General features: G+C 70.1%; 52 protein-coding genes, 3 pseudogenes and 1 riboswitch (2 of these 56 only partly in view). Of the genes and pseudogenes, 27 read left to right on the top strand and 28 right to left on the bottom strand.

The features are described from left to right. Together CES90_RS03005 and CES90_RS03000 are read right to left on the bottom strand one after the other, a co-directional pair. Nucleotides 1-744 carry the 5' portion of a hypothetical protein gene (locus tag CES90_RS03005; RefSeq protein ID WP_189783174.1) on the bottom strand. 36 nt of this gene lie to the left of the window's left edge, so the window shows 744 of its 780 coding nt (coding positions 1-744); the start codon lies at nt 742-744; the stop codon falls past the left edge of the window. A gap of 317 nt (nt 745-1,061) precedes the next feature. After that, entirely contained in the window at nt 1,062-1,778 is a 717-nt protein-coding gene (locus CES90_RS03000; RefSeq protein ID WP_189783175.1) for an ANTAR domain-containing response regulator, read from the bottom strand. A 107-nt stretch (nt 1,779-1,885) separates the two neighbouring features. Between CES90_RS03000 and CES90_RS02995 the strand changes: the two genes are divergently transcribed. Further along, the gene (locus tag CES90_RS02995) at nt 1,886-3,010 is read left to right on the top strand and encodes a PAS domain-containing protein (RefSeq protein ID WP_189783176.1); all 1,125 of its coding nucleotides are present in this window, start codon (nt 1,886-1,888) and stop codon (nt 3,008-3,010) included. Between the two features lie 97 nt (nt 3,011-3,107). Here the strand turns inward: CES90_RS02995 and CES90_RS02990 are convergent, their stop codons facing one another. After that, entirely contained in the window at nt 3,108-3,902 is a 795-nt protein-coding gene (locus CES90_RS02990) for an RNA polymerase sigma factor SigF (RefSeq protein ID WP_189783177.1), read from the bottom strand. A 237-nt stretch (nt 3,903-4,139) separates the two neighbouring features. On the opposite strand from CES90_RS02990, the gene CES90_RS02985 reads away from it, so the two are divergent. Together CES90_RS02985 and CES90_RS02980 are read left to right on the top strand one after the other, a co-directional pair. Then, entirely contained in the window at nt 4,140-5,939 is a 1,800-nt protein-coding gene (locus tag CES90_RS02985; protein WP_189783178.1) for a thiamine pyrophosphate-requiring protein, read from the top strand. A gap of 501 nt (nt 5,940-6,440) precedes the next feature. Further along, complete coding sequence (locus CES90_RS02980; protein ID WP_189783179.1) at nt 6,441-6,809, top strand: hypothetical protein; 369 nt, start codon at nt 6,441-6,443, stop codon at nt 6,807-6,809. 276 nt (nt 6,810-7,085) lie between these two features. Here CES90_RS02980 and CES90_RS02975 read toward each other — a convergent pair whose 3' ends face one another. After that, the gene (locus CES90_RS02975) at nt 7,086-8,537 is read right to left on the bottom strand and encodes a flavin-containing monooxygenase (protein WP_189783180.1); all 1,452 of its coding nucleotides are present in this window, start codon (nt 8,535-8,537) and stop codon (nt 7,086-7,088) included. Continuing rightward, nucleotides 8,534-9,478: a patatin-like phospholipase family protein gene (locus CES90_RS02970; RefSeq protein WP_208921397.1), complete on the bottom strand. Its 945-nt coding sequence runs from the start codon at nt 9,476-9,478 to the stop codon at nt 8,534-8,536. The genes CES90_RS02975 and CES90_RS02970 overlap by 4 nt, the downstream gene beginning before the upstream one ends. 58 nt (nt 9,479-9,536) lie before the next feature. Here CES90_RS02970 and CES90_RS02965 point away from each other — a divergent pair, with 58 nt between their 5' ends. Next, nucleotides 9,537-10,124: a TetR/AcrR family transcriptional regulator gene (locus CES90_RS02965; protein ID WP_189783181.1), complete on the top strand. Its 588-nt coding sequence runs from the start codon at nt 9,537-9,539 to the stop codon at nt 10,122-10,124. Between the two features lie 82 nt (nt 10,125-10,206). Here CES90_RS02965 and CES90_RS49220 read toward each other — a convergent pair whose 3' ends face one another. Both CES90_RS49220 and CES90_RS02955 read right to left on the bottom strand, forming a co-directional pair. Beyond that, nucleotides 10,207-10,407 carry a tautomerase family protein gene (locus CES90_RS49220; RefSeq protein ID WP_229913816.1) on the bottom strand — a complete coding sequence of 67 codons (201 nt, stop codon included), beginning with the start codon at nt 10,405-10,407 and terminating at the stop codon, nt 10,207-10,209. Between the two features lie 327 nt (nt 10,408-10,734). Continuing rightward, a pseudogene (locus CES90_RS02955) lies at nt 10,735-11,418 on the bottom strand (metallophosphoesterase); the annotation flags it as partial. Nucleotides 11,419-11,528: 110 nt separating this feature from the next. Between CES90_RS02955 and CES90_RS51880 the strand changes: the two are divergent. Beyond that, nucleotides 11,529-11,681, top strand: a pseudogene (locus CES90_RS51880) (hypothetical protein); the annotation flags it as partial. Here CES90_RS51880 and CES90_RS02945 read toward each other — a convergent pair. The 3 genes and pseudogenes from CES90_RS02945 to CES90_RS02935 form a co-directional block, all read right to left on the bottom strand. Beyond that, nucleotides 11,673-12,047: pseudogene (locus tag CES90_RS02945) on the bottom strand (biotin/lipoyl-containing protein); the annotation flags it as partial. The pseudogenes CES90_RS51880 and CES90_RS02945 sit on opposite strands and share 9 nt — an antisense overlap. Nucleotides 12,048-12,118: 71 nt before the next feature. Next, nucleotides 12,119-13,507 carry a dihydrolipoyl dehydrogenase gene (lpdA, locus tag CES90_RS02940; RefSeq protein ID WP_189781617.1) on the bottom strand — a complete coding sequence of 463 codons (1,389 nt, stop codon included), beginning with the start codon at nt 13,505-13,507 and terminating at the stop codon, nt 12,119-12,121. Nucleotides 13,508-13,799: 292 nt separating this feature from the next. Next, nucleotides 13,800-15,335, bottom strand: a complete 1,536-nt coding sequence (locus tag CES90_RS02935) for a leucyl aminopeptidase (protein ID WP_189781618.1) — start codon at nt 15,333-15,335, stop codon at nt 13,800-13,802. 324 nt (nt 15,336-15,659) lie between these two features. On the opposite strand from CES90_RS02935, the gene CES90_RS02930 reads away from it, so the two are divergent. Further along, nucleotides 15,660-16,469, top strand: a complete 810-nt coding sequence (locus CES90_RS02930) for an endo alpha-1,4 polygalactosaminidase (protein ID WP_189781619.1) — start codon at nt 15,660-15,662, stop codon at nt 16,467-16,469. A gap of 3 nt (nt 16,470-16,472) precedes the next feature. On the opposite strand, the gene CES90_RS02925 is transcribed toward CES90_RS02930, so the two are convergent. Continuing rightward, complete coding sequence (locus CES90_RS02925) at nt 16,473-17,294, bottom strand: adenosylcobinamide-GDP ribazoletransferase (protein ID WP_189781620.1); 822 nt, start codon at nt 17,292-17,294, stop codon at nt 16,473-16,475. Nucleotides 17,295-17,355: 61 nt separating this feature from the next. Here CES90_RS02925 and CES90_RS02920 point away from each other — a divergent pair, with 61 nt between their 5' ends. Next, nucleotides 17,356-18,138 (top strand): hypothetical protein, encoded by a 783-nt coding sequence (locus CES90_RS02920; protein WP_189781621.1) that lies wholly within the window; start codon nt 17,356-17,358, stop codon nt 18,136-18,138. Here the strand turns inward: CES90_RS02920 and CES90_RS02915 are convergent. Further along, nucleotides 18,063-18,782, bottom strand: coding sequence for a hypothetical protein (locus tag CES90_RS02915; protein WP_189781882.1), 720 nt, complete (start codon nt 18,780-18,782; stop codon nt 18,063-18,065). The two genes, CES90_RS02920 and CES90_RS02915, sit on opposite strands and share 76 nt — an antisense overlap. A 240-nt stretch (nt 18,783-19,022) precedes the next feature. Then, complete coding sequence (gene cobT / locus CES90_RS02910) at nt 19,023-20,138, bottom strand: nicotinate-nucleotide--dimethylbenzimidazole phosphoribosyltransferase (protein ID WP_189781622.1); 1,116 nt, start codon at nt 20,136-20,138, stop codon at nt 19,023-19,025. Between the two features lie 172 nt (nt 20,139-20,310). Between cobT and CES90_RS02905 the strand changes: the two genes are divergently transcribed. Then, complete coding sequence (locus CES90_RS02905; protein WP_189781623.1) at nt 20,311-21,186, top strand: class I SAM-dependent methyltransferase; 876 nt, start codon at nt 20,311-20,313, stop codon at nt 21,184-21,186. Nucleotides 21,187-21,192: 6 nt separating this feature from the next. On the opposite strand, the gene CES90_RS02900 is transcribed toward CES90_RS02905, so the two are convergent. Beyond that, nucleotides 21,193-22,401, bottom strand: a complete 1,209-nt coding sequence (locus CES90_RS02900; protein ID WP_189781624.1) for a bifunctional adenosylcobinamide kinase/adenosylcobinamide-phosphate guanylyltransferase — start codon at nt 22,399-22,401, stop codon at nt 21,193-21,195. A 126-nt stretch (nt 22,402-22,527) separates the two neighbouring features. On the opposite strand from CES90_RS02900, the gene CES90_RS02895 reads away from it, so the two are divergent. Beyond that, nucleotides 22,528-22,740: a hypothetical protein gene (locus CES90_RS02895; protein WP_189781625.1), complete on the top strand. Its 213-nt coding sequence runs from the start codon at nt 22,528-22,530 to the stop codon at nt 22,738-22,740. 264 nt (nt 22,741-23,004) lie between these two features. Here CES90_RS02895 and CES90_RS02890 read toward each other — a convergent pair whose 3' ends face one another. After that, a complete protein-coding gene (locus CES90_RS02890; RefSeq protein WP_189781883.1) occupies nt 23,005-23,715 on the bottom strand; it encodes a class I SAM-dependent methyltransferase in 711 nt (236 codons plus the stop codon). 83 nt (nt 23,716-23,798) lie between these two features. Then, nucleotides 23,799-24,428: a DUF3043 domain-containing protein gene (locus CES90_RS02885; RefSeq protein ID WP_189781626.1), complete on the bottom strand. Its 630-nt coding sequence runs from the start codon at nt 24,426-24,428 to the stop codon at nt 23,799-23,801. A 246-nt stretch (nt 24,429-24,674) separates the two neighbouring features. Between CES90_RS02885 and CES90_RS02880 the strand changes: the two genes are divergently transcribed. The 5 genes from CES90_RS02880 to CES90_RS02860 all read left to right on the top strand — a co-directional run bounded on the left by CES90_RS02880 (nt 24,675) and on the right by CES90_RS02860 (nt 31,535). Then, nucleotides 24,675-25,556, top strand: a complete 882-nt coding sequence (locus CES90_RS02880; protein ID WP_189781627.1) for a PspA/IM30 family protein — start codon at nt 24,675-24,677, stop codon at nt 25,554-25,556. A 36-nt stretch (nt 25,557-25,592) separates the two neighbouring features. Further along, on the top strand, nt 25,593-25,871 hold the full coding sequence (pspAA, locus tag CES90_RS02875) for a PspA-associated protein PspAA (protein ID WP_189781628.1): 279 nt from the start codon (nt 25,593-25,595) through the stop codon (nt 25,869-25,871). Nucleotides 25,872-26,172: 301 nt separating this feature from the next. Further along, on the top strand, nt 26,173-27,432 hold the full coding sequence (locus CES90_RS02870; RefSeq protein ID WP_189781629.1) for a sensor histidine kinase: 1,260 nt from the start codon (nt 26,173-26,175) through the stop codon (nt 27,430-27,432). A 76-nt stretch (nt 27,433-27,508) separates the two neighbouring features. Next, complete coding sequence (locus CES90_RS02865; protein ID WP_189781630.1) at nt 27,509-28,201, top strand: response regulator; 693 nt, start codon at nt 27,509-27,511, stop codon at nt 28,199-28,201. A 193-nt stretch (nt 28,202-28,394) separates the two neighbouring features. Continuing rightward, nucleotides 28,395-31,535, top strand: a complete 3,141-nt coding sequence (locus tag CES90_RS02860; RefSeq protein WP_189781631.1) for an efflux RND transporter permease subunit — start codon at nt 28,395-28,397, stop codon at nt 31,533-31,535. A gap of 139 nt (nt 31,536-31,674) precedes the next feature. Here CES90_RS02860 and nadA read toward each other — a convergent pair whose 3' ends face one another. Further along, on the bottom strand, nt 31,675-32,859 hold the full coding sequence (nadA, locus tag CES90_RS02855) for a quinolinate synthase NadA (protein WP_189781632.1): 1,185 nt from the start codon (nt 32,857-32,859) through the stop codon (nt 31,675-31,677). Between the two features lie 347 nt (nt 32,860-33,206). Here nadA and CES90_RS02850 point away from each other — a divergent pair, with 347 nt between their 5' ends. Then, nucleotides 33,207-33,563 carry an iron-sulfur cluster assembly accessory protein gene (locus CES90_RS02850; protein WP_030582488.1) on the top strand — a complete coding sequence of 119 codons (357 nt, stop codon included), beginning with the start codon at nt 33,207-33,209 and terminating at the stop codon, nt 33,561-33,563. Between the two features lie 116 nt (nt 33,564-33,679). Here CES90_RS02850 and CES90_RS02845 read toward each other — a convergent pair whose 3' ends face one another. After that, nucleotides 33,680-35,374, bottom strand: a complete 1,695-nt coding sequence (locus tag CES90_RS02845) for a hypothetical protein (RefSeq protein ID WP_189781633.1) — start codon at nt 35,372-35,374, stop codon at nt 33,680-33,682. A gap of 114 nt (nt 35,375-35,488) precedes the next feature. Further along, nucleotides 35,489-35,698: a hypothetical protein gene (locus CES90_RS02840; RefSeq protein WP_189781634.1), complete on the bottom strand. Its 210-nt coding sequence runs from the start codon at nt 35,696-35,698 to the stop codon at nt 35,489-35,491. A gap of 134 nt (nt 35,699-35,832) precedes the next feature. Between CES90_RS02840 and CES90_RS02835 the strand changes: the two genes are divergently transcribed. Beyond that, nucleotides 35,833-36,807, top strand: coding sequence for a carbohydrate kinase family protein (locus CES90_RS02835; protein WP_189781635.1), 975 nt, complete (start codon nt 35,833-35,835; stop codon nt 36,805-36,807). Nucleotides 36,808-36,882: 75 nt separating this feature from the next. Here CES90_RS02835 and CES90_RS02830 read toward each other — a convergent pair whose 3' ends face one another. Next, the gene (locus CES90_RS02830) at nt 36,883-38,265 is read right to left on the bottom strand and encodes a cysteine desulfurase/sulfurtransferase TusA family protein (protein ID WP_189781636.1); all 1,383 of its coding nucleotides are present in this window, start codon (nt 38,263-38,265) and stop codon (nt 36,883-36,885) included. Between the two features lie 326 nt (nt 38,266-38,591). On the opposite strand from CES90_RS02830, the gene ctaC reads away from it, so the two are divergent. The 4 genes from ctaC (at nt 38,592) to CES90_RS02810 (ending at nt 43,061) form a co-directional block, all read left to right on the top strand. Then, nucleotides 38,592-39,551 carry an aa3-type cytochrome oxidase subunit II gene (gene ctaC / locus CES90_RS02825; protein ID WP_189781637.1) on the top strand — a complete coding sequence of 320 codons (960 nt, stop codon included), beginning with the start codon at nt 38,592-38,594 and terminating at the stop codon, nt 39,549-39,551. Continuing rightward, nucleotides 39,548-41,290, top strand: a complete 1,743-nt coding sequence (gene ctaD, locus CES90_RS02820; protein WP_189781638.1) for an aa3-type cytochrome oxidase subunit I — start codon at nt 39,548-39,550, stop codon at nt 41,288-41,290. The genes ctaC and ctaD overlap by 4 nt, the downstream gene beginning before the upstream one ends. Beyond that, a complete protein-coding gene (locus CES90_RS02815) occupies nt 41,287-41,685 on the top strand; it encodes a cytochrome c oxidase subunit 4 (RefSeq protein ID WP_189781639.1) in 399 nt (132 codons plus the stop codon). The genes ctaD and CES90_RS02815 overlap by 4 nt, the downstream gene beginning before the upstream one ends. Before the next feature lie 128 nt (nt 41,686-41,813). Continuing rightward, entirely contained in the window at nt 41,814-43,061 is a 1,248-nt protein-coding gene (locus CES90_RS02810; RefSeq protein ID WP_189781640.1) for a L,D-transpeptidase, read from the top strand. On the opposite strand, the gene CES90_RS02805 is transcribed toward CES90_RS02810, so the two are convergent. Next, nucleotides 43,062-43,463 carry a response regulator transcription factor gene (locus CES90_RS02805; protein WP_189781641.1) on the bottom strand — a complete coding sequence of 134 codons (402 nt, stop codon included), beginning with the start codon at nt 43,461-43,463 and terminating at the stop codon, nt 43,062-43,064. 153 nt (nt 43,464-43,616) lie between these two features. Between CES90_RS02805 and ctaE the strand changes: the two genes are divergently transcribed. The 7 genes from ctaE (at nt 43,617) to CES90_RS02770 (ending at nt 51,533) form a co-directional block, all read left to right on the top strand. After that, entirely contained in the window at nt 43,617-44,237 is a 621-nt protein-coding gene (gene ctaE / locus CES90_RS02800) for an aa3-type cytochrome oxidase subunit III (RefSeq protein WP_189781642.1), read from the top strand. Nucleotides 44,238-44,336: 99 nt separating this feature from the next. After that, the gene (gene qcrC / locus CES90_RS02795; protein WP_189781643.1) at nt 44,337-45,146 is read left to right on the top strand and encodes a cytochrome bc1 complex diheme cytochrome c subunit; all 810 of its coding nucleotides are present in this window, start codon (nt 44,337-44,339) and stop codon (nt 45,144-45,146) included. Continuing rightward, entirely contained in the window at nt 45,143-46,201 is a 1,059-nt protein-coding gene (qcrA, locus tag CES90_RS02790; protein WP_189781644.1) for a cytochrome bc1 complex Rieske iron-sulfur subunit, read from the top strand. Before qcrC ends, qcrA begins: the two co-directional genes overlap by 4 nt. After that, nucleotides 46,198-47,838, top strand: a complete 1,641-nt coding sequence (qcrB, locus tag CES90_RS02785; protein WP_189781645.1) for a cytochrome bc1 complex cytochrome b subunit — start codon at nt 46,198-46,200, stop codon at nt 47,836-47,838. Before qcrA ends, qcrB begins: the two co-directional genes overlap by 4 nt. Before the next feature lie 162 nt (nt 47,839-48,000). Further along, complete coding sequence (gene trpD / locus CES90_RS02780) at nt 48,001-49,065, top strand: anthranilate phosphoribosyltransferase (protein WP_189781646.1); 1,065 nt, start codon at nt 48,001-48,003, stop codon at nt 49,063-49,065. Between the two features lie 295 nt (nt 49,066-49,360). After that, a riboswitch (SAM riboswitch) is annotated at nt 49,361-49,477 on the top strand. Nucleotides 49,478-49,612: 135 nt separating this feature from the next. Then, the gene (locus CES90_RS02775; protein WP_189781647.1) at nt 49,613-50,974 is read left to right on the top strand and encodes an aminotransferase class V-fold PLP-dependent enzyme; all 1,362 of its coding nucleotides are present in this window, start codon (nt 49,613-49,615) and stop codon (nt 50,972-50,974) included. Between the two features lie 133 nt (nt 50,975-51,107). Further along, nucleotides 51,108-51,533, top strand: coding sequence for a peptidase inhibitor family I36 protein (locus CES90_RS02770; protein WP_189781648.1), 426 nt, complete (start codon nt 51,108-51,110; stop codon nt 51,531-51,533). Here CES90_RS02770 and CES90_RS02765 read toward each other — a convergent pair. The 7 genes from CES90_RS02765 to CES90_RS02735 all read right to left on the bottom strand — a co-directional run. Continuing rightward, on the bottom strand, nt 51,505-52,734 hold the full coding sequence (locus CES90_RS02765) for a glycerate kinase family protein (protein ID WP_189781649.1): 1,230 nt from the start codon (nt 52,732-52,734) through the stop codon (nt 51,505-51,507). The two genes, CES90_RS02770 and CES90_RS02765, sit on opposite strands and share 29 nt — an antisense overlap. A 55-nt stretch (nt 52,735-52,789) precedes the next feature. Next, nucleotides 52,790-54,208 carry an SLC13 family permease gene (locus CES90_RS02760; RefSeq protein WP_189781650.1) on the bottom strand — a complete coding sequence of 473 codons (1,419 nt, stop codon included), beginning with the start codon at nt 54,206-54,208 and terminating at the stop codon, nt 52,790-52,792. A 57-nt stretch (nt 54,209-54,265) separates the two neighbouring features. After that, entirely contained in the window at nt 54,266-54,928 is a 663-nt protein-coding gene (locus tag CES90_RS02755; protein WP_189781651.1) for a response regulator transcription factor, read from the bottom strand. Then, the gene (locus CES90_RS02750; RefSeq protein WP_189781652.1) at nt 54,925-56,415 is read right to left on the bottom strand and encodes a sensor histidine kinase; all 1,491 of its coding nucleotides are present in this window, start codon (nt 56,413-56,415) and stop codon (nt 54,925-54,927) included. Before CES90_RS02750 ends, CES90_RS02755 begins: the two co-directional genes overlap by 4 nt. Next, nucleotides 56,351-56,656: a small secreted hydrophilic protein gene (locus CES90_RS02745; RefSeq protein ID WP_189781653.1), complete on the bottom strand. Its 306-nt coding sequence runs from the start codon at nt 56,654-56,656 to the stop codon at nt 56,351-56,353. Before CES90_RS02745 ends, CES90_RS02750 begins: the two co-directional genes overlap by 65 nt. A gap of 168 nt (nt 56,657-56,824) precedes the next feature. Next, a complete protein-coding gene (locus CES90_RS02740; protein ID WP_149822599.1) occupies nt 56,825-57,106 on the bottom strand; it encodes an Lrp/AsnC family transcriptional regulator in 282 nt (93 codons plus the stop codon). Continuing rightward, nucleotides 57,103-57,324, bottom strand: the 3' portion of a protein-coding gene (locus CES90_RS02735) for a rhomboid family intramembrane serine protease (protein WP_189781654.1). Its footprint extends 501 nt past the window's final position; the window shows 222 of its 723 coding nt (coding positions 502-723); its start codon lies off the right edge, out of view; the stop codon is at nt 57,103-57,105. The genes CES90_RS02740 and CES90_RS02735 overlap by 4 nt, the downstream gene beginning before the upstream one ends.

The raw sequence follows: 57,324 nt of genomic DNA, 5'->3' as shown, positions 1-57,324 counted from the left end.
GACGGCGGCGCCGAACGCGCCGGCGATGAGGAGGCCGCCGGCCACCAGGGCCGGAACGGAGTCGGTGAAGGTGCCGCCGCTGCCCGCGTGGACGCCTCGCTGGACGGGTGCGGGGTGATGCGTGGAGTGGTGGGTGGGGTCGTGGGTGGGGTCGTGCGGAGGCTGATGAGTGGGCTGGTGCGAGGGATCGTGCGGGAGCTGGTTCGAGGGATCGTGCGGGAGCTGGTTCGAAGGATCGTGCGGGAACTGGTTCGAAGGATCGTGCGGGAACTGGTTCGAGGGATCGTGCGAGGGCCCATGCGGGGGCTGGTGCGGGTTGCCGTGGAGGGAGACGGTGAAGGTGGCGCTCCACTGCTTCTCCTCGCCGCCGGGCGGCGCCGGACAGGTGCCGTCCACGTCCCGCTCGGTGGGGGCGTCCTTCGCGTCGGGGCCGGTCTCGAAGTCGGCGGCGGGGGCGATGGTGGCGGTGCCCTGGTACGAGGGGCCGCCGGCGGGGTCGTCGTTGCCGGGGACCCGTTGCAGCTTGACGGTGCCCTGTTCGAAGGCCTGGGAACTGGCATCGATCGTTTCCGGGGCGGGACCGCCGGTCGGGTCACAGGAGACGGAGATGGTGACGGTGCCGCCGGGGGCGACGTCGTGTGGGTCGACCTGGGCCGCCGGCTCCGCGTACGCGGCCGGGGCGGCGGCGCCCAGGACGGCGCCGATCAGGGCGGTGGCGGACAGGACATGGGCTCTGCGGCGCATGGGCGGGGCTCCTTCGGCCGGCTCCGGCGGGCGGGGCACGACCGCCGTGCCCTTGCTCCATCAGAGCGCCGTGCCCTCCGGGGCGCGCGCCGCCGGGTGCCATTCGCGGGACCTGGGGCCGCCGAGTGGGTGACGTTGAGCGCCGTTGGGGTCCACCGTTGAGCGCCGTACGGATTTGGAAGGTTTGCGGGCTGCGGGTTCGTCGTGGCTTGTCGCTCCCCCACTCTCGGCTTCGCTCGAGCGGGAGGGACCCCCATCGCGGCGGAGTCGCAATCGAACACAGCCCCGCGCCCCTGGAAGGCCTGCTGCCCCTGGACCTAGTTGGACAGGGAGACCATTTCGCGCTCCAGGCCGCGTCCCCGCTTGTCCACCACCGCTGCCGCCACGTCCGACAGTTTGCGGTTCGTGCCCTGGGAGATCCGGCGGAGTACGGCGAAGGCGGCGTCCGCGTCGCAGCCGAGGACGTGCATGACGATGCCGCAGGCCTGGTCGACGATGGGGCGGGAGCGCAGGGCGGTGCCGAGTTGGTCGAGTTCGGTGAGGGCGGCGCGGTAGGAGCGGTCGCGGACGATGCAGGTGGCGGCGAGGTCGCCGAGGGCCCGGGCGGGGCCGTGCGGTGCGTCTTCGAGGGCGCCGGCGCGGAAGCTGTAGAGGCTGAGGGTCACGGTCAGGCCGGAGCGCCTGAAGGGGATCGTGACACTGGAGCGTACGCCCGCGTCGAGGGCCATGGCCCGGTACTCCGGCCAGCGTTCCTCCCGCAGCAGGTCCGCCGAGTCGACGGGTTCGCCGCGCTCCAGCGCGGCCGGGATCGGTCCGCGGCCCGAGCTCAGTTGGACCGAGACCAGGCCGGCGAGGTCGGGGTGGGTGACCGCGGCGGGTCGTTCGGGGCCGGCCTCGGACACCAGGCTGCTGGCGCCGCAGCAGTCGTTGGTGCAGCGGGCCGCCTGTTCCACGAGCTCCGAGAGCCGCCTTCCCGGGAGGGCCGACTCCGGTGATTCCTTGCCGAGACGGCCGAGTTGTTCGGTTTCCGGCATGATGTGAGCCTCCTCTTCCGGTCGCCTTCCCGTCCACCGGCGCGGAAAACGGATCCCCGCGCCTCCGCGCCATCCCCACAACGGCTCCGAGGCGTTACGTTCTTCGCATGACCCAGACGGACGAATTCGGTGAGGAACTCGCGGATTTCGTACGCCGCGTCGCGGAACTGAAGGCGGCCAGATCGGTTCCGACCGGCGATCTGCCGACGGTGCTGGACGCGGCGATCTTCGAACTCGACCATGTGGCCGAACAGTTGTGGCCATGGTACGAGCGGCTCACCACATCCGGCCGGGTCGGCGACACCTCGTCCGGCGGGGCCTCGTCCGCTGCCCAGGAACAGCGGCTGCTGAAGGCCGTCTTCCAACTGCTCCCGCTGCCACTGGCGTTGGTCGACCGCGAGACGGTGGTACGCCGGCTCAACCAGGCGGCGACCGCCTTCACGGGCGTACGGCCCGGTTACGCGACGGGCCGCCCGCTCACCGGGTTCCTCGCGCACGCCGACCGCATCGCGTTCCGCGGCCAGGCGGCGGCGGTGGCCCGCGGCGAGGGCGACCGCAGCCTCACCGTGCACCTCCAGCAGCAGCCCTCGGTGCCGGTGTGCGCCACGCTCACCGCGCTGCGCCCCAGCGGTGAGCCCCGCAACGCCGTGCTCGTCGTGCTGCAGCCCACCGGCGGCCGCATGCCCTCTGTCGAGCCCCCGGCCCGCCCTCTGCCCGACCTCACGGAGACGACCCGGCACGCGGCCCTCATGGACCTGCTGGACACCATGACGACGGCCCTGTTCACCGCACCCGCCGGAGCTACCCTCGACCGGGCGGCCCATGTCCTGCACGACCGCTTCGCCGACTGGGTGATCGCCGACACGACGACCCCCCGCCTCACCCGTGCGACCGTCCTGGCCCCCTCCGAGAAGGAGGCGAAGTCCCTGGCGGCCCAGCACCCCGCCACCTGCCCCCTGGTCGTCGAGGCCGCCCGGGGCGGCTCCACCGCCCTCCAGGTCCGCCCCTCCTCCCCCGAAGCCTTCGGCCACGACGACTCGGGCGCCCCCGTCCTCGTACGAGCGAACGTGACCTCGTTCCTGTCGGTCCCCCTGACAACCCCCGACGGCCACGTCAAGGCCGTCCTGACCCTCTTCCGCACAGGAGCCCGTCTGGCCTTCTCGATGGCCGAGGCCAAGGCGATGGACACGATGGCCCGCCATATAGCTCTGGCCATGCGCAACGCGCCCTGAAGGGGCGCGGGGAACTGCGTGCGCGACCAGCCACGACGAACCCGCAGCCAGAAGCAGTCCCCACGCCCCAACGGCGCCCACGGCTCAACCGGCGGAGCTACGCCGCGTCCCTCATCACCTGATCCCGCAACCGATCACAGCACCGACTGATCAACCGCGACACATGCATCTGCGAGATCCCCAACTGCTCGGCGATCCGGCTCTGCGTCATGTCCCCGAAGAACCGCATGTACAGAATCGCCCGCTCCCGCTCCGGCAACGCCGCCAACCGCGGCTTCACGGCCTCCCTGTCCACCACCGTTTCGAGCGCGGGATCGAGCGCCCCCAGCGCGTCGCTGAGCGAGTACCCGTCCTCACTGCCCGGCAGCTCCGCGTCCAGCGACAGGGCGGTGAAGCTCTCCAGGGCCTCCAGTCCGACCTGGACGTCCTCCTCACTCATGTTGGCGTGTTCGGCGATCTCGGCGACGGTGGGCCGGCGGCCCGAGATGGTCTGTGACAGGTCCTGGCTGGCGAACCGGACCCGGTTGCGCAGGTCCTGGACCCGGCGCGGCACATGCAGGGTCCACATGTGGTCCCGGAAGTGCCGCTTGATCTCACCGGTGACGGTGGGTACCGCATAGCTCTCGAAGGCGTTGCCGCGCGCGGGGTCGTAGCGGTCGACGGCCTTGACCAGGCCGAGCGCGGCGACCTGGCGCAGGTCCTCGTAGCTCTCGCCCCGGCTGCGGAAGCGTCCCGCGAGCCGTTCGGCCATGGGCAGCCACGCCTCGACGACCTCGTCACGGAGCGTGTCCCGCTGCGGGCCCGGCGGAAGCGAGGCCAGCTTTCGGAACGCCTCCGCGGTGTCGGGGGCGTCGTCGTGAGGGTGGCGCTTCGCGTTGTCCTGAGTACGCATGGTGCGTCGCAACTCCCTGGATGGTGCTCTGGGGTGGACGGTCACCGTGGGGGCGTGGGCGCGCGCAGGAGGCGGCACACCCGTGATGGAAACATCGCCTCTCCCACGGACGTGCCTCCTGTCCGAAGCACTGTCGTGCGCCTGCCCCGGTCCATACGCGACAAACACACGCAGGTTTTTCCTGTGCCGGGAGGGTGACTCGGGCGGAGGATCACGAAAACTCCCGGGAGGTCCAGTATGAGCGTCACGGTCGCCGATCACATCCTGCAGCGGTTGCGCGAATGGAAAATCGAACACGTATTCGGCTATCCCGGTGATGGCATCAACGGCCTGCTCGCCGCCTGGGGACGGGCCGAGGACCGGCCACGGTTCATCCAGTCGCGGCACGAGGAGATGTCCGCGTTCCAGGCGGTCGGTTACGCGAAGTTCTCCGGTCGGCTCGGCGTGTGCGCGGCGACCTCGGGGCCGGGCGCCATCCACCTGCTCAACGGCCTGTACGACGCCAAGCTGGACCATGTGCCGGTGCTCGCGATCGTCGGTCAGACGCACCGCAGCGCGATGGGCGGCTCGTACCAGCAGGAGGTGGACCTGCACACCCTGTTCAAGGACGTGGCCTCGGACTTCATCGAGACGGTGACGGTGCCCGAGCAGCTGCCGAACGTCCTGGACCGGGCCATCCGCACCGCCTACGCCCGCCGCGCCCCGACGGCCGTGATCATCCCCGGTGACGTGCAGGAACTGGACTACGCGGCACCGACGCACGAGTTCAAGATGGTCCCCTCCAGCCTGGACCGCAGCGGCTGGACGGCGATCCCCTCGGCGGATTCGGTCGAGCGGGCGGCGGAGATCCTGAACGCCGGGGACAAGGTCGCGATCCTGGTCGGCCAGGGTGCGGCCGGGGCCCGTGCCGAGGTCGAGCGGATCGCCGAGGCGCTCGGCGCGGGCGTCGCCAAGGCGCTGCTCGGCAAGGACGCGCTGAGCGACGAGCTGCCGTACATCACCGGCTCGATCGGTCTGCTGGGCACGCGCCCCTCGTACGAGCTGATGCGCGACTGCGACACGCTGCTGACGATCGGCTCGTCGTTCCCGTACTCCCAGTTCCTGCCGGACTTCGGCAAGGCACGGGCGGTCCAGATCGACATCGATCCGCACATGGTCGGGATGCGCTACCCGTACGAGGTGAACCTGGTCGGTGACGCGAAGGCGACGCTGGAGCGGCTGATCCCGCTGATCAGGGCGGAGGAGCGGGGCCGTGAGTGGTACGACGAGGTGTGCGCGAACGTGGCGCGCTGGCGTGAGGTGATGGCGCGGCGGGCGGAGCTGTCGGCCCACCCGATCAACCCGGAGTACGTGGCCCACGCGCTCGATCCGCTGCTCCCGGGCAACGCGATCATCTCCTCGGACTCCGGTTCGGCGGCGAACTGGTACGCCCGGCATCTGACCATGCGGGAGGGCATGCGCTCGTCGCTGTCGGGCACGCTGGCGACGATGGGCTGCGGGGTGCCGTACGCGATCGGCGCGAAGTTCGCCCATCCGAACCGGCCGGCGATCGCGCTGGTCGGGGACGGGGCGATGCAGATGAACGGGCTGGCGGAGCTGATCACCGCGGCCAAGTACAAGGACCAGTGGGAGGACCCGCGGCTGGTCGTGGGCGTGTGGAACAACCACGACCTGAACCAGGTGACGTGGGAGCTGCGGGCGATGGGCGGTGAGCCGTCCTTCCTGCCCTCGCAGGAGCTGCCGGACGTCCAGTACGCCACCTTCGCCCGTTCCCTCGGCCTGACCGGCGTCCGCGTGGAGAAGCCGGAGGACGTCGAGGCCGGCTGGCGCGCCGGCCTGGAGGCCGACGGCCCCGCCGTCATCGAGTTCCTCACCGACCCGGCGGTTCCGCCCATCCCGCCCCACGCCACCTGGGAGCAGATGGAGGCCACAGCCGCCTCGATCCTCAAGGGCGACGCCGACCGCGGCTCAGTGATCAAACAGGGCTTCAAGGCGAAGGTCCAGGAGTTCCTGCCGGGCGGCAGGCACAGGAGTTAGCTGCGGTGTTGAACGGCACTGAAGAGTTCAGTTGCGCACGAAACAGTTCAGCGGTCAGTTCAGTAGCGCGGTGAACTGTTCAGTGCCATACCTAGCATCGTGGTGTGGCTGAAGGTCCCAACGTCCCGCCACGTGTCCGAGTCAGCTGTCCCCGGCCAGCAGCGCTGCAGCGCACCCTCCAGACCCCCGCCGGGCCGCCGGAAGCGAGCATTTTGAAGGTGCATCGGTCACGTCGTCGGGTCTGGGCCACGCACCGGATCTCATCCAGCGGGCGTGCGGCGAGGTAGCGGACGTACAGAATCTGGACGGCAGGTCTGGCGGGCCGGCAAGAGCCCTCCGGCTGCCGGCCCGCAGGGCCCGCCGGTACCGCTGGCGTGAAACTTCCGGCGTCCGCCAGGCGACGCGTGTTCACGGCCAACGTCCGACGGAGTCTCTCCAGCTCGGGCACCGCGGCGGCACTGGCGTCACGGGCCGGGCAGACGCTGGCGTGGCGACGAGCCCATGCCCCTGATCAACGCCCTGCAGGCCTTCTTCACTCACGCGGCGGACGAGATCGACAAGGTGCCCACGCCGGACTCGGCCGGCGAGGCCGGAACCATCCCGCTCAACATGCCGCGCGCCGAGGTGCACAAGCGCCTCTGTACCGCCCGGAATTACGTCGACCTGGCGATCAAGCACGAGACGGCCGGACGCCCGCTCAGTGCGCAGCATGCGCTGCACCAGGTTCTTCCGGAACTTGTGCCTGACGCGGACGGCACGCAGGAGGAGGCCGAACGCCTCGCGAGGACCGTCCGCTCGGGAGGTACGGCCGCCACCGGACTCGGGCTCGCCGCCGGGCTCGTCACCCCCACCCGGGCCTGGGGAGACTGACACCATGTCAGTCTGGTACGGGGCCCAGCTCGCCTGGTGGGCCCCGCTCGAACGGGACGCCCGGCGACAGAGAAGGCACTTTCGCTTTCCCGATCAAGATCCGGACACCACCCCAGGCGAAACGCGCAGGTTAGGACTCCTGCTGGGCGAAGGGCAGCAGGGGTGACCCGCGCGGGACGGCGCGGAACACGCAGACGAAGATCAGTGGCCCTAGCCACACCGCAGCGCAGGCCCCCGCCCCCTCCGGACGCTGTTGGCACGATGAGTTCCCTCGGCTCAGGAAGCGGTGAAGTCCTGCGGCTCAAAGCGACCGACCTCGGCGCGAAGCCGGTCGGTGGACCAAGGCCAGCTGAAGCTGTTGCGGCCGTTGGCGTCGAGGTAGTAGCTCCTGCACCCACCGGCGTTGTAGACGGTGCCGGCCAGCGCGGTCTGCAGCCGGGCGTTGTACGCGGCCTGCACGTCGCCGCGTACCTCCAGCACCGCCCAACTCTCCTCCCGTGCGGCCTTGATGGCGCCCAGAACGAGGTCGAGCTGTGCCTCCAGAATGGCGAACGCCGACGAGTGCCCGGTGCCCAGGCCGGGGCCGAGGAGCAGGAAGGCGTTGGGGAAGCCCGCGACGACGGTGCCGAGGTACGCCTCGGGGGAGCCCTGCCAGCGGTCGGCGAGTGAGTGGCCGGCTCCGTCTCGGACGAGGCCCGCGAGCGGCGTGTCGAGGATGTGGAAGCCGGTGCCGAGGATGATCGCGTCCACCTCGGCGGCGCTGCCGTGGGCGCCGTGCACGGTGTTGCCTTCGACGGCGTGCACCGCGGCGGCGTGCACGTCGACATTCGGTCGCGTCAGCGCGGGGTAGTAGTGGTTGGAGAACAGGATGCGCTTGCAGCCGATGGTGTAGTCGGGGGTCAGCTTGCGGCGCAGTTCGGCGTCGCGGACGGTGGCCCGCAGGTGGGCCCGTGCGATGGCCTGGACGCCACGCATCAGCCCGGGGCGCCGGAATCCACGTCCGAGCGTCTCCATGGCCCGGTACTCCAGCCCTGCCACCGCGGCTCGCGCGCCCGGCAGGTGGCGCATCGCCCACCGTTCGGCCTTCGGTATGTGATGGTCCAGCTTGGGCAGCACCCACTGGGCGGTGCGCTGGAACACATGCAAGCGGGCGACGTCGGGGGCGATCGCCGGGACGAACTGCACGGCCGAGGCGCCGGTGCCGAGCACCGCGACGCGCTTGCCGCGCAGGTCGTAGTCGTGGTTCCAGCGCGCGGAGTGGAACACCTCGCCGGGGAAACCGTCGAGGCCGGGGACGTCCGGGACGAGAGGCTCGTTCCACGGGCCGGCGCCGGCGATCAGGAACCGGGCGGTGAACTCACCGGCGTCGGTACGGACGAGCCAGCGGGCCTGGCCGGGCTGCCATCGCGCTTGGGTCATACGCACCCCGAACCGGGTGTGTTCGCGCAGCCGGTACGTGTCGGCGACCCGCCTCACGTACGTGAGGATCTCCGGCTGGTGCGCGTACACCCGCGTCCAGTCCGGGTTCGGAGCGAAGGAGTAGCTGTAGAGGCGGGACGGTACGTCGCACTGGCAGCCGGGATAGGTGTTCGCCCGCCACGTGCCGCCGAAGTCGTCGGCCGCCTCGATGATCAGGAAGTCCCGGATACCGGCGCCGCGGAGCCTGGCCCCGGCGCCAACCCCGGAGATGCCGGCGCCGACGACGATGACCTCGACGTGTGTGCTCATGCCGCAATGCTCCTGTCGATGGCTCGCTTGACGCGGTCGGGTGCGGTGCGCAGGGAGACGTCGAGCGTGGCCGCACGCCGCCGTGGGTCCATGAAGTTGGCCCCCATCACGGCCAGTTCCTCCACCCCGGGCTCGATCCGGACGACGCGGCATCCGGCCGCACGCAAGAGGCGTTCTTCGGCGTCGACGGTCCGGGTCATCCAGCGGCGCAGGAGCCGTTCGAGACGGCTCAGGCCGGTGGCGGGTGCGCCCCCGGAGGTCGACATGGGAGCGACGATCACCACCTCGTCCAGCCCTAGGGGTACGAGGAGGTCCGCCGAGGTCGGGGACACGGCGCCTCCGTCGAGGTAGGTCCGCCCGTCGATCCGCACCGGCGGGAACCAGCCCGGGATCGCCCAGGACGCGGCGATCGCGCTGCCCAGGCCCGTGGCCGGAGCTCCCGGCGCGCCGAACGCGACCCGCCGGCCCGAGCGCGCGTCGGCCGCGACCAGCCAGGTGTGGGTGGAATCCGGCCACGGGCGGCCCTCCGCCAGCGCGGCACCGAATCGGTGCAGCCAACGCGCATCACCCCGGCCGCGCGGCAGCAGCCCCACCAGCCCCGAGCCCGGCGAGACCCGGCCGCGTACGGCAGCGGTCACCAGCCCCGACCCCGGCAGCCCGGGCCACGGGACGGGAGGCAGTGCACCCGGGTGGGCGTGGACGTGTCCGAGTAGCACCGGGTCCGCGCCAGTCTCTCCCCGTACCGCCGCGAGCAGGTCGGACACGGACCGGCCGGAGCCGAGAGCGGACACGACTTCTGCCCCGGCGGACGTCCCCACCGACACCTCGGCGGTCCGCACGTCCCAGTCCAGCTCCGCTTCCACTGCGGTGAGCGCGGCGACCGTCCAAGCGAAGCCGAGCGTGCCGCCGCACCCGACCACCAGTGCACGCCGTGGAGCCACAGATCCCCCTGGAATTCAGATATCAATGGAATCCGGAAGCTAGCGGTATTCTGCAGGCGTGGCAAGACTGACCCGGGCCGAGAGCCAGGCCCGCACCCGCGAACACGTCCTCGACACCGCGCACGACCTCTTTCTGCACGACGGCTTCACGAAGACCTCCATCGAGCGGGTCGCGGAGGCCGCCGGCTACTCGAAGGGCGCGGTGTACTCCAACTTCGCGACCAAGAACGAGCTTTGCCTGGCCGTCCTGGACCGCATTGCCCTGCAGCAAGTGGCGTACATCGCCGCCGAGATGGGAGACGCGCCCCGCCTGGAGGACAGGCTCGCGGGTTTCGCCCGGTGGGCCGAGCAGCACATAGGCGACAGCTCGTGGACCGCACTGGAAGTCGAGTTCGCCACCGCCAACCGCCGCGACGCACACGTCTGCGAACAGCTCGCCCACCGACGGCGCGCCGTCACCGAGGCCCTCGCGGACCTCATCCGGGCTCAGATGCAGGAACTGGGCGTCACGCCCCACATGCCCGCGGACACCGCCGCCTTCGTCCTTCTCAGCCTCGGGATCGGCATCGGCGTCCAGCGCGCGTTCGACCCCACCGTCCCCGTACAGCCGCTCGTGGACCTGCTCCGTCAGGTCATGACCGACTGACCCCGCCCCGGATCACGGCAGGCACCCGGGCTCGCGCCGGGTGCCTGATGCGAGCGTGCGCCGAGACAGCGGACTCATGTCCTCAGTCCGTGGCGAGTCCCGCGACCTCGGTGTAGCGCATGATCGTGCCGCCTGCTCCCCAGGTCCCGTCCGGCTGCTCATGGATGAGCACCCACACCCGGAGCGCCTGGTCCGCGCCGAGCCCCGCGGCGGCCAGCACCAGTTCCGTCGCTTCTCCGACCAGACCTGGGCGCCGCTCGTCATCGAGGACCCCGAACGGCACGGTGACGTCGACCTGGAAGCGCGGGCGTCATCGGCTGCGGTGACCAGCGCCCCGGCAGGCAACATTGCAGGTAGGACTACAGCAGGGAACGGAATATCTCCCGGTCGGGTGCGCCCTCCCCACGTGAGCAGGGCACGCGCCAGGTCCCGTTGGATGCTCGCCGCGCCTTCCTCGGTCAGCGCACCCACGGGCACAGTGAGATCGATCTGGGACATAGCCCTTCCTCTCTCTTCCGCCAGGTCCTCGGCGAGACGAGCCTGGTCACCTGTCGACGCCGCACCCCGGCTCGAGGACACCTCCCAGCGGATGTGTTGGGCCGCCTGGGTGCTACGGCGTGGGCCGGTGTGGGGAGCGGAGCACGAGCAGGGTGATCTCGGGGGCGAAGACGCGGAACGGCGGGCCCCAGAAACCGGTGCCGCGGCTGGTGTAGAGAAGGGTGCGGGTGCCGTGGTGACTGTGGCCGGCGAGGGCGGGCTGGTCGGTGCGGACCAGATGGTGGAAGGGCCAGATCTGGCCGCCGTGGGTGTGGCCGGAGAGTAAAAGGTCGATGCCTGCGGCTGCCGCCCGGTCGACTAACTTGGGCTGGTGCGCCAAGAGCAGGACGGGTAGATCGGGGTCGGCGCCGTTCAGGGCTCCGGCGAGGTGGGCGCCGTGGCCTGCCAGGCCGGAGGCCTCGGCGGTGACGTCGTCCACGCCAGCGACCACGAGGGTGTCGCCTCCGCGTTCGAGCAGCAGATGACGGTTGCGGAGTGGCTCCCAGCCCAGCTCGTCCATCAGGTCGACCCAGCCCTGGGCCTCGCTGTAGTACTCGTGGTTGCCGGTGACGTACACCCGGGCCCGGGTGGCCCGCACGGTACCGAGTGGGGTGGCCTGGGCACAGCGGCGTTCGGCCGTGCCGTCCGCGATGTCGCTGGTGTGGCAGACCAGGTCGGCTTTCAGGGTGTTCACCGTCTCGCATACGCGTGCCGACCAGCGAGCGCGATCGAGTGGGCCGTAGTGGGTGTCGGTGATGAAGTGCCCAGGAGCGCGCCTGCCAGCCTGGGATTCGCCGAACCAGCTTCCTGGGCCAACCGGACAGCGAGGCGAACTCGCGCCCTGACCTGCCCCTGCGGGCATGTGACTTGCTGATCGGTGGGCCGACCGGGAAACGACATCGACGGCTTCCGCCGCAGCCACCTGGGGCCTCACCCAGCGCATGCTCACTCCTGCACGCCGATACCGAGACCCGCCAGACCCTGGACACCTACCTCCGTGAGCAATGCAGCACCACGCGCACCGCCGAGCGGCTCTTCACTCACCGCAACACCGTGCTGCGCCTCGGCGACCGGCGCCGGGGCGGGCTCGGCGGCCGGGGCCGGAGCCTCGGCGGCAGCGGGGGCCGGGGCGGCGGCGGGCGCGCCCGTGCCGTCGTCGATCACGGCCAGCTCGGCGCCGACCTCGACCGTCTCGTCCTCGGCGACCTTGATGGACGCGAGGACACCGGCGGCGGGGGAGGGGATCTCGGTGTCGACCTTGTCGGTGGAGACCTCGAGCAGCGGCTCGTCGGCCTCGACGCGCTCACCCTCGGCCTTCAGCCAGCGGGTGACAGTGCCCTCGGTGACGCTCTCGCCGAGCGCCGGAAGGGTTACGGAAACCGCCATGGTTTCTGTTGCTCCTTTAGGAATTGCGGAAGTCTGGATCGTCGCTTCGACGTGTTTCGACCGAGGGTCAGTCAGTCGTGCGAGTGCAGCGGCTTGCCGGCCAGAGCAAGGTGGGCCTCGCCCATCGCCTCGTTCTGCGTCGGGTGGGCGTGGATGAGCTGGGCGACCTCGGCGGGGAGCGCCTCCCAGTTGTAGATCAGCTGGGCCTCGCCGACCTGCTCGCCCATGCGGTCGCCGACCATGTGGACGCCGACCACGGCACCGTCCTTCACCTGGACGAGCTTGATCTCGCCCGTGGTGTTGAGGATCTTGCTCTTGCCGTTGCCCGCCAGGTTGTACTTCAGAGCGACGACCTTGTCCGCGCCGTAGATCTCCTTGGCCTTGGCCTCGGTGATGCCCACGGAGGCGACTTCGGGGTGGCAGTACGTCACCCGCGGGACACCGTCGTAGTCGATCGGGACGACCTTCAGACCGGCCAGACGCTCCGCCACCAGCATGCCCTCGGCGAAGCCGACGTGCGCGAGCTGGAGCGTCGGGACCAGGTCACCGACGGCGGAGATGGTCGGGACGTTCGTCCGCATGTACTCGTCGACCAGGACGTAGCCACGGTCCATGGCGACGCCCTGCTCCTCGTAGCCGAGACCGGCGGAGACCGGGCCACGGCCGACGGCGACGAGCAGCACCTCGGCCTCGAACTCCTTGCCGTCGGCGAGGGTGACCTTGACACCGTCCTGGGTGTACTCGGCCTTGGAGAAGAACGTGCCCAGGTTGAACTTGATGCCGCGCTTGCGGAACGCGCGCTCAAGAAGCTTGGAGGAGTTCTCGTCCTCGACGGGGACGAGGTGCTTCAGGCCCTCGATGACCGTGACGTCCGTACCGAAGGACTTCCACGCGGAGGCGAACTCGACGCCGATGACACCGCCGCCGAGGACGATCGCCGACTTCGGCACACGGTCCAGGACGAGGGCGTGGTCCGAGGAGATGATGCGGTTGCCGTCGATCTCCAGGCCCGGCAGCGACTTCGGCACGGAGCCGGTCGCCAGCAGGACGTGGCGGCCCTGGACGCGCTGGCCGCCCACGTCGACGGAGGTCGGGGAGGACAGACGGCCCTCACCCTCGATGTAGGTGACCTTGCGGGAGGCGATGAGCCCCTGCAGACCCTTGTACAGGCCGGCGACGACGCCGTCCTTGTACTTGTGGACGGCCGGTACGTCGATGCCCTCGAAGGTGGCCTTCACACCGAACTGCTCGCTCTCGCGGGCCTGATCGGCGATCTCGCCCGCGTGCAGCAGGGCCTTGGTGGGGATGCATCCCCGGTGCAGGCAGGTGCCGCCGACCTTGTCCTTCTCGATCAGGGCGACGTCCAGGCCCAGCTGCGCCCCGCGCAGGGCCGCGGCGTAACCACCGCTACCACCGCCGAGGATCACTAGGTCGAAAACGGTGCTGGCGTCGTTCGCCACGTCACGTCCTCCATGCATGTGCGCCACGCCGGTCTGCGGTGACCGGTCGGCGGCTGGTGTCCGGCCGCTCTTCTTCGGCCCTGTGGTGGGGCCCTGTCCTGCCGAGCCCCATCTTCGCACTTGTCGGCGGCGAACGAGACGCCGGGCTGCTGTGTGAGACGTGGCACAACAAAACCCCGCGCCCCGTAAGGGGCGCGGGGCTGTACCGATGTGCGGCTCCGCCGCGTGGGCGCGACAAGCCACAGCGGATCCGCAGCCGCCCGCGCCCCTCAGACATCGAGCTATTGGGCGCTCATCCCAGGTCACCCGCGGCAGCCAACTCCGCGAGCCGCACGAGAGTCCGCACCGCAGACCCGGTCCCACCCTTCGGCGTGTAACCGAACGGCCCGCCCTCGTTGAACGCAGGCCCCGCGATGTCCAGGTGAGCCCAGGTGATCCCCTCACCCACGAACTCCTTCAGGAACAGACCGGCGACCAGCCCACCCCCGTACCGCTCACCCATGTTCGCGATGTCGGCGGTGGGGGAGTCCATCCCCTTGCGCAGATGGTCCGGCAGCGGCATCGGCCAAGCCGCCTCACCGACCTCCTCCGCCGCCTCGTGCACCGCGGAGCGGAACGCGTCGTCGTTCGCCATGATCCCGAACGTCCGGTTCCCCAGCGCCAGCATCATCGCCCCGGTCAGCGTCGCCACATCCACGATCGCGTCCGGCTTGTCCTCCGACGCCTTGGCGAGCGCGTCGGCGAGCACCAGCCGGCCCTCGGCATCCGTGTTGAGGACCTCGACGGTCTTCCCGCTGTACATCCGCAGCACGTCACCCGGCCGTGTGGCGGAGCCGGACGGCATGTTCTCGGCCAGCGCGAGCCACCCGGTGACATTGACCTCCAGGCCCAGCCGAGCGGCGGCGACGACGGCCGCGAACACCGCGGCCGCCCCGCTCATGTCGCACTTCATCGTCTCGTTGTGCCCGGCGGGCTTCAGCGAGATACCGCCCGAGTCGTACGTGATGCCCTTGCCGACGAACGCCAGGTGCTTCTTCGCCTGGGCGGACGTGTACGACAGCTTCACCAGCCGGGGCGCGGCGGCCGAGCCCGCGCCGACGCCGAGGATGCCGCCGTAGCCGCCCTTGGCCAGCGCCTTCTCGTCGAGCACCTGCACCTTGATGCCGTGGTCCTTGCCCGCCGCCGAGGCGATGGCGGCGAACGCCTCGGGGTCGAGGTCGTTCGGCGGGGTGTTGATCAGGTCGCGGGCCCGGTTGAGCTCCTCGGTCACGGCGATCGCGCGCGCGGCGGCGGCCTTGTGGGCGTTGTCGCGCGGCTTGGCGCCGAGCAGGGCGACCTCGGCGAGCGGTGCCTTGCCGTTCTTCCCCTTGGCGGCGTTGTCCGAGGGCGCGTTCTGCTTGTAGGTGTCGAAGGAGTACGCGCCCAGCAGCGCGCCCTCCGCGATCGCGCCGACGGCCGCGGCGTCCTCGACCGGCAGCGCGAACGCCGCCTTCTTCGATCCGGCGAGCGCCCTGGCCGCGGCACCGGCCGCCCGGCGCAGCGCCTCGGCGCCGAACGAACCGTCCTTTTCGGGCTCCGCTCCCAGGCCCACCGCCACCACGAGCGGCGCCTTGAAGCCGGACGGTGCGGGCAGCTTCGTCACCTCGCCCTCCGCGCCCGAGGCGCCGAGGGTCTCCAGGACGCCGGCCAGCTTGCCGTCGTACGCCTTGTCCACAGCCTCGGCGCCGAGGGCTACGAGCGGCCCCTTGGCGCCCTTCGCGACACCGACCACGATCGCGTCGGCGCGGAGGCCCGACGCTGCGGCGGTGCTGAGAGTGAGAGCAGTCACGGTGGTGAAATCTCGCTTCCAATTGAGTTTCGTGGGCGAACAGATGGCGAACGGATGGAGTCGACGTGCCGAGAACGAGCCTAGGCCCTGTTCGGCCCATCGGATCTGGGGCACGGGGCCGATTGCGCACTCGCCTCCTGACGACGTCCGCTCCGACCAGCCTCCCCGACTTTCGGCTCGACCCGTGCAGGGAGATCCCCATGACTTCGCCGTAGGGGGATCCCTTATCGCGATCGCAACCCCAGGGCACCGCCGTGCACCGCGTGGTGCCCGGTGTCGGAGATCATCCGGGGGAACATTCCCTCACGCCCTGGAGCCCGCCCGATGAGCCGAGTCCTCGCCCGCAGTGCCCTGTTGTCCCTGCTCCTGCTGGTCGCGGGGTGCACGAGTGCCTCCGACGACAAGCCGGGGACCGGCCGGGAGGCTGCGGAGGGCGCCCGCTGGCAGCCGGAGCCCGGCACGGACTGGCAGTGGCAGCTCAGCGGCCGCCTCGACACCTCCGTGGATGTACCCGTGTACGACATCGACGGCTTCGACCAGCCGGCGGACACCGTCGCCGAGTTGCACGACGACGGCCGCAAGGTCATCTGCTATCTGTCGACCGGCGCCTGGGAGGACTGGCGCCCGGACGCCGACGAGTTCCCGAAGTCGGTGATAGGCAAGGGCAATGGCTGGGAGGGCGAGTACTGGCTCGACATCCGGCAGCTCGACGTCCTCGAACCCCTCATGGCCGAACGCATCGACATGTGCGCGGAGAAGGGCTTCGACGCGGTCGAGCCGGACAACATGGACGGCTATCGCAACAAGACCGGCTTCCCCCTCAAGGCCGCCGACCAGCTCCGCTACAACCGGCTGATCGCCCGCCTCGCCCATGAGCGGGGCCTCGCGGTGGGCCTGAAGAACGACCTCGACCAGATCCCCGAGCTCGTCGACGACTTCGACTTCGCGGTCAATGAGCAGTGTGCTCAGTACGAGGAGTGCGAGGAGCTGACGCCCTTCATCGAGGCCGGCAAGGCTGTCTTCCATGTCGAGTACGAGATGGAGACGGCCGACTTCTGCCCCGGGAGCCGACGCCTGGAACTCAGCTCGCTGCTGAAGAAGTGGGAGCTGGGGGTGTGGCGGGAGGCCTGCTGAGCCTCAGCCGAGTACGAGCTTGATCAGGGCGATCGTCGCCGCTGTCTCCGCCAGTGCGCCGAACACGTCACCCGTCACCCCGCCGAAGCGGCGCGTGCAGTGCCGCAGCAGCGCCTCGGCGGCGGCACAGGCGAAGACGACCGCGAGGACCGTGTCGAGGATGGCGCCGTACACCCCGAGGAGCGCGCACAAGCCGCCCGCGGCACACAGGACCAGGGCGGCCACGAGCAGCGCGTCCCGCACCCGCACGGTTCCCGCGACCGCCGCTCCCAGCCCTTCGGGGCGGGCCGGTGGCACGCCCTCGCGTGCGGCCAGGGTCAGCGCGAGCCGGGCCGTGGTCGCCGACACCACGGCCGCGAACGCACCCAGGGCCCAGGACTCGCCGTACAGCCCCGCGAGCGCGGCGACCTGGGTGAACAGCACGAACACGAGGGTGATCACGCCGAACGGCCCGATGTCCGACTGCTTCATGATCCGCAGCGCGTCTGCCGCGGGCTTGCCGCTGCCGAGCCCGTCGGCGGTGTCCGCGAGCCCGTCCAGATGCAGACCACGGGTGAGTACGGCCGGTACGGCCACGGAGGCCACGGCGGCGAGCAACGCCCCCGAGCCCAGGACCAGCAGGAGACCGCCGAGCGCGGCCGAGACCAGGCCGACCACCATCCCGGCGGCGGGCGCGCACAGCATTCCGGCGCGCGCGGCCTCGCGGTCCCAGCGGCTCACCGTCACCGGCAGCACGGTCAGGGTGCCGAAGGCGAAACGGAGGCCGTCGGAGAGCGTGGGCTTCGGCGCCGGAAGTGTGGGTTCGGGCTCGGGGGTCGTGGACACCGGCGCAGGGTACCGGGCGGGCTCGACGGCTCCCAGGGGCGGTCGTGGATAAAGTTCGCATATGGGTCACTGGTGGGAGCGGAACATCATCGAGCCGGGCAAACTGCCGCTGCTCCTCGCGCTCAGCGCGTTCGTGCTGACGTTCCTCATCACCCGGCTGATCACCCGTCTCATCCGGGCAGGCAAGGGGCCGTTCCGCAACATCAGCGGCAGCGGCGGCGTGCACATCCACCACGTCGTCCCCGGTGTCCTCCTCACCATCGTCGGCGGCTTCGGCTCAGTCGCCAGCGACGGGCACGGCTTCGGCGCGCTGATCGCCGCCACGCTGTTCGGCATGGGCGCCGGACTGGTGCTGGACGAGTTCGCGCTGATCCTGCACCTCCACGACGTCTACTGGAGCGAGCAGGGCCGCAAGAGCGTCGAAGTGGTGGTGCTGACGGCGGCCCTGGTCGGCCTGGTCCTCAGCGGCTTCCTCCCCTTCGGCGTCAACGACCTCAGCGAGGACGAACTCCAGGACCGCGGGACCGCCATGCTCAGCATCGGGACGAACTTCCTGATCGCCCTGATCGCGCTGAGCAAGGGCAAGGCACGGATGGCCATCTTCGGCGTGATCGTCCCGGTCATCGCCGTCATCGGCGCGATCCGCCTGGCCCGCCCCACCTCGGCCTGGGCCCGCCGCTTCTACCGCCGCCGCCCCCGCGCCCGAGCCAAGGCCCGACTGCGCGCTTACCACCACGACCGCCGCTGGGCCGGACCGAGCCGCCGCCTTCAGGACTGGATCGGCGGCACCCCGGACGCGGCCCCCGGCTCCGGGCGGGAGTCCGCCCCGGCCGACCGCCGCTGACGTACCGCGACGACCCCGCACACCACCAGCACGGCCGCGATCGCCGCCAGATGCTCCTTGCCCGCGAGGTTCTCCTTGACCAGCACCTCGACGACCATCGCCACGACCACCGCCCCCGCCGTCACCCAAGCCCGGTGACGCACCCCCACGAACACGGCGAGCGCGACCACGGCCGCCGACGGCCCGGTGTCCACGACCTGCGCGTCCGAGGCGGGCAACCCGAGCAAGGGGACGTCCGGGCCGAGCGCGACGCCCACGCGCGCGTACAGCGAGCCGGCCAGCGTGGCGACGTACGCGAGGGCCGGCATCCGCCATCGGCCGAGGCAGATCTCCGCGATCCCGAACACGAGCAGGATCTGCGCGAGCGCGCCCCACACGGGCAGATGCAGCGCCGGTACGAAAAGGGAGAGCGGGGTGCGCAGCAGAGCGAGCCAGAGCGGATCCTCGACGCGAACGGCACCGACGTTCTCGACGAACCGATGGCCCCAGGACTGACCGTGCACGAAGTGAAGGACGGCGGTCAGACACACGGCACCGACGGTCAGCGGAACCGCCCGCACCCCCCGCCGCACAAGAGCCGCCCGCACGACCCCGTACAACGCCCCCCACTCAACACGGGCCCAACGAGCGAAGGCCTCTCTCATGAACATGGAGACCGACCGGAACACGCCGAAGTTGAGTGAGACCTGAGTGATCTGAATCTCTCCGCGCCCCGTCAGGGGCGCGGGGCTGTGTCGATGTGCGGCTCCGCCGCGTGGGCGCGACCAGCCCCCACGCACCCGCACCCGACAACGCACCCATGGGGGTCGAAGGGGCGCAGCCCCTTGGGTGGGACGTGGATGGGACGGGTAGGGGCGGCGGGGGCGAAAAACTCCGTGGCAGCCCTACGTGGCATCCAGGTCGTCGATCACCGACTCCTCGACCTTGACCTTCTCCTCGGCCTCCTCGCCGAAGGCATCCCGCTCCGGAAGCTCCGCAGCCAACGCCGCCGCGGCCTGGACAAGCGGCAACGCCAACAACGCCCCCGCCCCCTCCCCGACCTTCACCCCATGGTCGAGCAGCGGCTCGATCGCCATCCGGTCCAGCGCCTTGGCCTGTGCCGGCTCCCCGCTGCCCTGCCCGGCGAGCCACCAGTCCGGCGCCCGGAAGGCCACCCGCTGGGCCACCAGCGCGCACGCGGCCGAGACGACCCCGTCCAGGATCACCGGCATCTTCCGCACCGCGCTCTGCAGCAGGAACCCGGTCATGGCCGCGAGATCCGCCCCACCCACGGTCGCCAGCAGCGTCAGCTGATCACCGAGCACCGGCCGGGCCCGCCGCAGAGTGTCCCGCACGGCCGCGCACTTCCGCATCCACGTCAGATCGTCGATCGCCCGACCGCCCCGCCCGGTGACGACGGACGCGTCGGTCCCGCACAGCCCGGCGACGAGCACCGCCGCCACCGTGGTCCCCCCGACGCTCACATCACCGAGGACGACGAGGTCGGTCCCGGAGTCGGCCTCCTCGTCCGCGAGTGCGACGCCCACCCGGAACGCGGCCTCCGCCTCCTCGATCGTCAGCGCGTCCTCGACATCGATCCGTCCGGACCCGCGCCGCACCCGATGCCGTACCACCTCCTCGGGCAGCGACTCCGGGTCGCAGTCGAGCGCCAGGTCCACCACGCGCACGGGTACGTCGAGCCGCCGGGCGAGCACCGACACCGGGCTGCTTCCGTCGAGCACGGCCCGCACCAGTTGGTCGGCGGTGCCCGCGGCCCGCGCGGAGACGCCGAGTCCGGCCACGCCGTGGTCGCCCGCGAACAAGAGCACCCGGGCCTGTCGGATCGGCCGCACCGGTACGGCCGACTGCGCCGCCGCCAGCCACTCACCCAGGTCGTCGAGGCGGCCCAGCGCCCCGGGCGGCACGATCTGCCGCTCCCGCCGCGCCTCGGCATCGCGGCGCACCCCACCGTCGGGGCGCTCGATCAGATCGGTGAAGTCGTCGAGATTAAGCGAGCTCATTCGCCGAACAGTACCGGCAGCGATCGAACACGACCGCGCCACACCGGGACCCACAGCGTTCCAAGCCTTCACCGCACCACCGGCACGTCATTGCACCGGGGAGCCCGATCACTTCCGTACCTTTTTGAGGCCAATGTCCGCACGTGCGTCGCCGTCGCCCCCAGGAGCCGCCATGCCCTCCACCCCGCGGCCGGACCCCGGCCAACTCGCCCCGGGTCCCGATCCCTTCCACGAACCGCGCCGCGACGACTGCCCCTGGTGCGGCTCGCGGAGGTTGCGCACGCGGGTGCGCGCGCCGGAGGGGGAGCGGCGCACGCCGAGCACGTACGCCGCCGTCGACGAGTGCCGGGACTGCTCCCACGTCTTCCAGAACCCCCGGCCCACCCCCGAGGGTCTGCTCCTGTGGCACCGTCGGCAGCCCGTCGAGGACCACATCCACGCGAACCCCGCCGGACGCCTGCGCCGCCGGCACCACCGCGCCGCCGCGCGCGCGATGCTGCCGTACGCCGAGCCCGAGAGCTGGCTCGACGTCGGCACCGGACTCGGCCACTTCCCGGAGACCGCGCGCGAGGTCCACCCGTACACCGCCTTCGACGGCCTCGACCCGACGGAACGCGTCGAACGGGCGCGGGCGGCCGGGCGGATCGAGGAGGCGCACCAGGGCCTGCTCACTGACCCGGCGATCGCCGCCCGGCTGCGCGCCCGTTACGACGTGGTCAGCATGTTCCACCACCTGGAACACACCACCGACCCCCGCGAGGAGCTCCGCGCCGCCCGCACCGTCCTGCGCCCCGACGGCCACCTCCTCGTCGAAGTCCCGGACCCCGCCCGCCCGTTCGGCACCCTGCCGCACGGCCGGTGGTGGCCCCGGAAGACGCACGACAGACCGCGCCCCCTCCACCTCATGCCCCCACGCAACCTGCTCGCCGAACTGGAGGCCCAGGGCTATCAGGTGATCGCCACGCGGGCCTGCGCGCCCTTCCCGCCCCGCGCCCACCGCATCCTCGCGCGCCGCACAACACTCCCGGCCGCCCCCTCAGCCCCGTAGGGCTCCTCAGCCCCGTAGGGGCAGTGCCTGGCCCGCCACCACCAGCAGCACGTGCTCGCACTCCGCCGCGAACGCCGCGTTCAGCCGCCCGAGTTCGTCGCGGTAACGCCGCCCGGAGGCGGTGGCCGGCACGATGCCCGACCCCACCTCGTTGGAGACGGCGACGACGGTACGGCGGGTGTGCCGCACGGCCTCGGCCAGCTCGCTCACCCGCGCCCGGAGCGCACGCTCTCCGCCCCCCGCCCACTCCGCGTCGTCCCAGGCCTCCACCGCGTCCATGACATCCGTCAGCCACAGCGACAGACAGTCGATGAGCAGCGGCGCGCCGTCGTCGTCCTTCAACAGCGGTACGAGGTCACAGGTCTCGACGGTGCGCCAGGACCCGGGCCGCCGCTCACGATGGGCGGCGACCCGCGCGGCCCACTCCGTGTCCCCGCCCCGCAGCCCGCCGGTGGCCACGTACAGCACGTCCGGAAACGCCTCCAGCCGCCGCTCGGCCTCCACCGACTTCCCCGACCGAGCCCCACCGAGCACCAGCGTGCGCCGAGGCACATCCGGTACGTCCTCGTACACACCCACCGTCAACGTCGTCCCGTCCGGCACGGCACGCGCCCCCACCGCGGCGAGCCGTCGCGTCAACTCGCCGCCCGGTGGCACGTCATGGTCGATGTGCACGGCGATGACATCGGTGGTCGCCCCGACGGCCCTCACGGCCCGCAACCTCGCCAGCGCGTCGGGCCGCCCCAGGACATCGACGACGACCATGTCGTACGGCTCTACTCCCTCCTGGTCCTCCACCCCGGCGGGCGCACCCCCCGGCGGCAGATACAGCACCCGCTGCCCACTCGGCCCGGTCACCGCGTACCCCGTCCCCGGCGCGTCCAGCGCCAGCGCCCGCACCCGGTGCCCGGTGAGCAGCGCCAGTTCCCGCCCGTCCGGCACCCGCCCCGGCTGCGGCACCCCGGCCGGCACCTCCAGCGCGGGCCCGTCATGCGGATGCGACAGCAGTACCTGCCGCACCCCGGCCAGCGAGTGCCCGGCCCGCGCGGCCGCGAGAGCGGCACCGGGCGTCAGGTCGAGCAACAACGTGCCATCCACAAGCACCGCGGTCGCCCCCCGCGCGGCCACACCGAGCGCGGTCGCACACGCCGCACACGGACAGTCGGGGCGGGGCAGCCCCGCGGGGGCACCGGTGCCGAGCAAAGTCAGTTCCACACCCCCGATTTTCCCGTGTCCCCATGAACACCCGCAGGTCTTGCGCGTCCGACTAGGCTCAGAGGGAACCGGATCTTGCTCGGTCACTGTGTGTGCGGTGCCGGGCCGGTACTTACGGAGGCTCACATGGCGGCATGGATGTGGCGGTTCGAGAAGGCCGACGGGGCGGAGGTCCAGCCCGCGGTCCAGCCCGAGGAGTTCACCACCCAGGGCGACGCCGAGTCCTGGATCGGCGAACACTGGCGGGCCCTCCTGGACGGCGGCGCCGACCAGGTCCGCCTCTTCGAGGACACGACGGAGATCTACGGCCCGATGAGCCTGCATGCGGCGGACGCGTAGCCGCTCCGCGGGGGGCGGGGTTTAGACACGGGGCTCCGCCCTGAAACCCCGCGGGAGAGCTCGGGGGCGCGGAATCGTGGGCGGCTGCGGGTGATGTGTGGTCGCTCGCGCAGTTCCCCGCGCCCCTTCAGGGGCGCGGGGCTGTGTCGATGTGCGGCTCCGCCGCGTGGGCGCGACCAGCCCCCACCCGCCCGCACCCGAGAGTGGGGGAGGGACGGGTAAGAGTGGGGGAGGGACGGGTAGGGGCGGCGGGGGCGAGAAAACTCAGCCCCGCACCCCGCACAGGTGCAACAACGCCGCCACCTGCCGATAAGGATCCGTCCGCCCGGCCCGCTCCTCCGCCGCGAGCAACGCCTCCAGATCCCCGGGCCCCTCAGGAACAACCGCGTCGTCCGCGGCCAGATCCGTGAACACCCGCACCCCGTACCACGCATGCAGCGGCGCCCCGATCCCCGCGAGCGTATCCGTCAACGCCCCCAGTCGGTCCGCCCGCACATCGAGCCCGAGCCGATTCCGATACGCGGTCGTGTCGAACGCGGCCAACGCCCCCGCCCAGTCCCCGGCCAGCCCCGCCCGCATCGCCAGCGCGTCACCGTTGCGCACCAGCAGCGACAACAGCCCCCCGGGCGCCAGCATCCGAGCCAGCCCGGCCAGCAGCGCATCGGGCTCCTCGACGTACATCAGCACGCCATGGCAGAGCACCACATCGAAGCTGCCCGGCAGGAAGTGCACCCCCGTGTCCCGCCCGTCGCCCTCGACGATCCGCATCCGCCCCCGGATGCCCTCGGGCTCGGCGGCCAGCGCCTCCCGGGCCACGGCGATCAGCTTCGTCTCGCGCTCGAGACCGGTCACCTGGTGCCCGGCCCGGGCCAGCCGCAGCGCCTGCGTCCCCTGCCCCATACCGACGTCGAGCACCCGCAGCCGCTGCCCGACGGGGAAGCGTCCGGCTATCTGCTCGTCGACCTGGCGGGACACCAGTTCCTGCCGTACGACCTCACGCAACGTCCCCAGTCGTTTGAGCCAGGCCTCGGCCGCACCCCCGGAGAACGTCGTCGTGCTCAGGGCCGCTCTCCGCGCTTGACCAGCGGCTTCGGCAGCCGAAGGCGACGCATCTGGAGGGTGCGCATCAGGGCGTAGGCGACGGCGCCCTTCTTGTTCTCGTTCGGGAAGCGGGTGTTCAGCTGCTTCTTCAGCCGGATCCCGAGACCGATCGAGTCGACGACGATCAGGATGATCACGAAGAGCCACAGCAGCAGCGCGATGTTCTGCAGCGCCGCCACCTGCACCATGCTCAGCACGAGGATGAGCACGGCCAGCGGCAGGAAGAACTCCGCGATGTGGAAGCGGGAGTCCACATAGTCACGGGCGAACCTGCGCACCGGGCCTTTGTCCCGCGCGGGCAGATAGCGCTCGTCACCGGTGGCCAGCGCCTGGCGCTGCTTCTCCAGCGCGGCGCGGCGCTCGTCGCGGGAGCGCTTGGCGGCCTCCTTGCGCGTCGTCGGCGTGTTGGCCACGCTCCGACGCTGGGACTGGGCCTCACTCCGCTTGGGGGTGGGCCGCCCCTTGGGGGCCTGCGGGTCACGGGTCTGCTTGGAGTCGGTCACCGGCGCCTTGTCGGCGGCCGTGTCCTTCTCGCTCTTGGCGCGGCTACGAAACACAAAACCCAAGGGTACGGGGTACCAGGGCATGGACCCCAGCAGAGTGGGGAACGATCCGGCAACACCCGGCGTCTGTGCCGGTGACAGAACGGGGGCGAAGGTGGCTGGAAACCCTGTGGAAGGGAGAGGGCGGTAGGGGTTCGCCCGTGGGGGATCTGAGGTTTTCCGGGGGGCGGCCCGTACGTAACCCCGGGAGACACCTACTCCCTACGCCGGATCAGTGCCGCGCACAGTCGTCCTTGGGGATGAGCGCATCCGTCCCCGAACAGTGCGGTAATGGATGCAGGGCCCGTACTGTGGGTTCTGTCGCAGACCTGTGAGCTGGAGTCCGTCAGAAGGGGGCGCGCGAAGCCCATGAGCGGTGTCATGAAGCGTATGGGGATGATCTTCCGCGCGAAGGCGAACAAGGCCCTTGACCGGGCCGAGGACCCGCGCGAGACCCTCGATTACTCGTATCAGAAGCAGCTGGAGCTGCTCCAGAAGGTGCGGCGCGGCGTCGCCGACGTCGCCACGTCGCGCAAGCGCCTCGAACTGCAGCTCAACCAGCTCCAGTCCCAGTCCTCCAAGCTGGAGGACCAGGGCCGCAAGGCGCTCGCGCTCGGCCGGGAGGACCTGGCCCGCGAGGCGCTCTCCCGGCGCGCCGCGCTCCAGCAGCAGGTGACGGACCTGGAGACGCAGCACTCCACCCTCCAGGGCGAGGAGGAGAAGCTCACCCTCGCCGCCCAGCGCCTTCAGGCCAAGGTCGACGCCTTCCGTACGAAGAAGGAGACGATCAAGGCCACGTACACCGCCGCCCAGGCCCAGACCCGCATCGGTGAGGCCTTCTCCGGCATCTCCGAGGAGATGGGTGACGTCGGCCTCGCCATCCAGCGCGCCGAGGACAAGACCGCGCAGCTCCAGGCCCGCGCCGGCGCCATCGACGAGCTCCTCGCCTCCGGCGCCCTCGACGACCCCTCCGGTATGCACAAGGACGACATCCAGGCCGAGCTGGACCGCCTCTCCGGTGGTACGGACGTCGAGCTGGAGCTCCAGCGCATGAAGGCGGAGCTGGCCGGCGGCCCCTCCGCGCAGCAGCAGGCCATCGAGGGCGGCACCGGCCAGGGCTCCGCCCAGCAGCAGTCCCAGCAGCAGGACACCCCCCGCTTCGACAAGCAGTAGTACACACCGTTGGGTCCCACGCCTGAGGAGGGCGACATGATCGTACGGATCATGGGGGAGGGGCAGGTGAAGCTGGCCGACAGCCACTTCGCCGAGTTGAACAAGCTGGACGACGAACTCCTGGCGGAAATGGAGAACGGCGACGGCCCCGGCTTCCGCCACACCCTCCACGCCCTCCTCGACAAGGTCCGAGCCCTGGGCACCCCGCTCCCGGACGACTCCCTGGAACCCTCCGAATTGATCCTCCCGGCCCCCGACGCGACCCTGGAGGAAGTCAGGACCATGCTGAGCGGCGACGGCCTGATCCCCGGGTGACCCGTTCCCTCGCGCGGGAGAGCTCGGGGGTTTGGGTTCGTTGGCGGGTGCGGGTTCGTGGGGGCCTGTCGCGCAGTTCCCCGCGCCCCTGAAAGACACGGCCCTGCGGGCCGCTGAAAGCGGGGCGCAGCCCCTGCTTTTCAGGGGCGCGGGGCTGCGCCGATGTGCGGCTCCGCCGCGTGGGCGCGACAAGCCCCACCCCCCGCGCCCGCCAACGAACCCAACCCTCCGAACTCCAAGGCGCCCGGCTCAGCGGCGCAGCCTCACGGCGCGGGCGAAGAACCCCGTACCGTGAACCCCCGTGAGCATCCTCCACCGAGCCAGGACCTTCCTGACAGCGCACCCCCTCGCGCTGGACGCCACCCTCGCCCTCGGCGTCCTCGTCTGCATGGTGGCCCGCTCCCACATCGACCCCCACGCCGAACACGGCGACAAGTGGGGCACCCGCACCCCCGACACCCTCGGCATCACCCTCATGGTTCTCGCCGCCGCGGTCCTGACCGCCCGCCGCCGCGCCCCCATGCCCGTACTGGCGGCCACCTCCGCCCTCACCGAGGTCGCACTGATCGCCGGCGACCCCCGAGCCCCCGTCGTGATGGCCACCGTCATCGCCCTCTACACCGTCGCCTCCACCAGGGACCGCCCCACCACCTGGCGCGTCGGCCTGCTCACGATGACGGTCCTCACCGGCACGGCCATGCTGGTCGGCCCCTATCCCTGGTACGACCAGGAGAACGTCGCCATCTTCGCCTGGACCGGCATGGCCGCGGCGGCCGGCGACGCGGTCCGCAGCCGCCGAGCCTTCGTCGACGCCATCCGCGAACGCGCGGAACGCGCGGAACGCACCCGCGAGGAGGAGGCCCGCCGCCGCGTCGCCGAGGAACGCCTCCGTATCGCCCGTGACCTGCACGACGTCGTCGCCCACCACATCGCCCTCGTCAACGTCCAGGCCGGAGTCGCCTCCCACGTCATGGACAAGCGCCCCGACCAGGCCAAGGAGGCCCTCGCCCACGTCCGCGAGGCCAGCCGCTCCGCCCTCAACGAACTCCGCGCCACGGTCGGCCTGCTCCGCCAGTCCGGCGACCCCGAGGCCCCCACCGAACCCGCCCCCGGCCTGGAACGGCTCGGCGAACTCGTCGGCACCTTCCACAGTGCGGGCCTCGCGGTCGAGGTCGCCTGCGCCGACCAGCACACCGCCCTCCCGGCCGCCGTCGACCTCGCCGCGTACCGGGTCATCCAGGAAGCCCTCACCAATGTGCGCAAGCACGCGGGCCAGCAAGCGAAGGCCGAGGTCAGCGTCGTACGCGTAGGCCCGAACATGGAGATCACCGTCCTCGACAACGGCGCCGGACACGACGGCACCGGGCCCGGCGAGAGCGAGAGCGAGAGCAAGAGCAAGGGCGACGGCGGCGGCCACGGCCTCCTCGGCATGCGCGAACGCGTCAGCGCCCTCGGCGGCACCCTCACCACCGGCCCCCGCTACGGAGGCGGCTTCCGCGTCCATGCGATCCTGCCGCTCCAGAGCCGACCGACGACCACCGAAGAGACCGTACGACCGTAAGCCGCGTGCAGCCGTGAAAGCCGTGAAAGCCGTGCCGACGTGAAGGCCCTGCATCCGTGACCCCGGGGGACCCCATATGACCATCCGTGTCCTGCTCGCCGACGACCAGGCCCTGCTGCGCAGCGCCATCCGGGTGCTCGTCGACTCCGAGGCGGACATGGAGGTCGTGGGGGAGGCCTCGGACGGGGCGGAGGCGGTGCGGGTGGCCAAGGAGGCGCGCGCCGACGTCGTACTGATGGACATCCGGATGCCCGGCACGGACGGCCTGGCCGCCACCCGCCTGATCAGCGCGGATCCGGCCCTCGCCCACGTACGCGTCGTCATCCTCACCACCTTCGAGGTCGACGACTACGTCGTGCAGTCGCTGCGCGCCGGCGCCTCCGGCTTCCTCGGCAAGGGTTCCGAGCCGGAGGAACTGCTGAACGCGATCCGGATCGCCGCCGGCGGCGAGGCGTTGCTCTCGCCCGCCGCGACCAAGGGTCTGATCGCCCGGTTCCTCGCCCAGCCGGACGACTCGGCTGGCGGCGGCGAGGGCGGTGACACGGCCCGCTCCGAGCGGCTCGCCACCTTGACGAGCCGCGAGCGCGAGGTGGTCGTGCAGGTCGCCGGAGGGCACTCCAACGACGAGATCGCCGAGCGTCTGGAGGTCAGCCCGCTGACGGTGAAGACGCACGTCAACCGGGCCATGGCGAAACTCGGCGCCCGCGACCGCGCCCAACTGGTGGTATTCGCCTACGAGTCGGGACTGGTACGCCCAAGGGTGGACTGAACTCCGCCCGGGCCTACACCCAACGGAGTAGGCGCGGGATAAGGAAATGGCCCTGGGAGGCGACGGATCGAGGGCCTTGATGGCCCAGGGTATGAGTGAGCGCTCACATCTGCGTCACATGGGCAATACAGGCCACATATGTGCGCACGCGCTCGTCGTCCGCCCACGCCACAGAAGAGAGATCGGGTCACCCATGTCCTGGCTGTCTCGGTTCAGCCTCGCACAACGGGCCCTCGTCGGTCTGATGTCGATCATCGCGCTCGCCTTCGGGGCGATCGCGATACCCCAGCTCAAGCAGCAACTGCTGCCCACCATCGAACTGCCCATGGTGTCCGTGCTCGCGCCGTACCAGGGCGCGTCCCCGGACGTGGTCGAGAAGCAGGTCGTCGAGCCCATCGAGGACAGCCTCGAAGCCGTCGACGGCATCACGGGCTTCACCTCCACCGCCAGCGAGGGCAACGCCGTGATCATGGCGTCCTTCGACTACGGCCCCGACACCAAGCAGCTGGTCGCCGACGTCCAGCAGGCCGTCAACCGCGCCCGGACCCAGCTCCCGGACGACGTGGACCCGCAGGTCATCGCGGGCTCGACGGACGACATGCCCACCGTGGTCCTCGCCGTGTCCTCCGGTGACGACCAGCAGGCCCTCGCCGACCGGATCGACCGCACCATTGTCCCCACCCTGGAGGACATCGACGGCGTCGGCCAGGTCACCATCGACGGCGTACGGGACGTCCAGATCACCGTCACGCCCGACGACGCGAAGCTGGCGAAGGCGGGCCTGACCACGATGGCCCTCTCCCAGGCCCTCCAGGCCGGTGGCGTCACCGTCCCCGCGGGCTCCTTCGACGAGGACGGCGCCAACCGCACCGTCCAGGTCGGCGGCGGCTTCACCTCGCTGCAGCAGATCGAGGACCTGATGGTCCGCGGCCAGGGCGAGGGCGGGGGCGAGGGCGCCAAGGAGCCCGTACGCCTCGCCGACGTCGCCACGGTCAAGGAGGAGGAGGCCAAGGCCGAGTCCATCACCCGTACGAACGGCAAGCCCAGCCTCGCGGTCATGGTCACCATGGACCGGGACGGCAGCGCGGTCGCCATCTCCGAGGCCGTCGAGGACAAGCTGTCCGAGATGCGCCGGGACGTGGGCCCCGGAGCCACCGTCACCGTGGTCAGCGACCAGGGCCCGGCGGTCTCCAAGTCCATCGACGGTCTGACGACCGAGGGCGCGCTGGGCCTGGTCTTCGCGGTCCTGGTCATCCTCGTTTTCCTGGCGTCGATCCGTTCGACCCTCGTCACCGCGGTGTCGATCCCGCTGTCGGTGGTGCTGGCCCTGATCGTGCTGTGGACCCGTGACCTCTCCCTCAACATGCTGACGCTGGGCGCGCTGACCATCGCCGTCGGCCGCGTCGTCGACGACTCGATCGTCGTCCTGGAGAACATCAAGCGCCACCTCGGCTACGGCGAGGAGCGCCAGGAGGCCATCCTCAAGGCGGTCCGTGAGGTCGCCGGCGCGGTCACGTCCTCCACGCTGACGACGGTCGCCGTCTTCCTCCCGATCGGCCTGACCGGCGGCATGGTGGGCGAGCTGTTCGGCAGCTTCTCGCTGACGGTGACGGCGGCCCTGCTGGCCTCCCTCCTCGTCTCACTGACGGTCGTCCCGGTCCTGTCGTACTGGTTCCTGCGCGCGCCCAAGGGCACGCCCGGGGACGCCGAGGAAGCCCGCCGACAGGCGGAGGAGAAGGAGGCGAAGAGCCGCCTCCAGCGCTTCTACGTCCCCGTCCTGCGCTTCGCCACGCGGCGCCGGCTGACGAGCGTGGCCATCGCGGTCGTCGTCCTGATCGGCACGTTCGCCATGGCCCCGCTGCTGAAGACGAACTTCTTCGACCCGGGCGACCAGGAAGTCCTCAGCGTCAAGCAGGAGTTGAAGCCCGGCACCAGCCTCGCGGCGACGGACGAGCAGACGCAGAAGGTCGAGAAGCTGCTCGCCGACACCAAGGGCGTCAAGGACTACCAGGTCACCGTCGGCTCCTCCGGCTTCATGGCGGCCTTCGGCGGCGGCACGGGCTCCAACGGGGCCTCGTACAGCGTCATGCTGGACGACTCGGCGTCCGCCGCGGACGTCCAGGACCGCATCGAGGCGGGCCTGAGGAAGCTCTCCGGCATCGGTACGACGACCATCGCGGCCGGTGACGGCTTCGGCAACCAGAACCTGAGCGTTGTGGTGAAGTCCGCCGACGCCGAGGTGCTGCGCAAGGCGGCGGACCAGGTCCGTGACGTGGTCTCGACCATGGACAACGTCACCGACGTGACCAGCGACCTGGCCCAGAGCGTGCCCCGTATCTCGGTCAAGGCCAACGACAAGGCGGCCGCGGCCGGCTTCGACGACCAGACCCTCGGCGCGGCCGTCGCCCAGGCCGTCCGCGGTACGACCAGCGGGCGGGCCGTCCTCGACGACACCGAGCGGGACGTCGTCATCAGGTCGGCGAACCCCGCCGAGACGCTGGACGAGCTGAAGGACCTGCCCCTCGGCGCGGTGAAGCTGGGCGACGTCGCGACCGTCGAGCTCGTGGACGGCCCGGTCTCCATGACCCGTATCGACGGTCAGCGGGCCGCGACGATCACGGCGAAGCCCAAGGGCGACAACACGGGCGCGATCAGCACGGACCTCACGGCCAAGCTGGACGCTCTCAAACTCCCCGCGGGCGCCACGGCCGAGATCGGCGGCGTCTCCTCGGACCAGGACGAGGCCTTCGCCTCGCTGGGCCTCGCGATGCTCGCGGCGATCGCGATCGTCTTCATGCTGCTGGTCGCGACCTTCCGGTCCCTGATCCAGCCGCTGATCCTGCTGGTCTCGATCCCGTTCGCGGCCACGGGCGCACTCGGCCTGCTGGTGATCACCGGCACGCCGATGGGCGTTCCCGCGATGATCGGCATGCTGATGCTGATCGGCATCGTGGTGACGAACGCGATCGTCCTGATCGACCTGATCAACCAGTACCGCCGACAGGGCTACAGCACCGTCGAGGCGGTCATCGAGGGCGGCCGCCACCGCCTCCGCCCGATCCTGATGACGGCCCTGGCGACCATCTTCGCCCTCCTGCCCATGGCGTTGGGCATCACCGGCGAGGGCGGCTTCATCGCCCAGCCCCTGGCGGTGGTCGTCATCGGCGGCCTGATCACCTCGACCCTGCTGACGCTGCTGCTGGTCCCGACCCTCTACGCGATGGTGGAACTCCGGAAGGAACGCCGCGCGAAGAAGAAGGCCGCGAAGAGGGCGGGTGCGCCGACCAAGGCGACGGAGCCGGAGCCGGAGTCCCCGGAGCCGGCGGGCGTGTAAGGGCCGTCCCGCCCAGGGGCGCGGGGAACTGCGCGACCAGCCACGACGAATCCGCACCCGAAGATCCTCTACGGCCGCGAACAAACGGGGTGCCCCTCACCAAGAGGGGCACCCCATCGGCGTACGCACAGCGCGAGCGTTACGGCAACGCCAGCATCCGCTCAAGCGCCAGCTTCGCGAACGCCTCCGTCTCCTTGTCGACCTCGATGCGGTTGACGAGGGTGCCCTCGGCCAGCGACTCCAGGGTCCAGACCAGGTGGGGCAGGTCGATGCGGTTCATGGTGGAGCAGAAGCAGACCGTCTTGTCGAGGAACACGATCTCCTTGCCCTCGGGAGCGAAACGGTTCGCCAGACGGCGGACCAGGTTCAGCTCGGTCCCGATGGCCCACTTGGACCCGGCGGGCGCGGCCTCCAGAGCCTTGATGATGTACTCGGTCGAGCCGACATAGTCCGCCGCCGCCACGACCTCGTGCTTGCACTCGGGGTGGACCAGGACATTCACGCCGGGAATCCGGGCCCGCACGTCCTCGACCGACTCCAGGCTGAAGCGCCCGTGCACCGAGCAGTGCCCCCGCCAAAGAATCATCTTCGCGGCCCGCAGCTGCTCGACGGTGACGCCCCCACCCGGCTTGTGCGGGTTGTAGACGACACAGTCGTCGAGCGACATCCCCATGTCCCGCACCGCGGTGTTCCGCCCCAGATGCTGGTCCGGCAGGAACAGCACCTTCTCCCCCTGCTCGAAGGCCCAGTCCAGGGCCCGTTTCGCGTTCGAGGAGGTGCAGATCGTGCCACCGTGCTTACCGGTGAACGCCTTGATGTCGGCGGAGGAGTTCATGTACGAGACGGGCACGACCTGCTCGGCTATCCCGGCCTCGGTGAGCACGTCCCAGCACTCGGCGACCTGCTCGGCCGTCGCCATGTCCGCCATCGAACAGCCCGCCGCCAGATCCGGCAGGACCACCTTCTGGTCGTCGGAGGTCAGGATGTCCGCCGACTCGGCCATGAAGTGCACACCGCAGAACACGATGTACTCCGCCTCGGGCCGCGCCGCCGCGTCCCGGGCCAGCTTGAAGGAGTCGCCCGTGACGTCCGCGAACTGGATGACCTCGTCGCGCTGGTAGTGGTGGCCGAGCACGAAGACCTTGTCCCCGAGCTTCTCCTTGGCCGCGCGGGCGCGCTCCACCAGGTCGGGGTCGGAGGGGGAGGGGAGGTCGCCGGGACACTCGACACCGCGCTCGCTCCTCGGGTCGGCCTCACGGCCGAGCAGCAGCAGGGCGAGGGGCGTCGGCTGTACGTCGAGCTCCTGGGTCTGGGCGGTGGTCACGACACACACCCTTTCTGTTCTGCGGCTCGCCGGCCCGGGGAGGGCCGGCGGGACATACGGGCTAAGCCTTTTCGTCGAAATGACGCTATCTATCATAACCGCTTCGCGTCACGTTGACGATGGTCATAGTGTCGATGTGACGTGAATCCCGAAGGCTTGCGAAACCCGAAGGCTTGCGAAACCCGCAGGCTTGTCCACAGGCTTCTGTCGACACTCCGGCGCATGTGCGAGCATGAAAGAAGCCCAACCGAAGACCCAAAGACATGTGCTCCGTCCGGAATGAATCCACGGCCCCGCCGGTTGCACTCGTCAGCAAGCAGTCTCCGTACAACCCGGGAGAGATGTAGATGTCCGTATCGGACGAGACCAGCACCGTCACCGACGGCATCATCCTGTCCGACGCCGCCGCGGCGAAGGTCAAGGCCCTGCTCGACCAGGAAGGCCGTGACGATCTGGCGCTGCGCGTCGCCGTTCAGCCCGGCGGCTGCTCCGGTCTGCGCTACCAGCTCTTCTTCGACGAGCGTTCCCTCGACGGTGACGTCGTCAAGGACTTCGGCGGTGTCAAGGTCGTCACCGATCGTATGAGCGCTCCCTACCTGGGCGGCGCGTCCATCGACTTCGTCGACACCATCGAGAAGCAGGGCTTCACGATCGACAACCCGAACGCGACGGGCTCCTGCGCCTGCGGCGACTCCTTCAGCTGAGCCCCCGCACATCCCGTAGCGCTACGCATACGAAGGCGGCGTCATACGAAGGCGGCGTCATACGAAGGCGGCGTCCCCCTCCGACGGGGACGCCGCCTTCGTGCACGTGTCAGCCGTTACTGCGGCTCCAGCTCCGAGATCCCGCCCTGCGGGATCTTCTTGCCGTCCGACCCGACCACCTCGCGGTCGCCGAGCGGCTGGTCCAGCTCCACGGTCCGCTCGACCGCCTTGGCGATCAGGATGCAGACCTTGTCCTCCCAGGGGGTCTCGGTCACGGTGACCGTCACCTTGCCGTCCTCCTCGGTCACCGAGGCCGAGTAGTCGCTGCACACCCCGCCCCAGAAGGTCACGGTCAGCTTGTCGCCGTCGACCGTGTAGCCCTGGATCTCGACGTCCCGCGAGGCCGGGTCCGTGGTCGGCTCGTCCGGGTCGGCCGGTGCCTCGGTCGGCTCCGACCGAGGCTCGGGGGAGGCCAGGTACTCGGGGTCGATCGCCGGATGCGTCACCGTGTAGCTCTCCGCGGCACCCTTCGGCCGTACCTCGAACATCCAGGACGGCACCAGCGCCGGCCGGCCGCCCACCTGGTGCGAGGCCAGCCCGAACACCGCCTTCTCGACCGTCACGGCCTCCGACGTCGAGGCCGTCGTGAACGGCTCCGGGCCGATCTCCTGCCCGGAGTCGTTCATCAGCTCCAGCGCCCGCTCCGCGTCGACCACGGGATACGTGTCGCTCTTCACCGGCGACTTGACGTTGCCGCTGCCGCCGACCACTTGACCGTCGGCGCCGACCTGGATGCCGGTCGCCCAGCCGTACGTGGGCAGCCCGCCGATCTCGGGATCGGCGTTCACCACCCGTACGGCGCCGAGGAGTTGGGAGGCGTCGAGCTTGGCGTCGTCCTGGCCGGCGGCCTTGAGCACCGGGGCCGCCGCCTTCTTGGCCACCGCCTCGCTCACGGGATCGCCGGCCCCGGTCGTGGTGCCGAAGGCGCAGACGGCGCCCTTCTTGCAGTTGTCGGTGCCCGCCGCGAACTTGCTGAACGTCCAGGCCCCCGGCGACTGCTTGTTGACCTGGAGAGTCGGTCCCGAATCGTCCCCCACGCTCCCGACCCGCCAGATCTCGCCCTCGGCCACGGGTGTGCCCTCCACGCCGAGCGCCTTCGCGAGCCGGGCCACCTCGGCGGCCGTCACCTCACCCTTGACCGTGTACACGGGCGCCGAGCCGGGACCGTCGGGCAGCTCGCCGCCCGCACGATAGGTCACACCGTTGGGGTTCGGCTCACCCGGGGCTATGCCGTTCACACCACCCTCGGTGTAGCCGTCGAGCGCCAGCGGCGGGGGAGTGCCGTCGCCGCCCGGAGAACTGGAACCACCGGAACCACCGGATCCGCTGGAAGCGGTAGTGGCGAGGTACGCCCCACCACCCCCGACGAGCAGCACCGCCACAGCCATCGACACGACAGCCACCCGCGAACGCCGCCGACGCGGTGGCTCGGCGCCTCCGCCGACCTCGACGACTTGCCCACGATCGCCGTCCTCGGATGCGTCACCGTCATCCGCGTCACTCCCCGTGACCGCGGCGGCCTCGCCGGTCTCATCCGTCTCGTCGGACTCGCCGGACTCGTCCGTCTTCTCGGCTTCGTCGGCCTCGGCCGAGACAGGCTCGGCGGTCGAGACAGGCTCGGCGGTCGTGCCGGACTCGGCGGTCGTGCCGGGCTCGCTGGCGTCATCCCCGGCAGCCCTGATCTCCTCGGTGGCGTCGGGCTCGGGGCCCTCGTCCGGGTTCTCGGGGTTGTCGGGTCGCTCGGAGTTCACCGCATCGCTCCTTCGGCTGGTCGTACACCGCATCCCCTATACGGGGGACAGCGATGGGACGCGACGGAGGAGCCGATGGTTCCCTGTTCGAGCCGTAGAGCCGGGCCCGTGCCCTCAGTCGCCGTAGTCGGACATCGCGTCCACGAGCCGCGCGGAAGTCGCAGGCACCTTCACCCCATGAATGAGCGAAGGGGACACCGGAGCCGTAATGACCTTCGCGGGGGCCGCCCAGTGCGGCACCATCCGGGCGCAGTCGCCGCGCAGCGCCGCGAGATCGCCGTCGAGGTCGAGCGGGGCGGTGCCGTGGATCTTGGGGTTCGTCATATCGGAACCGTATGCACCACGAGCCCCGCGAAGAAAGCCCTACTATCGGGTAGTTTTGCCTGCTTCAGAGCGCGCGGACGACCCGGTAGCGTGAACTGTCAATTGCCTCTCCCTCGCAGGAGCGTGTCCTCGCCGTGCGTATCGCAGTCTCCGGCTCCATCGCCACAGACCATCTGATGACCTTCCCCGGCCGCTTCGCCGATCAACTCGTCGCGGACCAGCTGCACACGGTCTCCCTCTCCTTCCTCGTCGATCAGCTCGACGTACGCCGGGGCGGCGTCGGCGCGAACATCGCGTTCGGCATGGGGCAGCTCGGCACCACCCCGGTCCTCGTCGGCGCGGCGGGCTCGGACTTCGACGAGTACCGCGCGTGGCTCGACCGGCACGGTGTGGACACGGCCTCCGTGCGCATCTCCGAGACGTTGCACACGGCCCGCTTCGTCTGCACCACGGACTCCGACCACAACCAGATCGGCTCCTTCTACACCGGAGCCATGAGCGAGGCCCGCCTCATCGAGCTCAAGACCGTCGCCGACCGCGTCGGCGGCCTCGACCTCGTCCTCATCGGCGCGGACGACCCCGAGGCGATGCTCCGCCACACCGAGGAGTGCCGCTCCCGGGGCATCCCCTTCGCCGCCGACTTCTCCCAGCAGATCGCCCGCATGAACGGCGACGAGATCCGGGTGCTGCTGGACGGCGCCACGTACCTCTTCTCCAACGAGTACGAGAAGGGCCTCATCGAGTCCAAGACCGGCTGGTCGGACGCCGAGATCCTCGGGAAGGTCGGCCACCGGGTGACCACGCTCGGCGCGCAGGGCGTCCGCGTCGAGCGCGCCGGCCACGACCCGATCGAGGTCGGCTGCCCCGACGAGGAGCGCAAGGCCGACCCCACGGGCGTCGGCGACGCCTTCCGTGCGGGGTTCCTCTCGGGTCTCGCCTGGGGCGTCTCGCTGGAGCGGGCCGCGCAGGTCGGGTGCATGCTCGCGACGCTGGTCATCGAGACGGTCGGTACGCAGGAGTACCAGCTGCGTCGGGCGCACTTCATGGAGCGGTTCACCAAGGCGTACGGCCAGGACGCCGCCGAAGAGGTGCAGGCCCACCTCGGCTGAGGCTCGCGCCCACCCGGCGGAGCCGCATGCTCGACACAGCCCGCGCCCCTCAAAACCAGGGGCGCGGGTATCGCCTCAACTCACCCTTCGCACCACATACGCCGAACCCCTCTCCGCCCGCTCTTCCCCCACGTACTCCTGGCCCCGCATCTCGCACCACGCCGGGATGTCCAGGCGGGCCGCCTCGTCGTCGGACAGGACCCGGACCGTGCCCCCGACCGGTACGTCCCCGATGACCTTCGCCAGCTCGATCACGGGGAGCGGGCATCGCTTGCCCAGCGCGTCCACCACGAGGACGTCGTCCCGTACGACGGCCACGTCGGCCGGTACAGGGGCCCCCAGCTTCTCCCGTACGGCCGCGACCGCCCCCGGCAGCACCGCCAGGAACCGCTCGACGTCCTCCTCCACCGCCCCGGTCGGCAGTGACACCCGCACGTTCCCCTCGCTGAGCACTCCCATGGCCCGCAGCACATGGCTGGGCGTCAACGTGCTGCTCGTGCACGAGGAACCCGAAGACACGGAGAAGCCCTCGCGATCCAGCTCGTGCAGCAATGTCTCCCCATCGACATAGAGACACGAGAAAGTGACCACGCCGGGCAGCCGGCGCGTCGGATGCCCGACCACCTCCACATCCGGCACCAGCAACGGCACCCGCGTCCGGATGCGATCCGTCAACTCCCGTAGCCGTACGGCCTCCGCGGCCGCCTCCGCCCGTACGGCCCGCAGTGAGGCGACCGCCGCCACGATGGCCGGGATGTTCTCGAAGCCGGCGGCCCGCCCCGACTCCCGCTCGTCGGCGGGCCCTTGAGCAGCGAACCGGACGCCTTTGCGTACGACGAGCAGCCCAACTCCGGGCGGGCCACCCCATTTATGGGCACTGCCGGTCAAAACCGACCATTCCCCGTCCACTCGCCCCCACCCGAGCGACTGCGCCGCGTCCACCAGCAACGGCACCCCGGCCTCCCGGCACACCGACGCCACCTCGGCGACCGGCTGTTCGGTCCCCACCTCATGGTTGGCGGACTGCAGACAGGCGAGCGCGGTGTCGGGCCGGAGAGCCTCGGCGTACGAGGACGCGGTGGCCGTACCGGTTCGATCCACGGCCACCCGCGTGACCGTTCCTCCGCCCGCCTCGAACACCTCTGCCGAATGGAGCACCGAGGAATGTTCGACGGCTGACACGATCAGGTGGCGCCCCACCCGCCGCCGCCCCGCCAACACCCCCGCGATCCCGGAGTGCACGGCCCGAGTCCCCGACGACGTGAACACCACCTCGTCCGCCCGACACCCCACGGCCTCGGCCGCCGCCTCCCGAGCGGCGTCCAACAACATCCGAGCCCGCCGCCCCTCCTGATAAAGACGAGCGGGATCGGCCCACCCCTCATCCAGTGAGGCGGCAAGAGCCTGCCGGGCAACGGGATGAAGAGGAGCGGCGGAAGCAGCGTCGAAGTAGACCACAGCTCAACGTTAGGACCTGGGCTCGGCAAATAGGGGCGCGGGCGGTGACATCAGCGGCTCCGCCGCGGGGCGCGAACAACCACAACGCACGCCGCACCCGCCAAAACACCCGAACTCCCGAGCTATTAGGCGCTCCCGCCCACCCCAGGTAACCGCTACAAGTGACCCCCGGCGAGTTGGCACCCCCTCCCCGCGCACCCCCAAATCGCGTCCAGTAGGGTTTGGTCCGCATAAACATCCAAACCCCTGCCCGTCGCAGGGCGGCGACCGACCAGCGAGAAGGCCGCAGCCATACCGCGCGGGCGAGACTCTCGGGAAGGCGCTACGTGAGTCCCAACGGCTCCGACCGCTCGCCGCGGCGCCCGATGCGGCGGAAGCTGCTGCAGGCATTGACCGCAGGCCTGGTCCTGGCGACCGCCACCGGTTGCACATGGGAGGACTTCCCCCGCCTTGGTATGCCCACCCCGACCACGGAAGAGGCTCCGCGGATCCTCTCCCTCTGGCAGGGGTCGTGGGCCGCCGCGCTCGCCACGGGCGTACTGGTCTGGGGCCTGATCCTGTGGAGTGCTTTCTTCCACCGGCGCAGCCGCACCAAGGTCGAAGTTCCCCCACAGACCCGGTACAACATGCCCATCGAGGCGCTGTACACGGTCGTCCCGCTGATCATCGTCTCGGTGCTCTTCTACTTCACCGCCCGCGACGAGTCGAAGCTCCTCGACACGTCGAAGAAGCCCGACCTCACGGTTAACGTGGTCGGCTTCCAGTGGAGCTGGTGCTTCAACTACATCGAGAACGTCGACGGCTCCACCGGCGACGCGAAGACCGACGAGAACCTGGCCGCCATCCCGGACCGGTTCAAGAAGGACTTCCCGGCGGACGCCGGCGGTGTGTACACCTGCGGCATCCCCGGTGACGAGAACCCGGACACCGGTAACCCCGGCCCGACCCTCTGGCTCCCCAAGGGCAAGACGGTCCGCTTCGTCCTCACCTCGCGTGACGTCATCCACTCCTTCTGGGTGGTGCCGTTCCTGATGAAGCAGGACGTCATCCCGGGCCACACCAACGCCTTCCAGGTGACCCCCAACCAGGAGGGCACCTTCCTGGGCAAGTGCGCCGAACTGTGCGGCGTGGACCACTCTCGGATGCTCTTCAACGTGAAGGTCGTCTCCCCCGAGCGCTACGAGCAGCACCTCAAGGAGCTCGCGGAGAAGGGGCAGACCGGTTACGTCCCGGCCGGCATTGAGCAGACGAGCCACGAGAAGAACCGGGAGACGAACCAACTGTGAGCATCCTCAACGAACCTCAGGGTGCTGCCGCCGAGGGCTCGTACGAAGACGAGCTCCCGGTCCGGCGCAAGCAGCCCGGCAACGTCGTGGTGAAGTGGCTGACGACCACCGACCACAAGACGATCGGCACGCTGTACCTGGTCACGTCGTTCGCGTTCTTCTGCATCGGCGGCGTCATGGCGCTCTTCATGCGCGCCGAGCTCGCCCGCCCGGGTACGCAGATCATGACGAACGAGCAGTTCAACCAGGCGTTCACGATGCACGGCACGATCATGCTGCTGATGTTCGCGACGCCGCTGTTCGCCGGATTCGCGAACTGGATCATGCCGCTGCAGATCGGCGCGCCCGACGTGGCGTTCCCGCGGCTGAACATGTTCGCCTACTGGCTGTACCTCTTCGGCTCGCTGATCGCGGTGGCCGGCTTCCTCACCCCGCAGGGTGCGGCCGACTTCGGCTGGTTCGCCTACTCCCCGCTGTCGGACGCGGTCCGCTCGCCGGGCGTCGGCGCCGACATGTGGATCATGGGTCTGGCCTTCTCCGGCTTCGGCACGATCCTCGGCTCGGTCAACTTCATCACCACGATCATCTGCATGCGCGCGCCCGGCATGACCATGTTCCGCATGCCGATCTTCACCTGGAACGTGCTGCTGACCGGTGTCCTGGTCCTGCTGGCCTTCCCGGTCCTCGCGGCCGCGCTGTTCGCCCTGGAGGCGGACCGCAAGTTCGGCTCGCAAATCTTCGAAGCGGCCAACGGCGGCGCGTTGCTCTGGCAGCACCTCTTCTGGTTCTTCGGCCACCCAGAGGTGTACATCATCGCCCTGCCGTTCTTCGGCATCATCTCCGAGGTCATCCCGGTCTTCTCCCGCAAGCCGATGTTCGGCTACATGGGCCTGATCGGTGCGACCATCGCGATCGCGGGTCTGTCCGTGACGGTGTGGGCGCACCACATGTACGTCACCGGCGGTGTGCTCCTTCCGTTCTTCTCCTTCATGACGTTCCTCATCGCCGTCCCAACGGGCGTGAAGTTCTTCAACTGGATCGGAACGATGTGGAAGGGCTCGCTGTCCTTCGAGACGCCGATGCTGTGGGCGACGGGCTTCCTGATCACCTTCACCTTCGGTGGTCTGACCGGTGTCATCCTGGCCTCGCCGCCCATGGACTTCCACGTCTCCGACTCGTACTTCGTGGTGGCGCACTTCCACTACGTCGTCTTCGGCACCGTGGTGTTCGCGATGTTCTCCGGCTTCCACTTCTGGTGGCCGAAGATGACGGGCAAGATGCTCGACGAGCGCCTCGGCAAGATCACCTTCTGGACGCTGTTCATCGGCTTCCACGGCACGTTCCTCGTCCAGCACTGGCTGGGCGCCGAGGGCATGCCGCGCCGGTACGCGGACTACCTCGCGGCCGACGGCTTCACCGCCCTGAACACGATCTCCACGATCGCCTCGTTCGTCCTCGGCCTGTCGATCCTGCCGTTCCTCTACAACGTCTGGAAGACGGCCAAGTACGGCAAGCCGGTCGAGGTCGACGACCCGTGGGGCTACGGCCGTTCGCTGGAGTGGGCGACTTCCTGCCCGCCGCCGCGGCACAACTTCCTCACCCTGCCGCGGATCCGCAGCGAATCCCCGGCGTTCGACCTGCACCACCCGGAGATCGCCGCGCTGGAGCAGCTCGCGCACGGCGGCCCCGGCGCCGGTGAGCTCGCGGGCAGCGGCGTCAGCAAGGAGGCCGGCAAGTGAAGATCCAGGGCAAGATGTTCATCTGGCTGAGCGTCTTCGTCCTCGCCATGGCGATCGTCTATGGCGTGTGGTCGAAGGAGCCGGCCGGTACCACGGCGCTCTTCCTGGCCTTCGGCCTGTGCATCATGGTCGGCTACTACCTGGCCTTCACGGCCCGGCGGGTCGACGTGGGCGCGCAGGACGACAAGGAGGCCGACGTCGCGGACGACGCGGGCGAGCTGGGCTTCTTCAGCCCGCACAGCTGGCAGCCGCTGTCCCTGGCCATCGGTGGCGCGCTCGCCTTCATGGGCGTCGTCTTCGGCTGGTGGCTGCTGTACTTCTCGGCCCCGATCATCATGATCGGCCTGTGGGGCTGGGTCTTCGAGTACTACCGCGGTGAGAACCAGAACCAGTAACACGCGCTGAGCACGGAAGCCCGGACACTCCGACAGGAGGTCCGGGCTTCCCCCTTTTCCCACACCGGAAGTACCCCGATCGGGTCACCCGGCGCGCCGTGCTTGACGTCCGTTTCTACGTTGAACCCATGAGCACCTCACCGCGAAACCGCATGGTCGTCAGCTGCACTCTGCTGGTCGTCTCTCTCGGAGCGGGCACCGCCGCCTGCGGTTCCGGCGGCCACCCGCTCGCGGGCAAGCCGTACGACGCGGCCGACCAGATCTCCTTCAACACCCCCATGGACGAAGGCGTGAAGGCCGACCCGGGCAAGCCCCTGGAAGTCACCGCCGAGGACGACGGCCGTATCACCGACGTGACTGCCGTGGACGCCACAGGACGCTATGTGGCGGGCGAACTCTCCGCCGATGGCGGCCGCTGGCACTCCACCTCACCGCTCGCCGCCAACGCCCGCTACACCGTCCGCGTGAGCACCGAGGACGAGGACGGCGCCCCCGGCCGTAAGACCCTCGCTTTCGACACCGGCCGCCCCCTCACCAAGAAGCGCCTGGATGTCACCTTCGGCCCGGAGGCGGGCAGGTACGGCGTCGGCCAGCCCGTCACCGCCGAACTCAGCACACCGGTCAAGGATGGGGCGGCCCGGTCCGTCGTCGAACGCGCGCTCAAAGTGGACTCCCTCCCCGCCGCGGAAGGCGCCTGGCACTGGGTGGACGACAAGAAGCTCCACTACCGCCCCAAGGAGTACTGGCCGGCCAACGCCACCATCCGGGTCCGCAGCAACCTGGAGGGCATCAAGATCGGCGACCGCCTCTGGGGCGGAAAGGCCAAGCCGATCGAGCTGACCACCGGCGACAAGATCGTCGCCGTCACGGACGCCGCCGCACACCAGATGACCGTCTACAAGAACGACAAGGTCATCAGGAAGATCCCGGTCACCACCGGCATGCCCGGCTACGACACCCGCAACGGCGTCAAAGTCGTCCTGGCCAAGGAAGGCACCGTACGGATGACCAGCGCCAGCATAGGCGCGGCCGACTTCTACGACCTGACCGTCCACAACTCCGTGAGAGTCACCAACAGCGGCGAGTACGTCCACGCCGCCCCCTGGTCCACCGGCTCCCAGGGCTACGCCAACGTCAGCCACGGCTGCACCGGCATGAGCGACGGCAACGCCCAGTGGTTCTACGACACCATCAACGAGGGCGACATCGTCCAGGTCGTCAACTCGGGCGGTGACACCATGGCCCCCTTCGGCAACGGCTTCGGCGACTGGAACCTCGACTGGGCGAAGTGGCGCGAGGGCAGCGCACTGGCCGGGGGCACCAAGCAGGGCCCTGACACGACGGCCAGGGCACGCTTGGCACCGGAGTCGGCGTGATCAGGCGCTCAACGCGCTGTTGTGCCGCAGAAGCGAAGCCAGGGCCGATGCGAACTCCACCGGCTCGACCGGCAGCGTCACGGCGGCGTCAGCCCGACTCCACGTGGCCAACCACGCGTCCTGAGGCCGCCCGATCAGCACCAGCACGGGCGGACAGTCGAAGATCTCGTCCTTGATCTGCCGGCAGACCCCCATGCCACCCATCGGCACGGCCTCACCATCAAGGACGCAGACATCGATCCCGCCCCTGTCCAGCTCCTTGATGACGGCGGCCGGCGTCGCGCACTCCACGAACTCCACCTGCGGAGCATCCGGCGCCGGACGGCGACCCGTCGCCAACCGGACTTGTTCGCGGGTGTTGGAGTCGTCGCTGTAGACCAGCACCGTGGCGGTCGGCTGCATTGTTCCTCCGTGTACTTCGGCGTCGTTGGCGTCGTACGGACAGGCCCGATGCGCGGATGCTACTCCCTTGAACACCACGTCAACAGCGGTCCGGAAGCCAGCAACACTCCGAACGGCACCCCCGGGGTGAGGGCGGGATAAGCGACCGACATAATGTCGGTCGTGGCGACAGCAACGACAGTAGACAAGGGTCACGCGCACCCGTCGGTCAACCGACCGAACCTCACCAGTGTCGGAACCATCATCTGGCTGAGTTCCGAGCTGATGTTCTTCGCGGCCCTCTTCGCGATGTACTTCACCCTGCGATCGGTGACCGGTCCGGAGTTCTGGTCTGAGAAGGCCGACACCCTGAACTTCCCGTTCTCGGCGACCAACACCACGATCCTGGTGCTCTCCTCCCTCACCTGCCAGCTCGGCGTGTTCGCCGCCGAGCGCGGGGACGTGAAGAAGCTCCGGATGTGGTTCATCGTCACGTTCGTGATGGGTGCGATCTTCATCGGCGGCCAGGTGTTCGAGTACACCGAGCTGGTCAAGCACGAGGGCCTCTCGCTCTCGTCCGACCCGTACGGCTCGGTCTTCTACTTGACCACCGGCTTCCACGGCCTGCACGTGACGGGCGGCCTCATCGCCTTCCTGCTGGTCCTCGGGCGCACCTACGCGGCCAGGAGGTTCACCCATGAGCAGGCGACCGCGGCCATCGTCGTGTCCTACTACTGGCACTTCGTCGATGTCGTCTGGATCGGCCTCTTCGCCACGATCTACATGATCAAGTAATCGGGCGGGCGAGCCGGGCGGACTTCAACGCCGCGCCTCGCACCGAGAACGACCCTTCCAGAAGCACCGACGCAGAAGATCCTGACACCGGGGTAATCCGTGAAAAAGCTCTCCGCACGACGACGCCATCCGCTGGCGGCGGTCGTCGTCCTACTCATCGCGCTGGCGGCCACCGGGGGGCTGTTCACCGCCTTCGCGCCCGCGGCACCGGCCAAGGCCGATGAGACCGCCCAGACCCTCACCATCGAGGAGGGCAAGAAGCTCTACGCCGTGGGCTGCGCGAGCTGCCACGGCACCGGCGGTCAGGGCACCACCGACGGTCCCAGCCTGGTGGGTGTGGGCGCGGCGGCCGTCGACTTCCAGGTCGGCACCGGGCGTATGCCGGCCCAGCAGCCGGGCGCGCAGGTTCCGAAGAAGCCGGTCGTCTACTCGCAGGCCCAGATCGACCAGCTCGCGGCGTTCGTCGCCTCGCTGGGCGCCGGTCCGGAGATCCCGACCGAGAACGCGTACAACCCCGAGGGCGCGGACATCGCCGAGGGCGGCGAGCTCTTCCGTACCAACTGCGCTCAGTGCCACAACTTCACCGGCAAGGGCGGTGCGCTGTCCGAGGGCAAGTACGCGCCGAGCCTTGAGGGTGTCGACCCGAAGCACATCTACGAGGCCATGCAGACCGGCCCGCAGAACATGCCGTCCTTCCCCGACACCACGCTGTCGGAGGAGAACAAGAAGGACATCATCGCGTACCTCGAAGCGGTCAACAGCGACGACACCGTGGAGCCCGGTGGCCTCAGCCTCGGCGGGCTCGGCCCGGTCAGCGAAGGCCTCTTCGGCTGGGTGTTCGGGCTCGGCACGCTGATCGCCGTCGCCGTCTGGGTCGCCGCTCGGACCGCAAAGGCCAAGAAGTCATGAGTAGCCAAGAGATTCCAGAAGAGAACCTGCCCGCTGAGCAGGGCGACGCGCACGGCGCGGTGAAGGTCGCGGACGAGAAGAACCCCTTCGCGGACCCTGGCCTCCCGCCCCACGAGCACCGGATCCAGGACATCGACGAGCGAGCCGCCAAGCGGTCCGAGCGCACGGTCGCCCTGCTGTTCACGGTGTCGATGCTGTCCACGATCGCGTTCATCGCCGCGTACGTGGCGATCCCCGTCGACAAGGCGATCTACGTCTGGCCGATCGGTCACATCAGCGCGCTGAACTTCGCGCTGGGCATGACCCTCGGTCTGGCCCTGTTCTGCATCGGCGCGGGCGCGGTCCACTGGGCCCGCACCCTGATGTCCGACGTGGAGATCGCCGACGAGCGGCACCCGATCGAGGCCTCGCCCGAGGTCCGCGCGCAGGTCCACGCGGACTTCAAGCAGGGCGCCGCCGAGTCGGTGATCGGCCGTCGCAAGCTGATTCGCCACACGATGCTCGGCGCGCTGGCCATGGTCCCGCTCGCCGGTGTGGTCCTGCTGCGCGACCTCGGTCCGCTGCCCGGCACCTCGCTGCGGCACACCACCTGGGCCAAGGGCAAGAAGCTCGTCAACATGAACACCATGGAGCCGCTGCGTCCCTCGGACGTCGCGGTCGGGTCGCTGACCTTCGCCATGCCGGACGGCCTGAACGAGCACGACCACGACTTCCAGAAGAACATCGCCAAGGACGCCCTGATGATCATCCGGCTCCAGCCGGGCGACATCAAGGACAAGCGCGAGCTGGAGTGGTCGCACGAAGGCATCGTGGCGTACTCGAAGATCTGCACCCACGTGGGTTGCCCGATCTCCCTGTACGAGCAGCAGACGCACCACGCCCTCTGCCCCTGCCACCAGTCCACCTTCGACCTCGCCGACGGCGGGCGGGTCATCTTCGGCCCTGCGGGTCACGCTCTTCCGCAGCTGAGGATCACCGTCGGTGAAGACGGCTACCTCGAAGCGGTCAGCGACTTCGAAGAGCCCGTCGGTCCTGCCTTCTGGGAGCGCGGATGAGCACTACGACCACCACCGAGGCGCGCGACAAGCGCGGCAAGGCACCGGCCGGCGAGCGAGTCGCCGACTGGGCCGACGGCCGGCTCGGGATCTACTCCCTGGCCAAGGCCAACATGCGCAAGATCTTCCCCGACCACTGGTCGTTCATGCTGGGCGAGATCTGCATGTACAGCTTCATCATCATCATCCTCACGGGTGTGTACCTGACGCTGTTCTTCCACCCGTCGATGAACGAGGTGGAGTACCACGGCTCCTACGTCCCGCTCCAGGGACAGCTGATGTCCGAGGCGTTCAACTCGACCATGCACATCTCCTTCGATGTGCGCGGTGGTCTGCTGATCCGGCAGATCCACCACTGGGCCGCGTTGGTCTTCCTCGCCGGCATGTTCGTGCACATGATGCGCGTGTTCTTCACCGGCGCGTTCCGCAAGCCGCGTGAGATCAACTGGCTGTTCGGCTTCCTGCTGTTCGTCCTCGGCATGTTCACCGGCTTCACCGGTTACTCGCTCCCGGACGACCTGCTCTCCGGCACCGGTGTCCGCTTCATGGAGGGCGCGGTCCTGTCCGTGCCGATCGTCGGCACGTACCTGTCGTTCTTCCTCTTCGGCGGCGAGTTCCCGGGCGGCGACTTCGTGGCCCGCTTCTACTCGGTCCACGTCCTGCTGCTGCCGGGCATCATGCTCGGTCTGATGGTGGCGCACCTGATCCTGGTCTTCTACCACAAGCACACGCAGTTCGCGGGCCCCGGCAAGACGAACAACAACGTCGTCGGTATGCCGCTGCTTCCCGTGTACATGGCGAAGGCCGGAGGCTTCTTCTTCCTGGTCTTCGGTGTCATCGCGATCATCTCGGCGATCGCCACGATCAACCCGATCTGGACCATGGGTCCCTACCGTCCGGACCAGGTGTCGACCGGCGCCCAGCCCGACTGGTACATGGGCTTCTCCGAGGGTCTGATCCGTGTCATGCCGGGCTGGGAGATCAACTTCTGGGGTCACACGCTCGTCCTGGGTGTGTTCATCCCGCTGGTGATCTTCCCGCTGGTCCTGGTCGCGATCGCGGTCTACCCGTTCATCGAGTCCTGGGTCACCGGCGACAAGCGCGAGCACCACATCCTGGACCGCCCGCGCAACGCCCCGACCCGTACGGCCTTCGGTGTCGCGTGGATCACCTGGTACATGGTTCTGCTGATCGGTGGTGGAAACGACCTCTGGGCGACCCACTTCCACCTGTCGATCAACGCCATCACCTGGTTCGTCCGGATCGCGTTCTTCGTGGCCCCGGTCCTCGCGTTCATCATCACCAAGCGGATCTGCCTCGGCCTGCAGCGCCGGGACAGGGACAAGATCCTGCACGGTCGCGAGACCGGCATCATCAAGCGCCTGCCGCACGGTGAGTTCATCGAGGTCCACGAGCCGCTCAGCCAGGAGCAGCTGCACACGCTCACCGCGCACGAGCAGTACGCGCCGGCCGAGATCGGTCCCGCGGTCGACGAGAACGGTGTCGCCCGCAAGATCACGCGCCGCGAGAAGCTCCGGGTCAAGCTCAACAGGGGCTACTACGGCGAGGACAGCCAGATCGCCAAGCCCACCGTCGAGGAGTACAAGGAGATCACGAGCGGCCACGGCCACCACTGATCGCCTGCCGGCCTGATCGCCGGCTCGCTTCGCCACACCACGGTCGAAGGGCCCCCGTCCGATCTTCGGACGGGGGCCCTTCGCCGTGCGTGGAGCTGGATAGGGTGGGGTTCACACTGTTCTGATCCATGTCTGTGATCTACGACACTCAGGAGCGGCCTTATGAGCGCTGTGACCCCCGCTGGAGGCGACACCGCGGCGGGCCGTTCCTGGCCCGAGGTGCTGAACGCGCTGCTGTCCGGGCGCGACCAGGACGCCGGCGCGACGTTCTGGGCGATGGACCAGATCATGCGCGGCGAGGCGACGGACGCGCAGATCGCCGGGTTCGTGGTGGCGCTGCGGGCCAAGGGCGAGACCGTCGAGGAGATCACCGGGCTGGTGCGGGCGCTGTACGAGCACGCCAACGTCATCGAGGTGTCGGGTAAGACCGTCGACATCGTCGGTACGGGCGGGGACGGCGCCAAGACGGTCAACATCTCCACGATGTCGTCGATCGTCGTCGCCGGTACGGGGGCGAAGGTCGTCAAACACGGCAACCGGGCCGCTTCGTCGGCGTCCGGTGCGTCCGATGTGCTGGAGAAGCTCGGTGTCAATCTGGAGCTGACGCCGAAGCGGGTGGCGGAGGTCGCCGAGGAGGCCGGGATCACCTTCTGCTTCGCGGTGAAGTTCCACCCGGCGCTGCGGCATGTGGCCGCGGCGCGCGGGCAGTTGGGCATCCGGACCGTGTTCAACGCGCTGGGGCCGCTGGCCAACCCCGCGATGGTCAAGGCCCAGGCGGTCGGTGTGGCAGACCCCCGTATGGCGCCGATCATGGCCGGTGTCTTCGCCGAGCGCGGCAACTCGTCGCTCGTCTTCCGGGGCGACGACGGTCTCGACGAGCTGACCACGACGGCCACGTCCCGGGTGTGGGTCGTACGGGACGGCAAGGTGACGGAGGAGTCCTTCGATCCGCGGGATGTGGGGCTGGATCTGGTGCCGGTCGAGGCGTTGCGCGGGGCCGACGCGTCCTACAACGCGGATGTCGCGCGGCGGTTGCTGGGTGGGGAGACCGGGCCGGTGCGGGATGCGGTGCTGTTGAACTCGGCGGCGGCGCTGGTGGCGCTGGAGCCGGGGGCAGGGACGCTGGCGGAGCAGCTGCGGGGTGGCATGGAGCGGGCCGCCGAGTCGATCGACTCGGGGGCGGCGCGGACGGTCCTCGAACGGTGGGTCGCGGCCACCAACCGGTAGCGCCCCCGCCGCCCCTACCCGTCCCATCCCCAGGGGCTGCGCCCCTTCGACCCCCCCGGGTGCCTTTTCGGGTGCGGGTGGGTGGTGGGTTGCTCGCGCAGTTCCCCGCGCCCCTAAAAGACGAAAAGCACGGGGCGCAGCCCCTGCTTTTCAGGGGCGCGGGGAACTGCGCGACAAGCCCCCACCCACCCGCACCCGCCAAACCACGCCAACTTCCCGAGCTATGAGGCGCCCTTGTTCCGGTATCCGGACAGGAGTTGCGCCGCGGCGATCACGTCACGTACGTTCTTCGTCAGGTCATGAGTGACAGCCACAAGGCCCCGGCCGGCTGTCCGGCAACCCTCCGTCCGTGGCGGGGTGCCCCGGGTGAAGACCAGGCCGTGGGCAGCGAGGTCCTCGGCAAGCGCGGTCGTCGAGGAGCCTTCCGTGAGCAAGCGAATGCGATAGGGCCGCAGAGCCCCGCCTCCGCACACCCCTTTTCCCCTCACCGCCGCAGAGCCATGTCCGCTCGCCGGTGAATTCCGCCTGCCTTCACGGGAGTTCCGCCATGTCTGTCTCCACCCTTGCCGCCGACCAGTCCGTTTGCACCCTGCTGCCCGTTCTGGGTCGGGATGTCACCGTCCCGCTCGTCACCGGCGGCGAGGTCACCTACGCCGCGCTCGACTACGCCGCCAGCGCCCCCGCGCTGCAGCGGGTGTGGGACGACGTGGCGGCGTACGCCCCGTACTACGGGAGCGTGCACCGGGGCGCCGGGTACCTGTCGCAGCTGTCCACCGACCTGTTCGAGAACGCCCGCCGTACGGTCGCCGAGTTCCTCGACTGCCGGGAGGACGACCAGGTCGTGTTCACGCGGTCGACCACCGACTCGCTCAACCTCCTCGCCGCCGCTTTGCCCGCCGACTGCCAGGTCTTCGTCTTCGAGACCGAGCACCACGCCTCGCTGCTGCCGTGGCGCGACGCGCGGGTCACCTACCTCGACGCGCCGCGTACGCCCGCCGAGGCCGTGGCCACGCTGGAGCGGGCGCTCGTCGACCGTGACCCGCACGGCCCCGCCCTCGTCTGTGTCACCGGTGCGTCGAACGTCACCGGCGAGATCTGGCCGGTGCGTGAGCTCGCCGCCGCCGCGCACGTGCACGGGGCGCGGATCGTGCTCGACGCCGCTCAGCTGGCGCCCCATCACCCCGTATCGGTACGGGAGTTGGCTGTCGACTGGGTCGCGTTCTCGGGGCACAAGCTGTACGCGCCGTTCGGGTCGGGCGTCCTCGCCGGGCGGGCGGACTGGCTCAGCGAGGCCGAGCCGTACCTGGCCGGTGGCGGCGCCTCCCGCAAGGTGGCCCGGCGGGCCGACGGCGGGGTCGACGTCGAGTGGCATGTCACCGCCGCTCGGCACGAGGCCGGCTCGCCCAACGTCATCGGCGCCTACTCCATCGCCTCCGCCTGCAAGGCCCTCACCGAGGCCGGGTTCGACACGCTGGTCGCGCGTGAGCAGTACCTGATCGACACCGTGCGCGCCGGTCTCGCCGAGGTGCCGGAGGTGCGTGTCCTCTCCCTCTTCGGGGACGACGCCCCGCGTGTCGGCGTCATCTCCTTCGTCGTCGACGGCTGGAACAGCTCCCACTTCGCCGCCGCCCTCTCCGCCGAGTACGGCATCGGCGTACGCGACGGTCTCTTCTGCGCCCATCCCCTGGTCCGCACGCTGCTCGGGAGCGCCCCGGAGGCCCAGGGCGAGTGCGGTGCCCCCGAGGCCGCGCCCGGTGAGAAGTCCCTCAACGCGATCCGGGTGAGCTTCGGGGCGGGTACGCCCGACGAGCACGTGGAGCGGTTCGTGGGCGCCGTCAAGGAGTTGGTGCGGCAGGGCGCCAAGTGGGACTACCGCACGGTGGACGGGCGTTGCGTACCCGCTGTCTGAGCTGTCTGAGCTGTCTGAGCTGTCTGAGCTGTCTGATCCGCGGACATTGGCTCAGGGGACATGTGTTCGGGGAAGAGGGGGGTGGCTAGAGTGATCGGTCGGTCCGGTGGGCCGATCACCAGGGGGAGAGCAGATGACCAACGGGAAGAATCGGATAGGGGTGTTCGCGGCCGCCTCGGCGATGGCGGCGGCCGCGGTGCTGTCGGGCGGCGGGACTCAGGCGCGGGCGGCCGAAGCCGGTGAGGTGGCGGCGTCCGCGAAGAGGGACTGCGTCCAGGGGCATCTGTGCCTGTGGGGCAAGAAGGACTTCAAGCGGGGCCAGGGCGCGTGGTCGGTGAAGGCGACCGACAGCCACAGGTGCGGCAAGGGCGTGTGGAAGCCGCGCGACCCCAAGCGGTTCGCGCGCTCGGTGTGGAACCGCACCACGAAGGTCTGGTACGGGAAGACCGAGAGCGGCGCGGAGCGGCAGATCGTGCGCAAGACCGGAATGTACGGGTCGCTCATCGGCTCCATCCCCAAGCCGGCCTCGATCACACAGTGGTGCTGGAAGAAGAAGTGAACCGCGGGGGGCCGCCGGGCGACGCGTAGGACCTCGCCTCCGTCACCCGCGCCCCCAACAACACCATCCGCAGCGCCCGTTCGGTGGCGTCCGTGAGGAGTTCGCTCGCGCGGAAAATGGCCTCGGCGAGAGCCATCGGCGCGGGCAGGATGCCGGTGTACGCGTCCACGCCCGGCACCTCGTGCGCCCCCTCGCCCAGGGTGCCCGCGAGGGCCAGGACCGGCCGGGCGTGCAGCTTGGCCCGGCGGGCCACTTCGGCGGGGACCTTGCCCCGGGGAGTCTGGTGGTCGAGGGCGCCCTCGGCGGTGATCACCAGGTCGGCGCGGGCGAGGCGGGCGTCGAGGTCGAGATGGGCCAGGAGGACGTCGAAACGGGGGAGCAGCCGGGCTCCCAGGGCGGCCAGACCGGCGCCGAGACCGCCGGAGGCGCCGGTGCCGGGGCCGTGGCGGAGGTCGGTGCCGACAGGGGCGAGGTCGCGAGTGAGCACGTCCGCCCAGTTCTCCAGCGCGGCGGACAACTCCTCGACCTGCGCGGGCGTCGCGCCTTTCTGCGGGCCGAAGACACGGACGACGCCGCGTTGGCCGCACAGCACGTTGAACGGGTTGCAGGCGACGAGCAGTTCCACGTCCTTGAGACGGGGGTCCAGAGCGGCCGGGTCGATACGGCTCAGCCGGGTCAACTCCCTTCCTCCCGGAGGGAGTTCGTACCCGTCCGCGTCCAGCAGCCGCGCACCCAGCGCCTGGAGGGCACCGGCACCGCCGTCCGAGGTGCCCGAGTCGCCACAGCCGACCAGGATCCGCCGTACACCGGTGTCGAGCGCGGCGCGCATCAGCTCACCGACGCCGTACGTGGTGGTCGCGCCGGGATCACGCAGGCCGCGCGGCACGAGGGAGAGCCCGGCGACGGCGGCCATCTCGACGACGGCCGTTCCCGGGTCCTCCGTGTCGCCGGTGCCGAGAAGGGCGAAGTGGGTGCCCACCGGCTCACCGATCGGGCCCGTCGCGGGCAGGGCGACGAGGCGACCGCCGGTCGAGGCGGCCAGCGCGGCGGCCGTGCCCTCACCGCCGTCCACCAGGGGGATGAGGTCGACCTCGGCGTCGGGCACGACCCGGCGGACGCCCGCCGCGATGGCCTCGGCGGCGGCCTCGGCGGACAGGGACTCCTTGAAGCCACTGGGGGCTACGGCTACTCGGTTCAGCATGGTTCTCAGGGCTCCTTGGGGTCGTGGGTGCGTGGAGTCATCAGGGGCCGCCGTGTCACGGGCGGGCCAGCGGTACGCCCAGCAGCGGCCAGACCGCGACGGCGAAGAGGACGACGAGGGCGGCGGTCAGCGGGGCCAGGACGGCGGACAGACGGAGCAGGTCGCGTGGCGTGTAGGTGGGCGTTCCGGGGAGATCGGCGAAGAGCGCGACCGGCTTCGCGGAGGCCGACAGGGTGTGGCAGAAACCCGCGGCGGCGGTGGACGCGAGCGCGGCCGCCACCGGGTTGACCCCGGCGCCCACGGCCGCCGCGACGACCAGGGGAACGAGCACCGACGACCGTGCCGAACGGGACTGCAGGACGAGATGGGCGGCCGTGCTGAGCACCACGACCGCCACCAGGAACACCAGCGGAGTGACCGCCGAGGGCAGCCCGGCGACCAGCCACTTCGCCGCCCCCGAGTCACTGAGCGCGACACCCATCGCCATGGTCGCGGCCATGAAGAGCAGCATCGACCAGGGCACCGTCCGCAACGCGTCCTTCAGCCGTACGGTGCCCAGCGCGGGCGAGGACGCGACGATCGCGCCGATCAGCGCCACCACGGCCGGCGGCACCCGGTGGAGGGGCTCGGCGCACCACAGGACCACCACCGTGGCCAGCAGCAGGGCGCAGCGCGACTCGGCGGGGGACCAGGGGCCGGTGACCGGCTGCTCACTGTGGTGCTGGATGTCCTCGACCGTGATCCGTACCGGACCGCGGCGGTCCGCGCGCCGGGTCGTCGTCAGCAGTACCGCCTCGGCCGCCAGATGGGACGACACGATCGCCAGCGGCAGGCCCAGCAGCAGCCACTCGGTGAAGCCGATCCGGTCGCCGGTCGCCTCCCACAGCACCGACACCGTGATCAGATGCGCGCCCGCTCCGATCAGAGTCGCCACCGCTGACAGAAGAATCACGGTCGGGAACAGCAGCGCCAGCATCACGACCAGTCGTTTCCGGTCGGCCAGCACCTTGGCGAGGGCCAGGAACACCGGCAGTGCGAGGGCCGCCCGGCCGGAGGTGGCGGGCACCGCGAACGCCGTCACCACCAGCGCGGCCGTCGTCAGGTGCGCCAACTGCCTCATGCTGCGCGCCCCGCTCACCAGGAACGCCGCCGCCCGCCCCGCGAGCCCGGTCCGGGTCACCGCCGCCGCCAGCACGAACGCGCAGATCAGCAGCCACACCGTCGAGTCGCCGAGGGTGCCGAAGAGGGTGTCGCTGCTGATGACCCCGGTCGCCGTCAGGGCGAGTCCGGCACCGAGGGCGATGTAGGTGTCGTCGATCGGGGTGCCGATCCAGGCGGCCGTCGCCAGCGCGAAGACCGCGAGGGTGAGGCGGGCCTCCCCGCCCAGCCCCGGGAAGTTTCCGGGGACGACGAGGAGGGAGCAGAGGGAGAGGGCCACGCACAGCGACGCGGTCAGGCGGAAGTTCAGGGTCACGTCATCAAGGGTTCAAACGGGCGGTGAGCCCGGGATGAGCCCTCGATGAAAGAAGCTTCACGTGGGGAGCCGGTAGCCCATGCCCCTCACCGTCTCCAACTGCCCTGCGCCAAGCTTCTTCCTCAGCGCCCGTACATATACGTCCACGATGTTCGAGCCCGGGTCGAAGTCGTAACCCCACACATGCGACAGAATCTGTTCCCTCGACAGCACCTGTCCCGGATGCCGCAGGAACAGCTCCAGCAGTACGAACTCCCGAGCCGTCAGGTCCACCAGCCGCTCCCCGGCCCGCGCCCGTCGCGTCCGGAGGTCGAGGGTCAGTTCCCCGCTCCGCAGCATCGTCACCTCGGGTGCCCGGGCCGCCGTACGCAGCCGCAGACGCACTCGCGCCAGCAACTCCTCGAAGCGGAACGGCTTGGTCATCCAGTCGTCGGCGCCACCCTCCAGGCCGGCCACGGTGTCGCGTACGGAGTCCCGGGCGGTCAGCACGATGACCGGCACGGTCACCCGGGCCTCGCGCAGTTCGCGGAGCACGGTGAAGCCGTCGCGGCCGGGCAGCCCTATGTCGAGGACGATGAGGTCGAAGCCGCCGGTGAGGGCGTACTCGTAGGCAGCGTCGCCGTCGCCGACCACGGTCGTGGTGAAGCCTCCGGCGCGCAGGCCCTTCTCGACGAAGGAGGCGATCCTTTCCTCGTCCTCCACGATGAGGATGCGGTTCACGTGCGGACCCCTTCCAGGGTGAGTACGAAGGTGGCGCCGCCGCCCTCGGTGTCATGGAGTCGTACGCGACCGCCGTGTGCCTCGGCGATGGCGCGGACGATCGACAGGCCGAGCCCGGCACCGGAGCCGCGGGCGCCGCGTCGGGCCGTGCCCCGCCGGAACCGTTCGAAGATCACGTCGGCGTCCTGCGGCTGCACACCGGGCCCTGAGTCGACGACGTAGAACTCGACGGCCGAACTCCCGTCGACACGCGAGCCGATGCGGATGGTCTGGCCGGTGGTGGTGTGCTGCACGGCGTTCTGGGCCAGCTGGACCATGGCCTGGGTGATCCGCTGGGGGTCCAACTCGGCTTCCCGGTCGGCGACTTCGGTGAGTTGCCAGTCGCGTTCGCCGAGGGTGCGGGCGTTGACGTAGACGTCGGCGGTGAGTTCGGCGAGCTGTACGGGCTCGGGGCGGACGAAGTCGGGCCGTTCCGCCCTGGCGAGCAGCAGCAGGTCCTCGACGATGCGGCTCATCCGGTCCAGCTCGTCGGTGACCAGCCGGATCGTCTCCTCGCGCTCGGCGGGATCGTCGCCCATCACCTCCAGATGGCCCCGCACGATGGTGATGGGCGTACGCAGCTCGTGCCCGGCGTCGTCGACGAACTCCCGCTGCGCGGCGAAGGCCCGCTCCAGCCGGTCGAGCATGGCGTTGAACGTCTCGGCGAGAGCGGCCACGTCGTCCCGGCCGTGCACCGGGATGCGCCGGGTGAGGTCCTGCTCGGTGAGCTGGGCCGCGGCGGAGCGCACGACCCGTACGGGCTTGAGGATCCGCCCGGCGACGACCCAGGCGATACCGATCGTCATCAGCAGGGCGACCCCGGAGATGGCGAGCAGCACCCGGAACACCTCGTCCGCGCGCCGCTCCTCCCGCTGCGGGTGGAAGGCGACCACGAACGCGGCGTCCGGCTCACCGCCGTACCGGGCCACCTCGACCTTCGCCCAGTGGATGTCTCCGGACGCCCGTTCCAGGACACCCGTGGAGTCGGGCGACTCGAAGATCGCGAGCTGGGCGTCGTCGTCCTTGTGCAGGGGCAGCGCGACGGGGATGTCGCGCCGCTGGATGATCTGCGCGGGGTCCCGGCCCGGCCGGGCCACCAGACCGATCAGTTCCTCGTCCAGGTCGGCGTTCTGCCGGTCCAGGAAGACGTACAGCAGCCGCGACGGTTCCGTGAACGGCTCCCCGGTCTCCGGATCGACGCCCCGCGCCTGAAGATTGGCGAACTCCCCGGCCTCCTGCGCGAGCAGTCCGTTGATCCGCTGGTCCGCGTCCCGCAACAGGATCGAACGCGTGGTCCCCGCCACCGACGCCAGCGCCACCGCCATCACGAGCAACAACCACAGCAGAATCCTGACCCGCGCGGACACCCGCCACCGCGCCCCGTCAGCCGTCGTCGCCGGCTCCGTCGTCGGCGTCGTCCTGGCCGTCCTCGCGTCGGTCGTCGTCATCGTCATCACTCGCGGGGCCGTCGGTCACCGGAGGCCGGGGCACGACCTCGTCACTCGGAGTCGCCGACGGCCGCGTGGACGTGGGCGTCGGCGTAGGACTCGAAGCCTCCTTATCCAACTCCACCTTGGGCGGCACCTTCGGGGCCTCGGGACTGTCGGTCAGGGCAAAGCTGGTGGCGGCGATCCCGAGCGGAATGGCCACGACGGCGGCGAGAGCCGCGATACGACGAGAGAAAGCCATGGGAACGATCGTGCGGATGGCAACCGCGACAGAGGATGAGCCGAAGATGAGGGTTCTTTCATCTTCGGGCGCCTGCAGCGTCCCTTCAGGGGCGCGGGGCTGTGACATATGCGGCTCCGCCGCGTGGGCGCGACCAGCCACAAATCACCCGCACCCGCCGATGATCCCTCAGTTGTCCAATCCGATGGCGAACGCGGCCTCAAGGTCATGCTGGGAATACGTCCGAAACGCCACATGCGTGTCCGTCGCCAGCACCCCGGGAATCTTGCTGATCGCCCCCGGAATCACATCAGCCAGATCATCGTGGGCCTTCACCCGAACCATGGCGACCAAATCGTACGTACCGGTCACCGAAAACACCTCGCTCACGGATTCGAGCGCGGCGATCGACTCCGCGATCTCCGGAATCCGGTCCACGCTTGTCTTGATGAGCACGATCGCGGTGATCACGGCTGGTTCTCTCCCTCAGGGGCCGGAGCTGGGACGTTCGCTGGGCCTTTCACTCTAGCCCTACGCCCATAACGCCCCCACGCGTAGCCGAACCCCACCCCGAACCCCACCAGGTGCGCCAGATACGCGACCCCCGGCCCCGACGTCTCCCGCCCCGCGGCCAGCCACTGCAGGCTCACCCAGAACGGCAGCGTCACCCAGGCCGGGAACCGCAGCGG

Source organism: Streptomyces capitiformicae (genome assembly GCF_002214185.1).
Taxonomy (GTDB): Bacteria; Actinomycetota; Actinomycetes; order Streptomycetales; family Streptomycetaceae; genus Streptomyces; species Streptomyces capitiformicae.
This window is presented reverse-complemented; position numbering and strand designations above follow the sequence as displayed.

Coding starts and splice junctions, on each gene's coding strand:
- CES90_RS02975 (WP_189783180.1), bottom strand. CDS start 8,537: ATGAGCACACACGTCGAGGTCATCGTCGTCGGCGCCGGCATCTCCGGG.
- CES90_RS02880 (WP_189781627.1), top strand. CDS start 24,675: ATGGATGCAGGGCCCGTACTGTGGGTTCTGTCGCAGACCTGTGAGCTG.
- CES90_RS02930 (WP_189781619.1), top strand. CDS start 15,660: ATGAGCCGAGTCCTCGCCCGCAGTGCCCTGTTGTCCCTGCTCCTGCTG.
- pspAA (WP_189781628.1), top strand. CDS start 25,593: ATGATCGTACGGATCATGGGGGAGGGGCAGGTGAAGCTGGCCGACAGC.
- CES90_RS02990 (WP_189783177.1), bottom strand. CDS start 3,902: ATGCGTACTCAGGACAACGCGAAGCGCCACCCTCACGACGACGCCCCC.
- CES90_RS02885 (WP_189781626.1), bottom strand. CDS start 24,428: ATGCCCTGGTACCCCGTACCCTTGGGTTTTGTGTTTCGTAGCCGCGCC.
- cobT (WP_189781622.1), bottom strand. CDS start 20,138: ATGAGCTCGCTTAATCTCGACGACTTCACCGATCTGATCGAGCGCCCC.
- CES90_RS02765 (WP_189781649.1), bottom strand. CDS start 52,734: ATGCTGAACCGAGTAGCCGTAGCCCCCAGTGGCTTCAAGGAGTCCCTG.
- CES90_RS02745 (WP_189781653.1), bottom strand. CDS start 56,656: ATGGCTTTCTCTCGTCGTATCGCGGCTCTCGCCGCCGTCGTGGCCATT.
- CES90_RS02985 (WP_189783178.1), top strand. CDS start 4,140: ATGAGCGTCACGGTCGCCGATCACATCCTGCAGCGGTTGCGCGAATGG.
- qcrB (WP_189781645.1), top strand. CDS start 46,198: ATGAGCACTACGACCACCACCGAGGCGCGCGACAAGCGCGGCAAGGCA.
- CES90_RS02895 (WP_189781625.1), top strand. CDS start 22,528: ATGGCGGCATGGATGTGGCGGTTCGAGAAGGCCGACGGGGCGGAGGTC.
- CES90_RS02805 (WP_189781641.1), bottom strand. CDS start 43,463: ATGCAGCCGACCGCCACGGTGCTGGTCTACAGCGACGACTCCAACACC.
- CES90_RS02860 (WP_189781631.1), top strand. CDS start 28,395: ATGTCCTGGCTGTCTCGGTTCAGCCTCGCACAACGGGCCCTCGTCGGT.
- CES90_RS02810 (WP_189781640.1), top strand. CDS start 41,814: ATGAGCACCTCACCGCGAAACCGCATGGTCGTCAGCTGCACTCTGCTG.
- qcrA (WP_189781644.1), top strand. CDS start 45,143: ATGAGTAGCCAAGAGATTCCAGAAGAGAACCTGCCCGCTGAGCAGGGC.
- CES90_RS02905 (WP_189781623.1), top strand. CDS start 20,311: ATGCCCTCCACCCCGCGGCCGGACCCCGGCCAACTCGCCCCGGGTCCC.
- CES90_RS02775 (WP_189781647.1), top strand. CDS start 49,613: ATGTCTGTCTCCACCCTTGCCGCCGACCAGTCCGTTTGCACCCTGCTG.
- CES90_RS02920 (WP_189781621.1), top strand. CDS start 17,356: ATGGGTCACTGGTGGGAGCGGAACATCATCGAGCCGGGCAAACTGCCG.
- ctaE (WP_189781642.1), top strand. CDS start 43,617: ATGTCGGTCGTGGCGACAGCAACGACAGTAGACAAGGGTCACGCGCAC.
- trpD (WP_189781646.1), top strand. CDS start 48,001: ATGAGCGCTGTGACCCCCGCTGGAGGCGACACCGCGGCGGGCCGTTCC.
- CES90_RS02840 (WP_189781634.1), bottom strand. CDS start 35,698: ATGACGAACCCCAAGATCCACGGCACCGCCCCGCTCGACCTCGACGGC.
- CES90_RS02750 (WP_189781652.1), bottom strand. CDS start 56,415: ATGACGACGACCGACGCGAGGACGGCCAGGACGACGCCGACGACGGAG.
- CES90_RS02980 (WP_189783179.1), top strand. CDS start 6,441: ATGCCCCTGATCAACGCCCTGCAGGCCTTCTTCACTCACGCGGCGGAC.
- CES90_RS02865 (WP_189781630.1), top strand. CDS start 27,509: ATGACCATCCGTGTCCTGCTCGCCGACGACCAGGCCCTGCTGCGCAGC.
- CES90_RS02850 (WP_030582488.1), top strand. CDS start 33,207: ATGTCCGTATCGGACGAGACCAGCACCGTCACCGACGGCATCATCCTG.
- CES90_RS02995 (WP_189783176.1), top strand. CDS start 1,886: ATGACCCAGACGGACGAATTCGGTGAGGAACTCGCGGATTTCGTACGC.
- CES90_RS02915 (WP_189781882.1), bottom strand. CDS start 18,782: ATGAGAGAGGCCTTCGCTCGTTGGGCCCGTGTTGAGTGGGGGGCGTTG.
- CES90_RS02770 (WP_189781648.1), top strand. CDS start 51,108: ATGACCAACGGGAAGAATCGGATAGGGGTGTTCGCGGCCGCCTCGGCG.
- CES90_RS03000 (WP_189783175.1), bottom strand. CDS start 1,778: ATGCCGGAAACCGAACAACTCGGCCGTCTCGGCAAGGAATCACCGGAG.